This window comes from Nostoc sp. NMS9 (assembly GCF_017114995.1).
Classification (GTDB): Bacteria; Cyanobacteriota; Cyanobacteriia; order Cyanobacteriales; family Nostocaceae; genus Nostoc.
The window spans coordinates 1-57,671 of the sequence record NZ_JABXKL010000039.1 but is presented as its reverse complement, the minus strand read 5'-3'; the positions used below and the strand labels follow the sequence as shown (position 1 = coordinate 57,671).

Genomic DNA, 57,671 nt, shown 5'->3' with positions numbered 1-57,671 from the left:
CTAAAGAAGGGTCTACCAACGCGCCATTTACCCGCAATTCCACTTGACTACCAGCAGGAAACTGCACAATTACCGTGCTAGCTTGTACATCTACAACACTGTCAGCCGTCGGAGTCAGGATTTTTATTGCTGTAGAGATAGGGACAGTGGGGGGATTTTCATTTACCCCTTGTCCCCTTGTATCCGTGTCCTCTACCCCTGCAATTTTGCGTGAGCCTCTAGACAAACCTACAGAAGTTGCTGGTTGAAATGGTTGTATTTCCCTTGTAGAAGCATGAAACAGTGTATCAGTATCTTTACGTCCGTCGTTCTTGATTCCTACTATTTTGCGTGAGCCTCTGGGCAAATCAACAGAAGTTTCTGATTGAAATGGTTGTATTTGCGTTTCACTTGGCTGGACATTGGGAATTGAAGTTGAAGAAGTTGAGGCAAATTCGAGAGGTGGAGAATTCAAAGCCTCTCCCCTTCTAGGGGAAAGGTTTTTCAGATCCTTTGAAAAGTCACGATGTTCAACACCCTTGTCAGCTTGCAAATGGGAATCAGGGAAAAGGAGTTTTTCAGTAGTGATTTCTGCTTTGACAATTGCAGGGTACAAAACAAGGCAGAGAGCTACTGGCATTGCCCCCATCAATCTCAGGTTAAATGTAGTTAGACAGTGCAGTCTGGGTTTCATTTCTTGACTGGCTCCTGAAATGTGGGGGTGACAGCGAAGTTCATACGTACTAAGCCACCAGGCTCTAAATGCACCAAGCGAGATTGGCTATTTCGTTCGCGGAATTTTTCGTTATGAGCTAGGGCATAACCAGCTACACTGCTAAGGTCTAGTACACCTGTGTGGTATCCAGGTAAGGCATTAGCTAAGGAGAACAAACCATTAGGATCTGTTGTGATGCGGTTTCCGTCCTCCAGAAAAATCACTGCATTAGGTACTCCAGGCTCACCACGCTGTTGTTCCCCGTCAAAGTTTTTATCAACAAACACCCGACCGATAATCGTGCCACAGTCAGAAACGATTCCTGGACGAATTTTCAATTGGTGGGTTGCTGGGCCATCCTTAGTACTAAAACGGTTATCAGCTCGTTGGGCATTAACGATCGCAGTGTTGCGACCATTACCACGCAATGCATCAGCTGTTAGTTGAGCAGCGTAGGCAATATTCAAGACTTTCTCTGTGGGAATTGTTACGTCTGTGCGGAATGTCACTGTGTTACCATTGCGTTCTGAAGCGATCGTGACTGGTTGACCATCCAGCTCTCCCCGCACAGATTTCGGTAAAAACTGGAATCCTAAAGGTAGGTCGTCGGTGACAAATATATTACTCAAACCAGCATCAGCGAGATTTTTTACCGACAGACGGTAGATTACCGTATCTCCAGGTTCAGCAGTAGCGCGATCGCCTGTTTTGATAATCTGTAACTGATTGGCTTGACACAAATTTGTAGTGAATTCAAAGGCTAATAAATCCAGTCCCACTGTTTCTGCATTGGGAACTAAAACAACTGTTTGCTCTAGCCTAGTTTCACCTGTAAGACTGATTGGTTGACCATCTAGAGAACTAGCGACATACCGCACGACATTATTACCTTGTGTGCCAGTACTACCAAGGATTTCAACCTTGATCCGCCGCTGTTTGTAGATAGAATTTGGTGGTGGATTAACTACAAAAATATAAGTTCTACCTGGATCGGTTTGACCCTTATTCGGATCGAGTAGGAAATTGTAGACACCCGCAGGGTTATTCGTAACGAAGTAGGGGTTACTATTCTCGGTATTTGGCGATTTCCCATCAGGAACGTTGTTATTAGGAATATCTGGTAACTCTGTTCGAGTCAAAGCAACCAAGCTGCCCAATTCTGTCCCCGTTGGGTCGCTAGAGTTCGGTTCGTATACCCCAACTGAAAAACCTGTATAGTCAGGTAAAATTGCCCCAGCGCAACCTAAAATCCGCCCTAATGGATCGAGTAATGGACTAGGACTAACATTGATTTGACTAGAACTTCCTTGATATTGATAATTACTAGCAGAATCTGTATAAGTATAAGTAGCTTGATTTATTAATGGCAAAGACGCAACCAGATTGTTAGTCTGTTGTGCGATCGCTGGAATAGATATAGTAGTATGCAAAAAACTTCCCAGAAGAACAGTAGCTGTTAACCGTCGCCACCAGCTACCGCTAGAAGTAATTTGCTTTTGGTTTTGAGGACGGCTCACCAAACACATCTCCTCTGAAATGTCAAGCTTGTTGTCAATAAAAGCACTTCTTTATTTGGGGAAATCCAATTAAGCTAAAACTCTTTTAAAATCTCGTTTCCAGGTGGAATCTGAAAATATTCTTGATTGCGACTCTTTTTCGAGTCAGGAAGGCGGCGTTTCCTTGCGTCCCAATCAGCGAACTTGGGTTTGATAAGTTGCCTTGACTGTCGTCTTCGCTGCAAGTAACGGAATCTGCAAACGGATATGAGTGTAAGCAGTGGCTGGGGCTGGTTTTGTTTCCACTTTGCCGCCAGGAAGAGTAACTTTAACAGTGGGATTTTCGACAAAGCTACGTCCGCCATCAATGCTGTAAATAACTTTGGCATTGTTTGCGACATTGGTAGAATTCAGCACGTAGACCATTCCTTTAGGAATAGGTTGATTAAAAGTCAAATTCTTTACTGGGCGATCGCTCTTATTTTCGCCACTCAAGGTATATCGCAATACATCTCCTGGTCGCACCACAACTTGACCTTTCAAAGGTTCCCATTTCTGGCTTTGCTTACCTTGCTGATCCTTTGCCACCACCTGCTTTTCTGCTTCTAAACGCAATTGAATTTGCCCTTGAGTTTTGATATTCTGAGCAACAGCACTTTCTGAATGCCATACATTTGCAATTCCCGGAATTTGACCGACAAATGGAACTGTAGCAATGAGAGCGAATGCTCCTAAACCTGCAAGAGAAACACGCTTCATATAAATAACCTCAAAAAAATTCCAGAATGTTGATTGTTGACTTATCTTTCCCAGCTTTGATTCAGAAAAAGTCACTCCCCTATTTGCTTGCTGTTTAGGGGTTGGGGAGTGAGGTGAACTGGTTCGCAAACTTGTTGGCGCAGCCTCTCTTAGAGAAGAGTCTGCGAACTTCAAAGCCCCCAATCCGAACGAATTAGTTCACCTTGCGTTGGAAAGTAAACGTTCTTTGAATACCCGGTGCGATCGTTCCCGTGACAGTATCCACATACTTGGCAACATCAGTGTTTGCCGTACTTCCAGTTTGGTCGATGCCAGAGTTAGTAGCTGGATTACCACTGAAGAATTGAATGGTTGCACTCCCGGAATCCTTAGCTGAACCAACAATGTTGCTAGTATCAATTTGACCGCTGGCATCGTTGTCTTTCGCCCAGTTATTGGGGCTTTGCGTACCATCTTCAGTAATCACAACTTTGTTAGCATTCAAAATCACATTACCGGTTCCAGATTGAGGATCAGAAATATTTGTGTATTGAATTTGGTACTCAATAATGTTTCCTGGCGCAGGCTTTTTCGGATCGATACTGAATATGCCATCATTCCCCTGGACTACAGGTCCAGTTCCTTGTAAAACTCGTGACATTTTCAGCAGTTTCAGGAAGCCAGTGTACACGCGATCAATAGTGGTGTTAAATGAATCAAAGATATTATCATTGGCAGTATCCTTAATTCCATCACCGTTACTATCCGTCGTATAGTTGTTAATCGAAGCAGTGATAGGTACTGGGAAGCCTTTGCTAATATCAGTAGATAACTGCGTGCCTAGAGGTAAATCAACTTCTACACCATAGTTGATAGTTGCATTAGGAGCAAAGTTGGGGATTGTAATTGCTGTACCAGGTGTTGTAAACGCTCCATTATTGTAGGTATAGACAGTAGACAGACTATTATAGGTAATAGTTACCTTCGTACCATTTGGTAAATCTGCTGGTAGCGTTGGCTCTATCTTCAAAACGCCTGGGTCAGTACCACTATTTTTAACTGTGTTGGTGAAGCCAACTGACTGAGGATCGAGTGTACTACCAGGTGCGGTACCAGCAGGAACCAAAGAAGATTTGTTGGTAAAGTCATCGTCGGTTCCACCCGATGGCCCAGTAGCATCCGGGGCATTTTGCGGGCCATTGAGTAATGCTGAAGCAACAGGCGCTTGCACCGTGAAGACGTTAGCCTCACCACCTGCACCAGTACCACTGTTGTTATTACCCGTGTCTGTTCCAGTTTCTGGAGATGCTGGAGTATTAATATAGCCATCATCAACGTTGGCGGGCGGTAGAGTATCGGGAAGACCATCACCATTGGTATCTGTACCCGTAGGAGGTGTCATACTGCCTGGAGAGCCGTTATAGTTGCTGGGATTTTGGTCGCCGGATTCGTCGTACACAGGGAAATTGCTGCTGGGTGTTTGACCAAACAATTGAGCGATATTAGCGACGGTTAAGGGTGAAGATGCAGTTGATTTAACGGCTAGCTGAATCGAGAAGCCATTTACCGTTGTACCAGGAGCGATGGAAGTAATAGTCGCTGGATTATTGATAAAACCAACGCGAGTGACTGAGTCCAAAGCTGGTGCTGTTGTAGTCCAACTAGCTGTATTAGCATTAGTTGTAACTGGAGTAGTGGTATAGACAGTTCGCCAACCAGGAGGTGCAGTTGGTGCTACTGCCAAATCTGTACCCGCGGGAATCGCATCAGAAACCAAGATATAGTTGCCAGGAACGCCATCAACATTGATGCTTGTACCCGTCAAAGCTGCTGGTGTAATTCCTTGCCCTGTGGGATCGTTGGACTCAACTCGCAAACTCAAATCGTAGGTCAACTTGTCATCTATAATCGTAGTTGTGCCAGCATTGTTATAGCCACTGCGAATCTTGAGAATAGTGGCTAAAGCATAGGTCTTCACCGTTAAACCAACCTTAATTTGCTCGGTGGCGCTAGCTTCCCGTGTACCATTAACTGGCGCGCCAGGTACTTCACCAGTAACACCAGTATCGGGGTTATCTACGCTGAACACATCACCACCATCAGGACTCCGCAGTTGGTTTTGAGCATCACCAGGAGTATTACCAAGAGTAACAGTAATGACATCGTTGGTTTGAGCACCAGCTTGTACAGTGACTGGCACGCGCACCAAGACAGTACCGCTAACCGGAACTGAGGGTGTGTCTACACCACCTTGGGGGACGTTTGTCCAAGTTTGACCGCCGTCAGTGCTATATTGCAGACTATTAGCTGTACCACCATTTGGTAATGTGCCAGAAACTGTACCCGGCCCAGTTGTTGTCGCTTGGTTGGGAATGTGGAATTTGGTGGGGTCATTACCAACGTTGGTCAAGGTGTAAGTGTAGATTAGTAAGTCGCCAACTGCAACATTACCGCCATTGTTATCTGTGACTCCAGACGCTGTGACGGTAATCCCAGCAACTTCTGCTACAGTAACTACGACAGTGTTAGAAGTGGCATTTATAGTTGTCCCTGGACTGTTGGGATCTTCGTAGGTTGCTGTTGCTGTGTTACTGATAGATGTACCCGCAGTAGTTCCGTCAGCTAATACTGGTGCAACAAATTGGAAAAGGCTACCAGTTAATAATGCTGTTGCTACTAGAGATTGGTAAAGTTTACGCTGCTTATTTACGGATTGATTTCGATTTACCATAGAAGTAGTTTGTTTGCTGAACTTGTATCTCGGATTTTGAGACAGGATAAAGTTCGGCAATTCGCTTTAAGGAATTACCGATTATGGCTGCCCAAAACTTCAAGGTTTTGGGAATACATATTTAAGGAGTTAAATTATTGACACTCCTTGGAAATTATATTGAGACAATAACCAAAAATAACTTGTCTACTTGTTTTACGCTTATCCTTGAGAATAAAGACTGGCAATCGCAAATATGTGTAATTTATTACTGTATTTTGCTGAATTAGAGATGTAAATAGCAATGTAACTTTTAAAGCAAAAAAAATCTTCCGTATAAATAAGTAACTTCTTTAGCTATGAATGAGTGCATCAAAGCTGAAAAGTTAACTTTATTTTGGCAACACACATAGCAATTTTAGTGGGTTAATTCAGATGCTGAAAACACTAAAACTTATATATGAAAATGTTTTTGAGTCTTTGTTATCAGAAATATATACTGCTCTTTATAATCATTTAGATAAAAAAATTGAAAGTTAACTAAGCGATCTAGATCGCTTAAATAGGATAGCAATTTCAATAAATGCAATTTCGTCATAAAAAAATGCGATTTAATCATAAAAATTTTACGTGTTAATGCTGACTAAGGTCAGCTAGTTTATTTTTTAACAACATTAAATATATACGTGTAAATACTAAAAATAGAGATTACTAGTATTAAAGTTTTACAAGAATCATTCCTCTCAATACCAAACATACCCGATATTTTTAGTCGGGTATGTTTGACTGGTATTTTTGCTCGTGTTAGTATCAGGCGACAAGTGACAGACAAACAGGGAAAGCTAGTTTATGACTCAGGCAATCAAAACCCAAACCCAAACCCAAACCAGCACTGCCTACTTTCAAGCCTTGAAGTGTAAGGAATGTGGTGCGGAATATGAACTCAAAGCCAGTAATGTTTGTGAGTTATGTTTTGGCCCATTAGAAGTTAAATATGACTACAACGCCCTACGTCTGACTGTCACTCGTGAAACAATTCAAGCTGGGCCCAATTCAATTTGGCGCTACCGTCCCTTTTTGCCTGTCGCAACTGACAATGTTATAGATGTGGGAACTGGTATGACTCCCTTAGTTCGTTCCCACCGTCTTGCTCGTCGTCTGGGTCTAAATAAGCTTTATATAAAAAATGATGCCGTGAATATGCCCACCCTGAGCTTTAAGGATCGGGTGGTGTCAGTCGCTCTATCCAGAGCGCGGGAGTTGGGTTTCACTACTGTTTCTTGCGCTAGCACTGGAAATTTGGCAAACTCTACAGCTGCGATCGCAGCTCATGCCGGTTTAGACTGCTGTGTGTTCATCCCCGCAGATTTAGAAGCCGGTAAAATTATCGGTAGCTTGATCTACAGTCCCACCCTCATGGCCGTCAAAGGCAACTACGATCAAGTCAATCGTCTCTGTTCAGAAGTTGCTAATACACATGGCTGGGGTTTTGTCAATATTAATCTGCGTCCTTACTACTCTGAAGGTTCCAAGACGCTAGGTTTTGAAGTTGCAGAACAACTAGGCTGGGAACTACCCGATCATGTGGTTGCTCCTTTAGCATCTGGTTCGCTCTTTACAAAAATTTATAAAGGGTTCCAAGAATTTGTCGAAGTTGGTTTAGTAGAAAGCAAGAGCGTCCGTTTCAGTGGCGCTCAAGCTGAAGGTTGTTCGCCCATCGCCCAAGCCTTCAAAGAAGGACGCGACTTTATTAAACCAGTTAAACCGAATACAATTGCGAAATCGCTAGCGATTGGTAATCCAGCAGACGGTATTTATGCTGTGGAGCTAGCTCAGAAGACTGGTGGTAACATTGAATCAGTCAATGATGCCGAAATTATTGATGGTATCAAGCTGCTAGCAGAAACCGAAGGTATCTTCACAGAAACTGCTGGTGGTACAACCGTGGCCGTGCTGAAAAAACTGGTAGAAGCTGGCAAAATTGATCCAGATGAAACTACCGTGATTTACATCACTGGCAATGGTTTGAAAACTCAAGAAGCAATCCAAGGCTACGTTGGCGAACCCTTGACTATTGATGCGAAACTCGATAGTTTTGAACGTGCGCTAGAGCGATCGCGTACTCTAGATCGCTTGGAATGGCAACAAGTCCTCGTTTAATTAGGAGTTATGAGTTATGAGTTTTTTATTCATGACTCCTAACTCTTAATTGTATTCCTCACTTTTAACTCTTCACTTTGTACTTCTATGGCTGTAACAGTTTTAGTTCCTACGACTCTTCAGAATTTGACTAATAACCAAGCTAGTCTAGAATCCAACGGTAGCACCATTGCTGAATTATTGGACTCCTTAGAACAAAGCTTTCCTGGTATTAAATCTCGGTTGTGCGATGAAGAAGGCAAGCTACGTAGATTTGTAAATTTTTACGTCGATAGTGAAGATATCCGCTATTTAGATGGTATAAACACAACTCTTAAAGATGGTGATGAAGTAAGTATTGTCCCAGCTGTCGCTGGTGGTTAATACACAAAATACCAAATTAAGATAGAAGCCTAACTAGACAAACCTTGCAAGATTGCCTCGTTCCCAGTCGCTGACTGGGAATGCCCAAAGGGCTGCGGCCTCTCTTACTCGCGGTGGAGAGAATAAAGCCAGCATTTCCAGATGATTATAGGTGAAAACGAGATTTTCTCCCATATTTTGGCTTAAGTTGACACTAATAAGTAATATCGTACAGCTTATCTTGTGAGACTTATTTTGCTTAGCTAACTATACAGCAACGATTTGAGCAAGTCTTTGTTGCCAAGACTCATTGTTATCAATAGTTAAGATAATCCGCTTGTAAGATTCATCTCGCAATTCAATGGTTAAATAATTTATCTCTCGGTTCACATACCAAAACTCTTTACCCCTGTTAGTGTAATAAGTTCCAGCCTTAATCACTCCAGGAACAAAGCTACCAGGGGCACGCAATTCTCGCCAATTACTTTGGGGTTCGGCTGTTGTAACTTGTTCAATATGCGCTAGTGATATTTGCCAAAGCTTATTCAAACGAACAGCTAGCAGTTGCTCTTTAAACGTAAATTCTATCTGCAATTTATCATCAACTATACTTAGGTTCATGATGAACTTTTTTGTCAGTAATTTTTGTCTAGTATTACCTACAAAAGCCCGATCATAAACAGTATTTCTTGGGGATTAGCAAGTGTCAAAATTATTGATTATGACTGTAAAAATATTTATAAAAAACTAAAATATGATACTAAATATATGTAGCAATTCTATTTGAGTTGCAAACGTCGACAGATTAAGATTTCTTTTTGTACGTAACGTAAGTATATCCAACAGATTTCAGCATATTTGCATACATACTATAGGAAGATGCCCGATGAATACAATTATGAGTAAATTAGTTTGCAATGTTGTTATACACTGGATTTATATAGAGGTTTGGCGGTGAGTCAAACCTTTTTTTATATCTATTGAAAATCAGGCATGAGTCGTTAAAAAAGGAATTTTTATTGTTTTTTTTGCCCAATTGGGTATAAACATCTGTCAATACTTAAGTTCTATAATATTTATCTACAAGCAGAATTAAAAAGTAAAAGTACTCCGTAGAATACCAATAGTAACTGAGTCACTATCTAGTGTGTTACCAGGCTGTATAAGATGAATTATCCCTGGTGTAATACTGATATTATCTGTTAGCTGGAAACGATAAAATGCCTCGATTTGAGTGGTTGTACCTGGCTGTCCACCTGCACGTCCTAAACCTGTATTGACAAAATCAGGGACATTATTCCCTATAGGTAAATCGCTACTAGTGATTTTAGGAGGTTGACCGACATAAATTCCTCCTAAATTTCCTTTAGCAAATAAATCAGGGAAATTCAGAAACACCATATAATTTGTCGTTTCTACACTTCCCGATTGCCCAGGAATATAAGATTTAGTATAACCACCCCACGCACCTGCGCTAATGCGGGGAGAAATTTGCCAAGTCAGAGTCGCACCCACGGCGTTAGTTTGTAGCGGTGCTGATTTTCCGGTAGTGGTATTAACTGTAGTTAAGCATTCATCACCAACAAAGGTTAGCAAACAACCATCTGAAGCATAATTATTAACGTAATACAAACTTAAATCTAGAGTATCGGTTGGTGTCAGCAGTAATTGCACACCTGTAGTGGTGGTTCCATCAAATAAACCGCTACCTTTACCGGGATTTCCTGGTTGATAACTAGTATAAATTGCCTGCAAACTAGCGCGTTTAGCAAATTGCCAATCAATAGCTATACCACCGTGACCATATCCCATATTTAAAATTGGGTTTCTTTGGGCAAAATAAGATAATGGCCCTGTTGCAGCACTTTCTACCCGATTGGGGCCTCGGAAAGCATATGGCATACTTACGCCTTCTGTTCCTACCATTACTGCTAATTTATCTGTCACCAACCAATGAAAATTTAAGTCACTTACAATCAAGCTATCTGTAGGAAATTCGTAGCCAAGTAGAACATCATTCCGAGAAACACTATTGGTAAATCTAGGTGTAGTTTTTCCGTTACCATCTAAAAGACCTGTAAACAAGTAACTACTGGGAGTGATTTGACTAGTTAAATACAGCTGCGCCAGAGATATAACATTAATGTTTGTCCCGGCATCATCTGTATCCTTTTGTCCATCTCTAGGATTCACATCACCACGATTGTTAGTTCGTCCTTGAATACCAACTATCAGTAGTCCACTGAGTTTAGTTGTTGTTGAGAATTGGTTGGCTTTGATTTCAGCAGTTTTGCCTTCTAAATTATCGACACGACCCCGCAAAGTTGCTAATTCAGGGGCAAATTCTGACTGTAATTTTTGTAATGTTGCTAAATCTTCGCGAGTCACTAAATCGCTGGTGGCTGTAGTGATTAATTCGTTGACTCTATCTAAACAAGCGTTTACACCCGCAGCAAATTCATACCGAGTTAAGGCGCGATTACCGCGATAGCTGCTATCTGGATAGCCGGCTATACAACCATAACGTTCTACCAAAGATTGCAAGGCTTGGAATGCCCAATCGTTGGGTTGTACATCCTTGAGTTGAGATACCGATGTAACTTGCGCCATCGGTTCTTCTGGAGAGAGGGAGGGGGATGCTCCCATAATATTATCGCCCTTAACTCCTATCTCCTGAGTAGTTTCTGAATTGATGTACTCTTGTGCTAATGCTTTTTGTGCAACTCCATTTACTCCCGCAATTAGTAACCATGCGAGCATCCAGGTTTTGCGATGACTGCGGCTAATAAATCTACCTTTCAATTTTTTACACTCTGCTCACATACTTAAGTGAAGAGTGTATTCGCGATCGTCTAGGGTTCACATGGGGACATTTACGGATTTTGTCCCAAATTAGACTTAATGCTTCTGGGCAACTTTTGCAAGGGCGAGTATAACAGGGTATTGGGGAGTGGGGACTGGGGACTAGGAAAGAGTTTCTCAATCCCTAATCCTCAATTCTCTAATCCCGAATCTATGGCAAATCGTTCACGCAAGCTGACGCCAAAAGCCTCTAAATCAAATCAACTTCGTGCTGGTGCGATGAAACGCGTCGTTAAAAAACCTCAGAAAAAGCTAAAACGAGGAAGTTGGTTGTCGTCAATACTAGCGATCGCAATTCTGTTAAGTAGTGCTAGTCTAATTATGGCTTTTGCCTGGATTAGTGTTCTCTTCATCTTCAATCCAGACGAGGTAAGCTGGCTAAATAAAATTTTACCTGCATGGGCACAAGTCCCCCTTGGTAAACACGAACGCCCCCAAACTATCAAACAAATTCAACTCGATTTGAGTAAAAAAAACCAAATATTTGGGGAAACTCTGCCTCTACATCAGGATGTGAAAACCTCATTTTTACTACCAGTTTTTCAACAACGTGCTAATTGTCAATCTGATTGTGAAGAACTTGTGGAACTCAGGGTTTACGAACGCTCAGAAGAGTTAGAGTTTAAATCTCAATCAGAAAATTACTACTATTTAGCAACTCAATTGCCTGTAACGGGCCCAGATGAATCCTTTGTAATTTCTTCTTTGCTTGATGGAACATCAGAACCCCAGGATATCAGTATTCCCCTACCTTTAACTGAAGTGCAACGCTTTGAAGGTAAGACACCATCATCAGGCGTTTGGTTTGATTTGCGGGGTAAACGCCAACAAGGAACTGGTTCTATCCGCTACGGTTACGTCGTATACTACAATCCAGAACGCACGAATTTACTACAAATGTTGTCTTGGACTAGTCCTAATGGACAATTGCCCAAATGGCAGCAGGTAACTGGTGATGGTACAAAAGAGTTAGTTGTCGATCAAACAGTAGGTTTAGAACCGCACTTACAGGTTTACCAAGTCAAACCTTTAAAGTTATTCCTCAAACCAATTCAATTGGAGGCGATTACCCTCAAATCATCGACCTTCAAGGATACTGGATACCAAAACGCCCTGTCAATTGCTCGTAGTGGATTGTGGACACCAGCCTTTGAATGGTTGAAATTCATCAAGAAACAGCGCAAAGGAGTTTTACCAGAAGCCGCACAAGCGCAAATGGATTTGATTCGCTTGCATTCCCAACTTACTAAAACCCAAGCCCAGAAAATTTGGGCAAGTCCTAGTCAAGAAGTGCTGGCAGATTTGATTGATGGTCGCTGGGAGAAAGCTTTACAGGTGTTTGAAGCGTCGCCACATAATGCCCAAGAAATTGCTACTCTACTCAAAGCTGATAAAAAACGGTTGTGGAATCGCACAGTGGCGGCGTTGCAGGTGAACCCAAATAAACGAGAGGTGCAAGCTTGGTTCGCGTTAATTTTAGCAGTTCAACGGGGAGAAGGACATGCTAATTCTTGGTTAAAGGCGCAACCAAAAATTACAAAAGAGAATCTTGACTATATTCAAGGTTTGTTGGCAAGACTCAATGGTGAGGGTACAAAGTCGCAAATATCCTCTACTCACCCTAGTCAAATTGTTGGTACGGTGCAACCCATTACTCAAGTTACCAACACCGAGTGGCTGCAACCAAATTCCCCAGCAGATTTGAAACTTACGGATAACCAATTTTGGTATCAGGTGGAGGTGAGTGCATTTAACGACGGGAAACGCTGGCTGAATTTCCCCTTTGAGAATTTCAACCCCCCGAAAACTGACGCCGCCAAATTTCTCTGGAAAATCTTGGGAATTACTTCTGACCCAGAAATCCAGATTGTAGTCTGGTTGCCAAATGGAGAACAACAAATTACCATAGCTGCTATCAAAGCGGTGCAATTACAGGGTAAAGTTTTGCGCCTATTAGCTGCTGGCCCAAAAATTCCAGATAATCAAAATGATGCTCTTCAACCCAAACCTTTAGCTTTGACAAATGCAGCACTGGAATGGGTGCAACCATCTCCTATTACTTTACGAGAGCTGCATCAACAAAATCCCCAAGGGGTGAAAATAATGCTATCGAGTTTGTGGCAATCTTTGCAGCAATCTGGTGAAGTTCCATCTGGTGCTATTCCTAGCTTTGAACAGATGCAGGAAAAATTGGGTGATTGGCCCGTTCAAGTGATTGATTTAACAAATAACGCTCAACCAGAAATAATACTGACTATCTCACCAGAAGCAATAGCATCCCTGAATCAGCCGACACCTGAAATTCAGAGAAAAAACACAGAACAAGGCCGTGACCGGACTATAATTTTCTCTGATGGAAATAAAATCATTTACACTGATTTTACAGGAAATTACTTACAAAGACTCTCTGCGATCGCCAAGCTTTCAGGGGTGCAATCCTTAGCTTTACTGGTAGAAAATGCTCATAACTACAGTTTGAGGCGCTGGTCAGAGAAAAATCAGCGCTTTGAATAGCACACCCCTGACTCAAATTCCCCCTTTACTCAAATTTAAATTAGAGAGGGGAAAAGCGATCGCTATCGACAAGACTGACTTACTCTTCTTTTTGGTTGGTTTCGGCTAGACGTTGGTGCTTCAGGTTTTCCAATTGCTGCAACAGAGAGTCTACCTCTGCTTGTAAATGCATCAATTTAGCTTGCTGATCGTCTTGATAATAAGACTTGGTTAACTTACTGACCCAGGCAGTCTGGGACTCGCGATCGGAAACATTAGATAAATAAGTAGGCATCGCTAATTCAATCCACAATTTAACTCACACCATTAGAAATATTATAATAATGCTCTTTTAAGCTTTATTACATTATTGTATATTTTCAATCAATTACCCTAATGGATTTGGGGTTCAATCATAAAAGACGGTGATTATAATGGCTGTGTTCCAAAAAAAGACACTGACCCAAGTGTGTAAAGCTTCCTTCCACTGGATGGTACTTAGGAATAGTTAATTTATAGTCTGTCAATTATGGTTGTACAAATGATTATCGCCGTTTTTGGGGAATTTACGCAAGAAATTATATGTAGACTATATCAAGAATTAAGCTAAATCATGAAAAAACGTAGGGCGAAGCACTTGCACTTAGTGCAGTCTCTCGTAGAAAGGGAGGTGGAAGGCTACCATCAAAAAGAAACAGCCTCTTAAGTATTTTCCTATCTTCACTGAAACGAATAGCGTGGGAAAATACATAGATGCAGTTGACTAAAATAAGTCAGTAAAAGCAACTTTAACCACGGATAAATAAGAGTTTCAGAGAGTTATGACGTAAGTCTGATATAGGAATCCGGTTTGATTCCTGAATTTACTTGTATGGACAGGGAACAGGGAATAGGGAATAGGATAGGTACATACTGAGTCTTGTTCAAAAGTCAAATAAGAGTCCTATAGATTTGCAGATGATTTTTCACCTCGTCAGTATCCTCTAAGGAATAAGAATTAAATAACATACAATTTATGTACTTGGCTTACCTCACCCCCAATCCCTCTCCTTATAAAGGAGAGGGAAGCTAGATACAGGATGAAGTTTTGCATTTTTTTTAATTCATGTTCCTAAGCTAATTTATTAAATCGAAGGTCGCCGTGGCGGTTTATGATAAATTAACGTTCTAAATAAAAATAGCAAGTGAAACGCCTGCACCACAAAAAATAATATTCTTAACAAGATTCTTTTGGATTAGGGAACTTCTGAACAGGCAATTGGTAACGAAAAATTTACTTTCTTCCTCTTTCCCATTTTGCGCTTCCCTATCCCACCCTTTCTAAATATCCAATCCTTACATTAAGAAATTTTAAATCCCGTGACTTTGAGCCTGTCTGTTGCTACATCTCATCGCCAACCCTGGCCCGGACTGATAGAAGCCTATCGTGAATACTTGCCTGTCAGCGAAAAAACACCGATTGTCACTCTATTGGAGGGCAACACACCTCTAATACCAGTGCCAGCGATCGCAGAACGCATTGGCAGACAAGTACGGGTTTTTGTAAAATACGACGGTTTGAATCCTACCGGCAGCTTCAAAGACCGGGGGATGACTATGGCAATTTCCAAGGCTAAGGAAGCAGGGGCAAAAGCAGTAATTTGTGCTAGCACGGGCAATACCTCAGCCGCCGCCGCCGCTTATGCCAGACGTGGAGGCATGAATGCCTTTGTACTGATTCCCGACGGTTATGTGGCGCTGGGCAAATTAGCCCAAGCATTACTGTACGGCGCAGAAGTATTGGCAATTAAAGGTAATTTTGACCAAGCTCTAGAAATTGTCCGCGAGATGGCCGAAAGCTATCCGATCACTTTGGTGAATTCGGTCAATCCCTACAGGCTAGAAGGACAAAAAACAGCAGCCTTTGAAATTGTCGATGCATTGGGTGATGCACCAGACTGGCTGTGTATTCCCGTGGGAAATGCCGGAAATATCACAGCATATTGGATGGGATTTTGTCAATACCATCAAGCCAGAAAGTGCGATCGCCTACCCAAGATGATGGGATTCCAAGCCGCAGGAGCAGCCCCCTTAGTCCACGGTCAGCCAGTGGCGCATCCCGAAACCCTAGCGACAGCAATTCGCATCGGCAACCCTGCAAGTTGGGAATTAGCGATCGCAGCACAAACCGCCAGTCAGGGAAATTTCCACGCCGTTACCGATGCCGAAATTCTCGACGCTTATCGACTTTTGGCAGCATCAGAAGGTATCTTCTGTGAACCTGCTAGCGCCGCTTCTGTCGCTGGGTTGTTGCAGGTGAAAGACCAAATCCCCACAGGGGCGACAGTAGTTTGTGTACTCACAGGCAATGGACTAAAAGACCCAGATACAGCCATTAAACACAATCACAGTCAATTTCAACAGGGTATCGCAGCGGAACTGGGCGCAGTAGCCAAGGCAATGGGATTTTAGGGCATTGGGCATTGGGCATTGGGCATTGGTTATTTCTCCCTTATGCTCCCCTGCTCCCCTGCTCCCCTGCTCCCCTGCTCCCCTGCCCCTGCTCGTTCGTGTGTCAAGCTATCGATAGCATCACCCAAGGCAGTAGTAAGGCTATTGCGAGTTTGGGCGTGGTTGTCCTGCTCAGTTTTCAAAGCTTGCAAGAGGCGATCGCGTTCTTTGATCGCGGCGATAAGTTTAGCTTGCAAGTCTTCCACAGATTTTAGCTGTTCTATTTCTTGTTGAATAGCTACTGGTGTCCCAGCAGCCAGTGTGTCTACTTCAAAACCTTGCAGTTTATGCAGTTCTGCCTTGAGGGAGGCGATCGTCTGTTGGGAAAGTTGGGTATCTGTGCGGCGTTGTTCTGCTTCTGTATTGTAAAGCTGACGCCATTTTTGGGCACTTTCCCAAGCCGTATCGCGCTCGTGTTGCAGCTGTGCCATCTGCTCTTTGATTACCTGGATTTCTGTCAACCACTGTTGTGTTAAATCTTGATTCATAGATTAATAGTCATTAGTTAGGAACTCTCCCCCACTCTCCACTCAGTATTCTTGCGGTAGAAAGATAGATGCGATCGCTACGCAAAATTTAGCACAGTAGTTAATAAACCCAACCGTTTTAACTCTAAATTATGCCAAAGCCTCGTTTTTTTCGCTTCTTTCGCCACCTCAATTGGCGCACGCTCAAAAAAACTTTTTCTAGGACAATCGAAAGGCGACTTTTGGGACTCGCCTCGGAAATCGCCTTCAATGCCATGCTATCGCTGTTTCCAGCAATTCTTGCTATCATCACAGCCATTGGCTTATTGGCGGAATCTTTACAAAATACCTTTAAACAACTGGCGGCACAACTAAGTCAAGTCCTACCTGAACAAGCCCTGGATCTGATTCGTGATTTTGCTACCACAGAAATTACTAACTCCAAAAACAGTGGTTTATTTTCTCTAAGCTTTGTATTAGCAATTTGGACTGCTTCTGGGGCGGTGAGTACCGCGATGACAGCCCTCGATCAAATCCATCAAATTCCCTCAGAAAACATCCGCCCCTTTTGGAAAGCCAAGCTTGTCTCTCTGGGATTAACAGTCGGTACTATGTTGCTTTTAGTATTGGCTTCTTTCTCAGTGTTTACCAGTGACTGGCTTTTGGGAATAGTAGTGCGCGAAAATAGTTCTTTGGTCTTTTTGTTGCATCTTTGGCTACTGTTACGCTGGCCTTTAGCTTTAAGTATTGTCGCTGTCGCCTTTGGCTTTGTCTATCGCTATGGCCCAAGCAAATGGAACTCAGGCACGCCAATGATGCCTGGAGCAATTTTAGCAGCTGTTTTTTGGGCAATGTTGTCTGCCCTATTTCGGCTGTATGTGGCGAATTTTGGCAATTATAATAAAGTATATGGTGCTGTAGGAGCTGTGATAGTTTTAATGCTCTGGCTGTCAATGAGTGCTGCTGTTCTGTTAATCGGCGATCAGTTGAACGTGACAGTCGGCGAAGATATGCGCTCAAAAGCCCAGCCGCAATCGCAAGTAAAATATTAATTCGTAAATCCCTGAGAAAATGATTGCAAAAGCTCAGTAGGGGAGTAAAATATCTAACGATTCAATACAAAGTTAGCGATCGCCTCTATGCCTGATTCTCCTCCTCGATTTTCGATGATTGAACCTGATGCCAAAGCACCCACCTTAAAGCGCCTGCGTCAGTTAAGTCGGTTGCTGGATAATGCTATTACCATTCCTGGCACAAAGATTGGTTTTGGTTTAGATCCAATTTTAGGACTCATACCAATTGGTGGTGATTTTTTGGGAATAATGTTTTCTAGCTACATCATTCTAGAAGCAGCACGGCTAGGCGTATCTAGAGCCACTCTAGGTAAAATGGTTTTGAACGTAATCATTGATGGCTTGGTAGGCGCTGTCCCAGTTTTGGGAGACTTTTTTGATTTTGCCTGGAGAGCTAACACTAATAATATCAAGCTCTTGGAAGAATACTTAAAGTTTCCCAGCGAGCAAAAGAGTGCAGACAGATGGTTTATCTTTGCCGTTTTAGCTGGATTGTTGCTAATCTCCATTGTCTTAGTAGCATTGCCCGTGATCCTAATTAGAATCCTGTGGAGCGCCTTTACAGGCGGTTAAATTGTTTATTGATAAAAGAATGAAAGATTGGTGGCAAGCTACTTTTCCTAAAGGGCGGCAAAGTCTAGTTATTAGTGATGCTAAAGGCTATCCTATACAAATTGCTTATGGCGAAAAAGGTAAAGGTAAACCGCTAATTTTATTACATGGTATGGGGAGTTGGAGCTACAATTGGCGTCACAGCGTCGCACCATTATCTAAATATTACCGAGTAATTTGTTTTGATGCCAAAGGTTTTGGTTTTTCCGAAAAACCATTGTCTCGTAAAGAACATAACGGTCATCAAGTTATTGAGTTTCAAAGAATTATTCAGGCATTATGTGATGAACCCGCAGTGATTGTGGCCGAATCTCTAGGGGGATTAGTTGCCCTTGCTCTTGCTCAAGAAAATCCGCAGTTAATCGGACGGCTGATAGTAGTAAACGTACCTGTTTTTGCCGAACAGCTACCCCATTGGTCTATGTGGTTGCTTGCCCAAACCCCCCTAGAAGTAATGCAAACAATTGACTCTTTACGTCTGACATATCTGTTTGCACCTTTATTTAGAGAAGTTATGGCAATAGAAAGACGTGGGGTATTATTCGATCCTTCAATCTTGACGCAGGAAGATATCTATTGGATAACTTACCCATTTACTGAATTGCCTGGTACGATCGCAAAAGTCGCCGAAGAGTTACAAATAGCCGCGCGAGAAATTGAGAATTGGCAAGCAAATAAGCCAAATATGCTCACTAAAATTCAAAATAATCTGAGTGCAATTAAGTGTCCTACACTAGTTTTGTGGGGTGAGCAAGATAGTTGGTTTCCTGCTAGTCATGGTAAAAAATTACATCAACATATCCCCAATTCCAAATTACAGATTTTATCTAACTGCTGTCATGATGCCTCAACTGGGGCTTCTGAGGTGTTGAATAAAACGATTCTTGAGTTTTTACAAGAGACTAACTTCTGAAGAAGAATTCAGTAATCTTTTAGTAGGGGTTTTAGATCTGGTGATTCAGACGCTCTCTACGTTCGCGCAGCGTGTCGCAGACAGACGATGCGCGTAGCTTACTTCTGTGCAGGAGTCCTACTGTTGCGCTATATACCAGTTGCACAAAATTCATTTTGACTCTTGAATCTTAGTGGTGCAGATACGAATACTTAAGTTAAAACAACAGCCTAAGTACAGCATTTCATTAATTTGTAGCGAATTAAATTTGGCAATACCTTGCAATGCCAATGCATCCCTCTGCAATGCCAATGCATCCCAATACAATGTTAATGCGTCCCTCTGCAATGCCAATGCATCCCAATACAATGTTAATGCGTCCCTCTGCAATGCCAATGCATCCCAATACAATGTTAATGCGTCCCTCTGCAATGCCAATGCATCCCAATACAATGTTAATGCGTCCCTCTGCAATGCCAATGCGTCCCGATACAATGTTAATGCGTGCCCCTGCAATGCCAATGCATCCTGATACAATGTTAATGCGTGCCCCTGCAATGCCAATGCATCCCCCTGCATTAAAAACGCTACGCTTTTACGCAAAACTATACTAAGCCAACAAACGATTACGTTGATTCACCAGATTCAAAGCCGTAAATGGTTCACCGTCAAATTCAATTTGCCTTTTTCGTTTGCCGTGCTTTGCTAGATAGTCAGATACATTCATCCAACGGATTTGTTGGTCTGAAGTACGGATGACAAGCATCACCGGATAATTTTGGCTGTCGGGATGCCAGTATTCAGCGTGGCGTGGTTTAGCGAAAATCTCTTTACCGTCTCTTTTGCGCTTATATAAATACAAGTCTCCAGACTTAAGCTGCAGATAAACTCGCTTGCCACTGGCTTCTCCTTGGTCGTTTTTGAATTCGATCTCACCATCAATGCCCCAGTCAGAGTTTGAGATTTGGCGAAAGATTTGTCCTGCCTCCCCAGCAATCGCATAGGCATGTCCCATCAAAATCAGTTCTCTGCTTTGGTTATCAATCCCGGCTTGGGATTGAGCTTCTAGTTTACGGACTTGCTCTTGGAACTCCGGTGAGGCAAATTTTTCCTCAATTAAGTCCCAAAGGGGAACTCGCTTCTCACAATAGATGCAGGGAATGTCTTTTCTGCCTTCTTCTAAGCGTCTCTGAACCGCTTTGAAATTTTCGACAGGGGTGCTACAGTCGAGGCAAACATAGTGGCGATCGCGATGCACGTCCGTACCTTTTTGAAATAGGTGCTCATGGACGTATCGAATAAATGTGACTTTAGTGTCGATGGGAATTTTAGGGTTACAGTAGACCATTAACTCTGCCGAGCCTTCCCGCTTCTTTGTCAACTTAAAGCCAATTTGCTGACCTGTGGGAGTTTTGAAGTCGGCGGCAAATTTCCAGAGACGGTCATTGTCGAAGGCTGACGTATGATGCAGGCGCACCACCAGGGTTGCATAAATCTCTTCGATCCCCCCCTTAAACCGATAGCTGACGATCGGGGCGGGATGATCTTCCAGGTCAGGACGTTCGCGTTTGAAGAATGAAGGTAATACGAGTTGCGTTCCCTGTTCGGTTTCTGCTCTTAAGCAGATGCCATAATTCACCAGGGTTTGATGCATTGCCCGCAGTACAATGGCTTCGTCGTCAGGGGGTAGCCGCTTCATGTCTTGAAAATCCAAATTGGCGTCGAGGATGTCTCGCTCCAGGATGCAGCCAATTTCTTCGGGGTGTTCGCGAACCTTACGCACCAAGGCTGAGGCATAAGCGTTGATGCGTTCGGGCTGAAGCAGCACAAAATCGCCAAACTCAAGCTTCCAAACTAATCCTGGCCCAGCCAGCAGACCGACAACCGCCCGTAGCTCTTGAATCGTGAAGGATTGATTCGGCAGACGCAGTTCAAACTGCTGCTTGAGTTCCGCCATGCGGAGCAGAACCTTATCTTCGTCCCTCAGCTTGATGATTTCCTCTTTGAGAGTTTTGAACGTTTGGGTGGTCGCTGTCCAGGGGATAGAATCCCAATCGATGTTTTCGATAATGGCCTGGAGCAGGTCGTTGCAACCAGCACCCGTTTGAGCACTGGTTTCCAGGTAAGTGGCAAAGCCTCGCTCTTTTTGAAATTCCTCAATGCCATTTTTGCTGACCATCAAGCCGCCTCGGTCACAGCGACCCGCAACCAGCAGCTTTTTGAAAGCGCGACGAGACGCTTTTTCTAAGTCGCTGTCCCACTGTCCTAGCCCTTCAAAGGGATTGTCTTGCTGGGGATTAAACACCAGTACCGCAAGCTGGGTTTCATCCATAAATAGTTGATGAATAAGGCGATAGTCGGGCTGTCCGGCAAAGTCCCATAGCCAAATCTCGCGGGCGGTATTTGAGGTGTTGGTGTCTTGGGATAGCTTGAACTGAGAAGCCCAGTGAGCATCAGTGGAGATTGTCGGTTCAAAGGTCTTACGGGTGAGGCGCAGAGCTAGCCCAGATTTGCCGACGCCGGTATCTCCCGCCAAAATGACTTTGGCATTGGTGTAGCGCGTTGCGAGAGTGGCTTCGCTCCAACTATCAGGCTCCGGTAGTTGCCAAATCTTCAGCGTTCCTGCCGAACTCGATATAACGGTCTTGCCATCGGGAGTAATAGCAACTGCGTACACCCTATCCGTGTAGTCTGCAAACGTGGCTCGGCATTGTCCAGTAGCTAAATCCCAAACCTTAAGGGTCTTATCGGCAGACCCGGATACAACGGTCTTGCCATCGGAAGTAATAGCAATTCCGTTCAGGCTATGCGTGTGGCCTTCAAACGTAGCTCGGCATTGTCCACTAGCTAAATCCCAAACCTTGAGGGTAGCATCGTCAGACCCCGATACAACCGTCTTGCCATCGGGAGTAATAGCAACTCCGTACACTATATCCGTGTGGCCTGCAAACGTGGCTCGGCATTGTCCACTAGCTAAATCCCAAACCTTGAGGGTATTATCCTTAGACGCCGATACAACCGTCTTGCCATCGGGAGTAATAGCAACTCCGTACACTATATCCGTGTGGCCTGCAAACGTGGCTCGGCATTGTCCACTAGCTAAATCCCAAACCTTGAGGGTATTATCCTTAGACGCCGATACAACCGTCTTGCCATCGGGAGTAATAGCAACTCCGTACACTATATCCGTGTGGCCTGCAAACGTGGCTCGGCATTGTCCACTAGCTAAATCCCAAACCTTAAGGGTCTTATCGGCAGACCCGGATACAACGATCTTGCCATCAGGAGTAATAGCAACTCCTAACACTATATTCGTGTGGCCTGCAAACGTGGCTCGGCATTGTCCACTAGCTAAATCCCAAACCTTGAGAGTATTATCCTCAGATCCTGATACAACGGTCTTGCCATTGGGAGTAATGGCTATGTATATAATATCACTATCTTGTTTAAGAACTATTGGCTCCTGGATAATAGAGTCCATTGACAGAGCAGATTCTGATGGCTCAACTTCTCGCCCTCGGCATGTAGCTAAAAGCTTGTCGTAAGCCTTATCCGATGTATTGCGCCAGTCGATGTAGAGAAACTGGGCAATAATGTTGGGCCGTTCACAATCAGCAATCAAAATGGGAATGAAGCGACGTTGGGTATTGGTAGGATCGCGAAATAAAAGTGATAGGTGTTCTAGCTTGCCCCACTCAGATTTAAAGTAGTTAGGCGACATGCACATCAGCAGTGTGCGTGACTGCTCTACTCCCTGCTGAATCTTGAGCGGTATTGAGTCTCCCGGTTCAATCACCCAGGCATCAAGCCATACCCGGACAGCATCGTTCTTTAGCCTCTCTGCCAGGTTATGAACAACAGCCTTATCTCTTGTGCTATAGCTCAGGAAAACATCAAATGCAAACTTATTACTCATGGCTCAACTGGGCAGCTTGATAGAACTATCATCATGATGTTTGTTCTTTTACCAATGACAAAGCTGGTTCAGCATTTCAACTCTCCAGTGCTGAAGCACGATTTTTACCAACCCAAAGATACGGCTCCTGCTTAAACTGCATAAACAAGACCCCATAGCAATAGCAAAGTTCCAAGAAAAACTTGCTCAATATTTAACAATAGCACGAGTGGCTGCTGCACCTTGATTGCCATTGCCGTTGCTCTGGTTGTCGTGCGTGAAGGTCGGCGCAAAATGCTCGACTGGCATAGTCTGCGGTGATTAAGTTTTTTACAATTAGGATTAACGCGAAATTGAACGTTTATGTTATCAACGCCTCCCAATTCCCTTATTAGCTACCTTACCTCGAAAGAGTCCTCCACCTGCCACTGCTTCACTAAAAAAACGATCGCAGATAGAGCAACAAATTGAGTTCTCCCGTGTTACTGTCTTCTCAACTTGAGACTCCGAAAACTTTTCTGCACCACTAAGCTCCTGAATTCTGAATTCTGACTTGTGACTCCTGAATTCTGTTTTGATAAAAAGAGAGTGGGAGGAAGCATATCAGTCAGCTTTCAAACTCCCACTCTACCATTTGCTGCTGAAGTGAACAGGAATGTATACAGACGTTACCCGCTATTTGGGGGCTAATGCGTAGTTCAACAACAACGCCTGCACGCATTTAATATTCCTGTTGCAGCAAATGCCAAACCTGATTATTGAATTTATTTACTGAGATAAATACTCGGCAAATAATTATTATAGATAGCTTTTTGTTTTTGTAAATCACTTAGTAAATAGTGTTTTACAAAAGGAATTTGCTTAGGTGGTAGTCCCTGATAATCAAACCCTTGAAGTCGTTTATCTTCATACAATTTAACTTGAATAATCAAAACCTGGTTGCCATTTTGGCAAGTTTTTAAATTTCCTAATTGCTCATATCTAACTTTTTAAAAGCAGTTAAACCGCTATATAGCAAATAAATGATTCGTACATAACAAGATTCCCGACTTCTTAGAGAAAGTCGGGAATCTAAACCAAGCTAATTGGCAAAAAGTGTTAATTTAACGGGGTTTTACTTTACCGTAGTATTAATACTGGCGTAAAATGGCAGACAATGAACTATTTTTACGAAGATCCATCAAGTCTGCTAAAGGTTCTGTGCGCGTATCCAGGTGGTGCTTGTGTTCTGCTGGTAGAACAGTTACCAGATGCTTTGTTTTAGGTTGCATCTGCATAAGGGGCATTAGTTGTGGCTGTGCCACAAAAATTGGCTGACTCTTGGGAAGATGTGGTTCCAATTTTTGGTAATGCTTCTGTGCCAAGCGTACCTGATGGCGATTAACCTGTTTTTGAACTTTTTGTGGTTGCTTTGTGCGGTTAAGCACTCGGAAAATCAGCAAGGAACCACCACCACAGCTGAGAACGATCGCAGCAACCAGCCATAAAGGTGTAGGATTGCTATTCTCAGAGGGCGGACTGATTGGTTCTTCAACTATAACTGGGATTTTTTCTGGTTCTTCTTGTGGCACGGAGCCAGCATTACCTAAGCTATATAAGGCAAAGGCGCCACCTCCCAGAAACATGGCTAAACACCCAGTCAACAATAGCCAAGGATGATGTGCAACCAGATATATCAGAACATTCGAGCTGTTTCTTAGTCTCGATTTCCTGTTTGTCAGCTCTGGAGTAGCCCTTTTTAAATGGGTTCGCTCGCGCTGTACATTCTGACTTTTTTCCATGATTACTTTCAGATTTGTACCCCTCTAGTCAATAAATTGTACTGGAGGAGTCAAGCATCAGGTATCCGTAACAAAGTTCAGATTTTAGTAGCTTTTTTGTAAAACAGATGCTACAAAATCTGGCTAAATTTTGCGAAAGTTCTGTATTTATTGTGACTTTTTACCGTAATAATCGGAAATCAATTCGTTTATTTCCTTTCTCAGCTAGGAGAATGCCTTTCAAGAGCAAGTTGAATTAACCGATCGACTAATTCTGGAAAGGGGACTCCGCTATGGGCCCAGAGTTGGGGATACATACTCGTCGCAGTAAAGCCTGGCAACGTATTGATTTCGTTAATAAATACTTCTTGTGTTGCTTCCACATAGAAAAAATCTACCCTTGCTAACCCAGCAGCGTCAACAGCGGCAAAAGCTTGCAAAGCCATATCCTGAATTTGACGAGCGATCGCCTCTGGAAGCTGTGCAGGAATCAGTAAATCTGCCCGACCCTCAGTATATTTAGTTTCATAATCATAAAAATCGCTGTCATAAGTAATCTCTCCAATGACAGAGGCTTGGGGTTGATCGTTACCTAAAACGGCACACTCAACTTCTCTAGCGACGACACCAGCTTCTACAACTAGTCGGCGATCGTAACTGGCAGCACTATCTAAAGCAGCTTCTAATTCTTGGCGCGATCGCACTTTGGCAATACCCACCGATGAACCCAAATTCGCAGGCTTGACAAAAGCTGGATAACCTAATGCTGCCTCAATTTCATCACATAGTTTCGGAAATACGCACGGATTAGACCAAACCTGCGTTCTAGTTACCGCTTTGTATTTTACCTGTGGTAGTCCCGCTTGCTCAAAGGCCATTTTCATGGCAATTTTATCCATTCCCATTGCCGAACCTAACACCCCAGAACCGACAAAAGGGACTTGCATCAAGGTGAGTAACCCTTGAATTGTCCCGTCTTCACCATTGGGGCCGTGGAGAATGGGAAACCAAACGTCTACTTGGGCAACTTGAGAGGGAGATTGCCAATTGCTCAGGGTTTGGGCTTGAGGGTTGAATGTCAGATTTCCCTCAGAAGTTGATTCTTCCGATTCTAGTAGCGGACTGCCGGTTGCTAAAACCTTTTCGGGTGCTTCTCCTGCCAGCCAGCGGCCATCTTTTTGGATGTAAAAAGGCAGTATTTCGTACTTACTAGCATTTTCCTCTGCACTTAAGGCTTTAGCGATCGCCCGTGCTGAGTTGATCGAAACTTCATGTTCTCCCGAACGACCGCCAAACAGTAACCCTACCCGCAGCTTAGTCATTTTCGGCTCCTCCACACTTCTCAAGCAGATAGCGTATCACAACCTACAAAAATTGCCATATTTTTCTATATTATTTTATATCCCCATCTGAAACTCTCTGCTCTACGAGACGCTGCGCCGAGCAAGATCCCTGTAAGGGTACAATTTTGAATTTTGAATTTTGAATTTTGAATTTTGAATTTTGAATTGTTATTGCCTCCTGCCTCCAATTAAAACAATCGTGTTGTCAGCTACAGTAATATTCCAGGAAAATGGGCAACAATATTGATAACTAACTAGAAATGCAGCCCTACCTGTAAAAGATGCTGCCGTTTCATGAAACCCAGAATTATTGTTTGTGGCTTAGGACGTACCGGATATAAAACCTTTCGTCTGCTGAGACATCAGGGAGCCTTCGTTGTTGGCATTCATCACCAATCTATCCCTGGCGAAACAGCAGGAGATGTGATTGTTGGAGATTTACAAGCAGCTTCTACCCTGACAGCAGCAGGAATTCAACAGGCGCACACTTTAGTCATCGCTGGATCTAAAGATGCTCTGAATTTATCTATTATGATGCAAGCGCGGGTGCTGAATCCCCAGATTCGGATTATCAACCGTTTTTATAATACAAATTTAGGAGAGCGCCTAGATCAAAGTTTGCCAGACCATTTGAGTATGAGTGTTGTCGGATTAGCAGCACCCGTATTCACCTTTGCAGCGCTGGGAAACCGAGCGATCGGACAAATCAAATTATTTCAGCAAACTTGGCCAATTCACGAAGAATACATTGATGAAAACCACTTTTGGAAGGGTCGAAAGCTGAGTGAATTGTGGGAAGACCGATCGCGGATGCTAATTTATTACTTACCAGTCAAAGGTGAGATGGATTTGGTATCAGCTGTCATATCTGGCCAAGAGATCCAAGTAGGCGATCGCTTAATTATTGGTACACAACCCCGCATCCGTTCTCCCCGGAGATCGTTGATTAGAAAACTGCTGAAAGTTATGACTAATCTTAGGCAGTTTCAGGAACACGGGCGATCAGTAGTGGTGGGTGCTATTGCACTATTAACAGTTATTGCGATCGCTACATTCACCTATATGTCGGCTGAGTTGAGTTTGTCTCCTGTCGATGCTCTATATTTTTCTGTAGGCATGATTACCGGAGCCGGTGGTAATGACAAAGTAGTAGAAAATGCTCCTAACAGTATTAAGTTATTTACTGTTGTGATGATGCTGATTGGAGCAGTGGTGATTGGTATTTGGTATGCCATGCTCACCGATTTTGTCTTAGGAAGCCGCTTTAAGCAATTTTGGGATGCAGCCCGAATTCCCCAGCGATATCACTACATTGTCTGTGGCTTGAGTGGTATTGGAGTGAGAATTGTCCAGCAACTCCACGCCAGTGGATATGAAGTTGTAGTAGTTGAACCCGACTCCAACAACAAATATATCAACACCGCCCGCGAACTGGGTATCCCCGTCATTCAGGGCGATGCCAGTTTCCGCACAATACTCAAAGCCAGCAATATAGCCTCTGCCGCCGCAGTGATTACTGTTACTAGCAATGATGCTACCAATTTGGAAATTGCCCTCAAAGCCAAAGGTTTGGCACCCAGTATTCCGGTGATTGTTCATTATGCCGATCCTGATTTTGCTGGCATAGCACAACAGCTATTTGGCTTTGAGGCCGTACTGAGTCCGGCTGAACTGGCAGCGCCAGCTTTTGCTGCTGCTGCACTAGGGGGACGTATCCTGGGCAATGGCATCACAGCCGATAGTCTTTGGGTAGCTTTTGCAACTGTGATTACAGCTTCACACGTCTTTTGCGGTCAGTGGGTAAAAGATGTAGCGATGTCTGCTGATTGTGTACCTTTGTACGTAGAAACAAATCACCAAACCCTTCATGGTTGGGATTTATTAGAAACTAACCTCAGTGATGGTGATGTTTTATATATGACTATGCCAGCAACACGGCTATATCAATTATGGCGGGGTGAACGAGTTTGCGAATCACACGCTTAAATAATTCGTAATGACGCTCCTGCGTCGCTACCGCTGCGCTAACGTAATTCGTAATTCGTAATTAATATACTACTTCCCACTCCCCACTCCCAATACTGTTCGGTTCAGGCAAGAGACGCGATGAATCGCCGTCTCTACAATAACCAGTCTTTTGTAGAGACAGCGATTTATCGTATCTTTGTGATCTAAAATTTTCATCAAAAAACCTTAACTGAACCGTATTGTTCTCACTCCCATTTATTTGTTAACTACTCGTTCTTGGTATTCTTGCTCAGTAATCATATCGAGAGTGTTCTCTAGGCGATCTACAAATACGATACCGTTAAGATGATCGTACTCGTGTTGAAAAATCCGAGCTATAAAATCGGTTAATTCTTGTTTTTGTAAGTTGCCTTGAGAGTCAGTATATTCCACCTCAATAGATTTATACCGAGGAACTAACCCCCTAATTCCTGGAACACTTAAACAACCTTCCCAATCTTTGACAACTTCAGTTGAATGAGCAATGATTTGGGGATTAATCATCGCAGTAGGTTCCATTTCCGGGGCGTTGGGATACCTGGCATTCGGACGGGAAGCCACAATAAATAAACGATAGGATTGTGCTACTTGAGGCGCAGCAATTCCCACGCCGTTAGCCTTGGCAACAGTGGCGATCAAATCTTCAATTAATTTTTGGATCTGCTCATCTTGAATATTCTCAACCCAAGCAGCTTTTTGGCGCAATGTTGGATTGCCTAATTGAATTATTGGCGCTAATTCAGTCATGATAAAACTCCTTTTAGGAATGGGGAATTGGGCATGGGGCATTGGGCATGGGGCATTGGGCATTGGGCATTGGGGGAGTGGAGTATGTCAGTTGTTTTTCAAATGACAAATGACAAATGACAAATGACAAATGACAAATGACCAATGACAAATGACAAACATCATCCTTCACGTCTGACGGGCAAAGGAGCAGGTTGAACTCCTACTTGGACAATTTGCCCATTGCGTTCCACTTCTATGGGTAATTTAGTACCGATTTTGCTCTTTTCTACTAGCTTTTGTACTTCTTCAATTTTAGTAACAGGCTGGCTATTAATGCTTTTAATCACATCACCGACTCGTAGCCCAGCTACAGATGCAGGCGATCGCGGCACAATGTCAACCAGCAAAACGCCTTCATCTGCTGTAAGATTTAAGCGATCGCCTGCTACTTTTTTGATTCTTTCTTTATTTTCTGGTGTCAATGTCACCATCTGCACACCCAAATAAGGATGATCCACTTTACCTTTAGCTATTAATTCCTGGGCAATCCTTTGCACGGTGTTAATGGGTATAGCAAATCCCAAGCCTTGAGCGCCTCGGATAATCGCTGTATTCATTGCAATCACTTGACCACGAGCATTGAGCAATGGCCCACCGGAATTACCAGGGTTAATCGCAGCATCCGTTTGGATGTAATCAACCCGCTTGTCACTAGCACCGATCTCGCTACTAGAACGCCCTGTAGCACTAATAATTCCAGAAGTGACGGTATTATTCAAGCCTAAGGGATTACCAATGGCAATTACAGCCTCTCCTGGTTGCAAGGCATCGGAGTTACCCACAGATAAAGTTGGCAGATTGTTGGCATTAATTTTGATCGTTGCCACATCCGTTACTGGGTCTTCACCCAAAACTTTCCCATCAAAAGTCCGGCCATCTTTGAGTATAACAGTTACTCTATCAGCACCATCTACCACATGGGCATTGGTAACAATTTGACCAGAAGAATTAATAATAAATCCAGAGCCACTACCGCGCTCTACGCGTTGTCTAGGCTGTGGAGTTCCCTCTCCAAAAAACCGCCGGAAAAATGGATCGTTATTAAATTCGTCTGGTACGCGAGAAGTGATTGTTCGGGAAGAATCAATACGAACTACCGCAGGCCCCACCTGTTGCACTACTTTCACGACAAAATTAGGATCTCCAGATGAAGAGAAAATCTGTGGGGGGACAATTACCGGATTAGGTACTGTTGTGTTTTGGGCTTGAGTATCGCTTTGCTGATTATCAATGGTCTTAGCAGGTAAAAGAGAGCAGCTTCCCAGGAACACCACTGCTACCCCGTATGAGAGCATCCACAACCTCTGGGGTAAACCCCTGGTTTCAATCTTTTTGGGTGCTGAGTGATGGTTTGTTATCTTCATGTGTCGTTGCTTCTCCGTGTCAGTCAGTGGGTGTTAGGATCTTGCCTACTGGGTATGTCCCAAAATGATTACAACTTAAAAGCTTATTTTAGGTCTAGCGTGTCTCAATGCTAAATTAGTGCTTTCTCTTCTATTGTGACGATTAGCAGCAAAGGTGGTGGATAATGGAAATTCCCATAGAAAATCTGTGGAGTCAGGTACTAGAGCGCCTAAAGCTTGAACTATCCCGACCTACCTTTGAAACTTGGATCAAAACTGCTAGTGCAGAGCGATTAGAAAATAATTGTTTGGTTATCTGCACTCCTAACCCATTTGCTCGTAATTGGTTACAGAAGTATTACATCAATACCATTGCTCATGTAGTACAAGATATTCTCGGTCATCCTGTGGGAATTTACATTACCGTTGCTCAAGGTGATGAAGTTTCTCATTTTAGTGAACGCGAGGTTGCTTGGGAATCACCAAATTCCAGCAGTATTTCTGAAGCTGTTGTTAATCATAATCATAAAACTACTGACTTAAACTCTAAATATGTCTTTTCACGATTTGTAGTTGGTGCTAACAATCGGATGGCTCACGCTGCTTCTTTGGCAGTTGCAGAATCTCCGGGTAAAGAATTTAATCCTTTATTTTTATGCGGTGGTGTCGGCTTGGGTAAAACTCATCTTATGCAAGCTATTGGTCATTATCGCTATGCAATTTCTCCTAATTGTAAAATATTTTATGTTTCTACTGAGCAGTTTACTAATGATTTAATTACTGCGATTCGTAAGGATAGTATGCAAAGTTTCCGAGAGCATTACCGAGCCGCTGATCTTTTATTAGTTGATGATATTCAGTTTCTTGAAGGGAAGGAATATACCCAAGAGGAATTCTTTTATACTTTTAATACTCTACATGAAGCTGGTAAACAAGTTGTGATTGCTTCCGACCGTCCCCCTAACCAAATTCCTAGCTTGCAAGAACGTCTTTGTTCTCGGTTTTCTATGGGCTTAATCGCAGATATCCAAAAGCCAGATTTAGAAACGAGAATGGCAATTTTACAGAAAAAAGCTGAGGATGAAAATATTAGTCTTCCCCGCGACGTGATTGAGTATATTGCTTCTAACTATACTTCTAATATTCGAGAATTAGAAGGAGCTTTAATTCGGGCGGTGGCTTATATTTCTATTTGGGGTTTACCGATGACGGTGGAAAATATTACGCCAGTTTTAGAACCACCTAATGAAAAAATGGCAGCTACCCCAGAAGCAATTTTAAAGGTTGTAGCTGATAATTTTGATGTTTCAATAGATGACCTCAAAAGTAACTCACGACGAAGAGAGATTAGCTGGGCGCGTCAATTAGGAATGTATCTCATGCGCCAACACACAGCTTTGAGTTTGCCGAGAATAGGCGAGGAGTTTGGTGGTAAAGACCATACAACGGTAATCTATAGTTGCGATAAAATTACCCAACTTCAGGAGAGCGATCGCACTTTAGCACAAACAATCCGCCAACTGAGCGATCGCATCAATATGACTAGCCGTTCTCAAAAACCATCCTGAAGATGTATTGTAAGTTTTCCACAAACAGGAGTCTGAATTATGAGCTTTGACGGCTGAAGAATTAGTCAAGAATATTAAGTAACGTCTAAAAATTGATTAAATTTCACTTCGATTGTGGAAAAAATCTTACTTTTTGTGGAAAAATCTGTGGAAAACTTAATATTCTACTGTTAAAACTTAATTAAGTATAATTACCTTGTGGAAAAATATCAGAGTTTTTCCACAAGTTTTCCACAAGGTAAACTTGGTAAGGGGGACGGCGTTAGAATAAGGAAAACAGGAAGCTTTGTTATTGTCTCAGTACCCCTGTGTTCTACCATCTCCAGTTTAGTTTTTTAAGCCAGTGAGAAATTATGAACGCTTACAAAAAATACATTACTATTACAGATCCAAAGCAAGTGATCTTATCTGATTTACCTTTTCAGGTAGGACAACGAGTAGAAATAATTATTTTAGCTGAGGAGAATACCAGAGCAGAAATTAGTAAAAAACTGAGAGATTTATTTGATAAAACACAGTCGCTACCAAAAGTACAAGATATTACCGAAGCAGAAATAGCAGCAGAGATTGAAGCTTACCGACGCGGAGAATGAAAGTTGTTGTTGACACGAATGTTTTAGTTTCTGGTGTCCTTAAGGGTGGAGTACCAAGAGCAGTTATTCAGTTTATTTTTGATAATCCCCACTGGGAATGGATTGTTTCTGAAGAAATTGTAGGGGAATATAAAGAGGTGTTAAGTCGGCCTAAGTTTAAATTGACAGATGAAGTGAGAGCGTCATGGTGTGAAATTATTGATACATTTCCAACACTAATTGATGTAAATGTGGAAATTGATTTTCCTAGAGATAGAAAAGATGCAAAGTTTTTAGCTTGTGCTTTAGCAGCCGAGGCAGATTTTTTGATTACGGGTGATTCTGATTTTAATCACGCGCAAACTTTGGTAAAGACAACGATTATTTCTGTGTCTTTATTCAACAGGTTAGTTTGCGATTCGATGTAAATGGAGTGAACTCAAACTCTGAGGGAGCGATAACCAGGATGCGCGTTGGCAGAAAGAATACGCACCTATCTAATTAATAGGTACACTTAAAGCTGATAATTGTGTAATTATCTGATTTCCCAGTAAGAATTTATGATCTTTGGGCAGACGATTTAAAATTGGTACATCCCACTTGATCAAATCGTATGTTTTCTGTATTATCGGTAAATCACTCATTCAAAATTTAGCTAAAAAAATTTTATCGCGCAGAGCGCGAGAGAGAAAAGAAGGGAAAAGAAAAAAGCGAAGAGTGCAAAAGAGCAAGAGTGTAAAGGGCTAATAAGTCCTGAGGGGAGCCGCAACCACAACCCGAAAACCCACGAGGTCGTACCTACCGTAACGCGCGTTCCTGTTGCGATCCGCCGAGCGGCAGTACCCCGAATTGTAGTTCCACGAACCACCACGCAGCAGCCGGAGATCACTTTCACTCATCCAGGGGCTACCGTCTGCTGGTGCTCCATTATAATTTTCGTGCCAAGCATCCTGACACCATTCCCATATATTACCATGCATATCAAATAAACCAAAGGGATTTGGTGGAAACTTTCCGACATCTGTTGTTTGCTGACGAAATTCGCCCTTTGACCCAGCACCATAAGTATAGTTACCGTCATAATTCGCCAAATCAGTTGTAATCGTCTCACCAAAATAAAATGGGGTAGTCGTTCCCACACGACAGGCATATTCCCACTCTGCCTCACTAGGCAAGCGATAGGTTTTCCCAGTCTTCTTAGACAATCTGGCACAAAACTCAATTGCATCATCCCAAGACACTTGTTCAACAGGGCGATTATCACCTTTGAAATTGGATGGTTCGGGATTTAAATCAATATTTACCTTTTTCAGTCCGGCTACAATAGCCCATTGGCTTTGTGTAACTGGATATTTACCCATGAAAAAGGGTTGAATGATAACAAGGTGCTGTGGACTTTCATCACTGTCTCGTTCTGGCTCATTCTCTGGGGAACCCATTAAGAATTTCCCACCAGGAATTGCAACCATTTCCAGAACTACGCCATTGCCCAAATTTTCTGTAAAAAGCTTTGCTTCCTGTTCTTGCAGAAGTTTTTCTGCTTGCCGTTTTTGATACTCTACTTCTTGCTCTTTCTCTAAGCGAACTACATCTTCATCTCTAAGTCCATAGTATTGTTGTAATTTCTTTAATTCATTTTTAGCTTTTTCATCCAATGGATATCCATGTCGATCTAGAAAATCTGGCAAGAATAGCCTGTATTTGTCTATATTTTTCTTATATATACCGTAAGGCTCTAATGCTTTCTCTCGGATTGCACTGGCTTCTAAATCTGTTAATCCTAACTTTTCCTGTAAATCTTTCAATATTTCCGATTCTACAAGAGAAATCTCCCCATCAGACGCAAATTCTTCAGCCTTCTGTCGATACTCAACTATGGCGGCTTCCCTAATTTCCCGTTTTTGTTGACGCTCCTTAATTAGTTGTTCAGCAGCAAATTTAATTCCTTCAGCTACATTCGTAAATGCATCGTCTTGATTATTCCAAGACTTAACAGGTTGGGCATTTTTGGGCAGAGCTTGTAGTCTAGCAAATGGTGCTGATTGCCAAGAAACATTTCGCAGAATAATTGGAATGACGCAAGCCTCTCCAGCTTCGTGGCGTTCTATTGCTTTGGTAACTTCAATATCCCAGCAGTATTTAGAATATATAAAGTCTGAACTGACGAGCAATAGAATGATATCGGCTGTATCCAAATTTTCATTAATCTGCTGATCCCATTCTCTTCCAGGTGGTATCTTGCGATCGTGCCAAGTTGAAATTACACCTTGCCGTTCCAACATAGTCAGGTGTTTAGCTAGTTCATCCTTCAGGGGTTCGTCGTTGTGAGAGTAGGAACAGAATACTTTGAGCGACACCAACGATACCTCTTGCGTCTTTAGGAGTAGGATAAATTAGGCTTTTCACAAATTATAGTATGTTTGCATACTACACCGGGCGACTGGAAGTCGCGGCTACACAGACTTGTGTTGAGCGGAGTCGAAATACAAAACCCGCCTACGCGGGTTAAAAAGCTTTAATTTTTTCGCCTCGTTCCCAGCCTCCAAGCTGGGAATGTATTCCGAGAGGTAGAACCTCTCGTCAAGCCTACTGGAGGCGGAGCCTCCCAGAATGGGTTCCCAGCCTCTAGGCTGGGAACTAGTTATTTTGTGTCGGTTCAGCTTAACTTAGTACCGTTCCCTATTGGATTTTAGCTAGCTGACGATCGCAGCCGAAGCCCCATTCATAGATCCATTTACAGAAGAAGGCTGAACAGAATCCGCTGCTAAAGGATTGGTGACTTTGGAATTGTCTACTACGCCTCGCTTCTTCTTGGTATTACCTCGTCGCGCACCACCCGCCATCTCGTATTCCTGGCTGGTTTTACCGTAACGGCTGCCAACTCCTAGTAACATTTTTTCTGACATGGTTATTACAGCCTGTTCTGCGTTATTCACATCATCTGTAAGTTTGTCAATGGTAGATAACGCAGTGTTGTAAGCAGCAAGCTTAGACCGGAGATCGTTAATTGTCATATTATAAGCTTGTATAGTCAGTCCTTCCCCAAAGTCAAGTTGTACGCTGATAGATTGTAAACTTTCAATTCGGCGATCGGCTCGTTCTAAAACGCTGGAATTTCTTTTACGACGTGCCATAATGCATCTCTGCTACTAGGTTAATAGTACTGTTTTATACAAAAACATATTTGATGTCATCGGGAAATACTACAAATAAGTTGTGTAGGCGTAGCCCATAGTAGACATCGTATCTCCCATAGCTTAGTTAATTTTACGCAGATTATTTTTAATATTCAGGTAGCAAATAAATTCATAAGTTAGTTACAACAAATGCTACAGTGATTTAAGCATTTCTTATATATGGAAGAGTATGTGTTGCAAAGTATTAAGCCTTTGCAGCAACTGCTTATATATTTTTTGGAAAAACTTAAGGGTTTCTTATATATGAAAGAGTATGTGTTGCAAAGTATTAAGCCTTTGCGGCAATTGCTTATATATTTTTTGGAAATGTTTAAGGGTTTCTTATATATAAAAGAGTATTAGTTGCAAGTGTTTAAATTGTTACAGTTTGAAGCATAGGAGCGTAGGCGTAGCCCGTCGTAGACATCGCTTTTGCCTGTTGTCTAACAATAAATCTTCCCTTGAACCCTGTTAATGTGATAAATGAAGTCCTGTTGGTATTAAGGCAGATAATTTATGACAGCCAGAGAGCAACTTATTCAGGAAATTGAGCAAGTTTCAGATTCTCTAGTGGAAGAAGTGTTAGACTTCTTGCTATTCATAAAAGGTAGACAGGATCAGAAAAATTCTACATCTGATGGTGAGCAAAGCCAGCCATCTGAGCAAAGCATTCTAGAACGCATGGGAGGAATTCCCCAACATTTGCTCAGTGTTGGTAATTTGTCAGACCGAGTTTTCTACCCTTAAGCAACTTCGTCAGCGATCGCCTATAAACATAAGGATGTTAGGATATCTTTCACAAGCTGCATCTGACTTATGAAATTAGTTTGCTCCCAAAGCGATCTCAGTACAAACCTCTCACTCGTTAGTCGTGCAGTACCTTCACGGCCAACTCATCCAGTACTTGCCAATGTGCTGTTACAAGCGGATGCTGAAACTAACCAAGTAAGCTTAACAGCCTTCGATCTCAGCTTGGGAATCCGCACCAGCTTTAACGCAGAGGTATGGCAAAGTGGTGCGATCGCACTTCCTGCTAAGTTACTTGTAGATATCACCTCTCGTCTTCCAGAAGGCGAAATCACTCTAGACGATGAATCAGCCCTCACAGGTGCAACATCCGGTGGAGAAGGTTTAATTGTCACGCTCACACCTAAGAGTGGACATTACCAAGTCCGAGCAATGGGGCCGGAAGAATTTCCCGAACTCCCTGTAATTGAAAATACAGAAGTAATCCATCTCACCACCACTGCATTAATTGAGGGATTACGCGGTTCATTATTTGCTACCAGTGCTGATGAAACCAAGCAAGTACTCACAGGAGTACATTTAACAGTTAAACAAGATACCCTAGAATTTGCAGCTACCGACGGACATCGCCTCGCAGTAGTAGAAACTAGCAACGAGCGTCCTCTAGGCGGAACTAGTCAAGTAGAAGTAACAGTACCAGCTAGAGCATTACGCGAACTCCAACGAATGTTAGCTCATAGCGCCTCATCAGATGAAGCTGTAGCTTTATATTTCGATCAAGGTCAAGTTGTGTTTGCATGGCAAAATCAACGCTTGACTAGTCGCACATTAGAAGGGCAATATCCTGCTTATCGGCAATTAATTCCGCGCCAATTTGAGCGACAAGTGACAATTGAACGGCGACAATTCGTCAGCACTTTGGAGCGGATTGCTGTATTAGCAGATCAGAAAAACAATATTGTCAAGATTAGTATTGATAGCGAAGCTCAAGAAATTACCTTATCTTGTGAAGCTCAAGATGTGGGCAGTGGTAGAGAGTCGATGCCAGCACAAATTTCTGGTGAAAATATTGAGATTGCCTTTAACATTAAATATTTGATGGAAGGCTTAAAAGAGTTACCATCTTCCGAAATTCAAATGCATTTAAATCAAAGCCTAACTCCAGTAATTTTTACACCATTGGGTGGTTTGAAAATGACCTATTTAGCGATGCCTGTGCAACTTAGAAGTTAAAAAAAATGGTATAAACTCAACAAATGCTTTAACAGTTATCAGTTATAGCGTTTGTCAGTTGAGTTCAATACAGACCTAACCCCAACCCTTCCCTTATAGAACTACTTGTGTCTACACCGTAGCCTTTTAAGAGAGAGGAATAAAAGTGAGGTCAAAGTGTATTGCATACAAATGAGCGTAGACGCATTCGCGGAGCGTCTCGTAGAGAAGCGGCTTGTCCTCAGACATTGCTATATCAGTTATCAACCTCTTCATCAGTAACTGATAACTGTTCACTGTTCGCTGATTTAAAGTGTCGTCTATCCTCAATTAATTCCTGTAACTTTCCTACTTCCTCAACTGTATAAAACGTCTGATTTGGTTCAGATGTAATTTTATCCATTAATGCGTGAAAAGCCTCAGTATCGTTACGATATTCTAACAGATAAGCCTTCAACTGAGACTTGCTCATCGCCGCAAAGTTGGGTTTTGTCATTCGTCGTATCTCCATCTGCCATCGCGTGTAATTAATATACCCGTTTCCTCTCCAGCCAGAATGTAAATTTTACCAGTGCGTTCATCGATTCGGACTATAAAAATCGGCAAAATCAACCATTGTCAGATGAAACTGTAATGCCATAAATAATGTTAATAATTTCAGGTAAACTGATTATTATCAGGAAAGCGATTCTAACTATTGTTTTATTTACAATTGGAATTTTTACATCTTCAATGTGAGAGCCAAGTAATAGCTCAAAAGAATCAGACAAGTTCTCAAGTCTCACCTATGAACGCAGAACCAGTACCAAATCCTGAAGATACTAAAGGCCAACTACCTCCTGTAAATAATGAGCCGTTACCAAATTTTTCAGTTCCAGCGAATCCTAATGGAGATATCGGTGAACAAGTGGCGGCTGAAAGAGCACTCAAGATAGTAATAGGAAAACGCTTTAACGCAAGTAACTCAAAAGTTATAAAGTCTAGTTTAATGAGTTATAAAGAAGCTCGAAAACTAGGTTTAGAGCCACTAAGAGAAGACCATCCACTCATCAATACACAGGTTCGGTTAGTGGAAATTTCGGGCACTTTTCAGGTAAGGGATCGTCCCTCTCGCCAAGGAGTACCAACATCCACTCTGACTTACACAAAAGGTTATATTATTTTAAGAGCAGCAGATGGTTTACGATTAAGTGTCATCCTTTTAAAGGAGTAAATTAGTTATAGGCATTCACCGATGATCTAGCTAAGTTTAGAATCTGTCATTTATATAGCCAACCTACGCGAGTTGATGGTGCTATTTGCTAATTTGTTTAATCGGAATTTCAATCCAAAATTCTGTACCCAACCCAAGCTGAGAATCACATCTAAACACACCACCGTGTTTATCTACGACAATCTGGTAACTAATTGATAACCCCAAGCCAGTACCTTTTCCCACTGGCTTAGTTGTGAAAAAGGGATCGCAAATTCTTGCTCTGAGAGCTTCGGGTATTCCTGAACCATTGTCTGCAATGCGAATGACTACACTCTTGACATTGCCTTCAAGTTCTCCAAGAGCAGTACGGATAGTAATTTGACTGCTATGAGATTTTGATTGAGATTCCGTGTAATCTTCTAGAGCATCGATCGCATTGCTTAAAACATTCATAAATACCTGATTTAGCGGGCCAGCATAGCACTCTACTAAAGGAAGGTTAGTATATTCTTTGACTAATTTTATCGCCGGACTTTCTGGTTTTGCTTTTAAGCGATGCTGCAAAATTAGCAAGGTGCTATCAATGCCCTCATGAATATCAACTGGTTTTTTTTCTGCTTCGTCAAGGCGAGAGAAATTCCGTAAACCCAAGACAATCTGCCGGATGCGATCGACCCCAATTTTCATGGAAGATAGAGTTTTGGGCAAATCCTCCATGATAAATTCTAAGTCGATCTCGAAGGCGCGATCGCTAATTTCAGGACTAGGGTTGGGGGTATTTTGTAAATAGAGTTCTAGTATACTGAGTAAATCTTGGGTGTAATCATTGACATGATTGATGTTGCCATAAATGAAGTTCACGGGGTTATTAATTTCGTGAGCCACACCAGCTACCAGTTGACCTAGTGAGGACATTTTCTCAGTTTGGATCAGTTGGGTTTGAGTTTGCTGTAAATCATGCAAAGCTTGAGCTAGCTTTTGCGTCTGCTCTTTGGTTTGATTATGTAATTGGGCTTGTTGGAGTGCAACCCCAAGTTGATTGGCAATTTGAGTAATAAATTTAATTTCTGAGGCTTCCCAATGGCGGGGTGCAGAATTCTGGTAAGCTGCTAATAAGCCCCATAGCTGTTGCCCGATAAATATAGGTGCGATCGCATATGCCCTTGCTTGAATTTGCTCTAGTACTGCTACATGGCATTGAGAGTGACCAGCTTCATAAATGTCATCAACTGCAAAGGTTTCATTGTGACGATATCGCCCACCTTGGGTTTCCTGTAAATAGCTATCTTGCCAAACTGTCTTGGTATCTGAACCTACTAACTTTAACCAGTTATCAACCACAAACTCGGCGATATATTCACCACTCCAATCAGCCTCGAAGCGGTAGACTGCAACTCGATCCGCTTCTAGTGATTTACAGATTTCTTGGGTGGTTGTCTGAAAAATCGCATCTAGGTCAAGAGATTCCCTAACTTTCGCCACAACTTCAAACAATACCCGTTGTTGTTCTGCTGCTTGTTGCAAATCTAATGTCTGTTGTTGTGTCTGAGAGAGTAAATCAGCTTGCTGGAGTGCTACGCCCATTTGGGCGGCAATCTGACTAAGAAAGTTAACTTCAGAAGCTTTCCATTGCCGAGGACCAGTGTGTTGATAAGTTGCTAGTAAACCCCAAAGTTTTTGCCCAACAAAAATCGGCGCAAGCACAAAAGCGTGAATTTGAAACTGTTCTAGATTGTCGATATGACACTGAGCAAACCCCATCTTGTAGATGTCATCGACTGCAAATGTTTCATTGTTGCGGTAGCGTCCTCCCTGTGTATCTTGTAAGTAGGTGTCATTCCAAATTGTATTAATACCTAGTTCCGACTCATTCGACCAGTATGGACTAGCAGCCTCGAAATCCCCGACAAATTCACCACCCCAATTAGAATCGAAACGATAAACAGAAACGCGATCGGCTTTGATTAATTGACAAACTTCTTTAGTTGTGGTTTGAAAAATAGTATTTGTGTCCAAAGATTCTCGAATCTCAGCAATAACTTTAAACACAGCTTGTTCTTGTTCAGCTGTGCGTTGTAACTCAACGGTGCGTCTTCTAACTTGTTTTTCTAAATTTTCATTGAAGACTTGTACTTGTTGGTGTAGTTCATACTGCTGAACTGCAGAAGCAAAGTGTTTACTGAGGTTTCTAGCCAATTCAATCTCTTCAATTGTCCATTTTTGAGCTTGTGCTGTTTTAGATTCGCGCCAAACCTCAAAGGATCGTCGGGCATACAGTTGTCTTTGATCGCTGTTATGCTGCCCCGCCCATAAAGTTTCTATGTCTACTTCATTGCGGAAAATACTTAAGTAGCCCAACAACTGCTGACGATACTGGAGTGGGATCATCAACACGCTGCGAATTTTAGTTGGTTGAAAAGCAACTTGCAAACTTCGCAAGCCAGGAGTGTTATATATATCTGCAATCGCCCAAACATCGTAGTTAGTAAACTTGTAGTGTTCGTGCCAGATACTATACTGCTCGATTAGTGGATATATAGTTTGTTCTGGCATTACAGGTTGCTGTCCACAGATATAAAGCTTGATACAAGTATTTCCTGGTATTAAGCATTCTGTTAAGCTGGTGACGTTGCCATTGTGGAAATCAAGAGCTTCATTTCTAATGCAAAGCCTGCCACCAACGCCATTAAAGGCAGCAACAGCCGCTTCTAGAGCTGGCTGTAAGACAATTGTCGGCAGTGAATGTAGTAGGGTAGCAATGCGGTTAACGATCGCTTCTCGTTCGGCTGTTTTGCGAACTTGAGTGTGAAGGGTACTTTGAGCGATCGCCATTGATAGCTGCTCGACTACCATTTGTATTGCTTCTAGTTCATATTCGGAAATCAAACGCGCTTCAGTATTATGAGAAACCAGCAGCCCCCAAAGTTGATCTTGATAGAGAATAGGCGCTACTACGGAAGATTTTACCCCCATTGCCGTCAAATATTCAATATGACAGGGGTCTACAGGGCGGTAACGAATCTCCTCTGATATCGTTTCTCCATTATCCAAATCACGCAGATGAATTTGACCAATCTCTTTAGTATCAACATTCACAACCGAACGCACCCGTGATTTGATAAATAGTTCACGGGCATAGGATGGGATGTCATCGTAGGGAAAATTTAATCCCAGTAGCGACGGCAAACAATTTTTATTAATCGATTCAGCAATCACTTGACCACTACCATCAGGATGAAATTTGTAAATCATCACTCGATCAGTTTTTAATAGTGATCGCACCTCTACCGTTGTCACTTTGATAATTTCTTCTAACTCTAAGCTTCGTCGGATACGGTTTGTAATGCGGCGTAGTAAACTTTCTTCATCGCGACATAAGGGCAAATCTTGTTCAGGATTGGAGGTCATTGTTATAGCAAAATAAATTAATAATTTGAAAACTGACATAATTAAATCTAAAGACATTTTGAAATTTATTTCATCATTTTGTCTTCAGTAAAACTACGGTCAAATCATTAATAAAAATATTTTTTTGCCTTTTATCAAAATTCACCAAAAAATTATAAAAACAGACGCTAAAAAGATTGCGTCTGTACTAGCTACAAGAGAAAATTCTTGCTTTTTAGTTTTAACTTTTTGTTGACAAAGTAACGTTCAACAAAATTAAACTCTTGTATTGTCAGCAAAGCGGATTTTCAGATAATCATCTTCCATCTTTGCTCCGGCTGGTTGTAGTGCTGCTAAGGCTTGTGGCAAAACTAAGTTACGACGATGGTTGCCAATAGTAATGTTTAATTCATCTCCAGTTTTACTGAGTTGAACTTGGTCTTTAGGAATACCAGGTAAGTAAAGTTCTAAGCTGTATTGATTTTCCTCTTGCACTACTCTAAGAGTTGTTTCTTTGTAATAAACCTGAGTCGGATCTTCATCTTTATAAAGAGTTTCTTTCAGGCGTTCTAATGAAGCTAATCCGCACATTTCCTCAGAAAATAAGGGAACTTCTTTCACAGGCAGAGGGTGAAAATTATCATGAATTTCTTGGCGATATTGCTCCTGACTTTCCTTCCAACGTTGGAAAAATGGATCTTGGACTTCGCTTGGAATAATGCGATTAGCCACTACTAAATCTGTTGCAACATTATACAAACTCAGATAAGCATGGGCGCGGAGAGACTCTTTAATCACCATCTTTTCGGGATTAGTGACAAGACGTACTGAGGTTTGAGTATTATCTGTTAATACTTTTTCCAGAGCTTCAATTTGTTCATAAAATTCATAAGGCGCATCCATCACCTCTTTATCAGGTAGCGAAAAACCAGCAATTGGTCTAAAAAAAGGTTCAACCAGGGGTCGAAGTGCCACCGAGATGTTTTGAAATGGTTTGTAAAAACGGCGCATATACCAGCCACCAACTTCAGGTAAACTCAGTAAGCGCAGTGCTGTGCCGGTGGGGGCTGAGTCGATAATTAAGACATCAAACTCACCTTCATCGTAATGGCGTTTCATCCTTACCAAGCCAAAAATCTCATCCATGCCTGGTAAAATTGCCAATTCTTCCGCCTGTATGCCGTCTAAACCCCTTGCCTGTAAAACTTGGGTAATATAACGTTTCACAGCACCCCAGTTTCCCTCCAGTTCTTGCAGGGCATCGAGTTCAGCACCCCACAGATTTGGGCGAATTTTTCGGGGTGTATGTCCCAGTTCCATGTCAAAACTGTCTGCGAGGGAGTGGGCGGGATCTGTACTTAAAACCAACGTCTGATAACCTAGTTCCGCGCAACGGAGTCCAGTTGCAGCAGCGACGGAAGTTTTGCCCACACCGCCTTTACCAGTCATTAAAATTACACGCATAGATGCTTCTATCCTGCCTGAGAATTTTTTACATTTATTTACATTATCGACTGTTTAAGGAAAATAAATGTTGTTTCAACACGTCTAGGCATTATTATGAGTATTTACCCTAACTCATCCGTTGGGTTTTGCTGCAATAACTGGTCAAGCTTAGTTTCCAGTGCTGAGAGTTTTTTGAGAATTGTGGGGCGATCGCCATCAATAGAAATTAGTAAATTGGTTATTCTCTCTTGTATATTCGTTAATTGTGCTACCGCATTCTGAATTTGCAGCATTCCTTCTCGGAGTTCTTGGCGTTCCTGACGTGCTTCTGCCATTTCATCTAACATAGCTTGGACTGTTTTAGCATTACTCTCAAGTAGATGTTTGAGTTCTTTATCAGTCATTGCGATCGCGCTTTGAAGTTGAGTTTATTATTAACTCTAAAGTATTGAGGGATTTTGTTTCAATCCCCGGTGGGGCAGCACAGTTGTCATTGGTGTCAACTTAAGGTTAAAGCCAGTCTAGAAAAAGTTTTTAGCAGATTATCTCGTTCCCAGTCGGAGACTGGGAATGCCCCTCATTGGGGCTGCCGCCTCCCGAACTCGCGGCAGAGCCGCCAGGAGTAGCATTTCCAGCCTCTTGCTGAAAACGAGATTTTAAAAGGGTTTTGGCTTAAGTTTACACCAATGCACAGTTGTGCTACCCCGCACTATGGTTTAATTATCTGAAAATTGCGATCAGGGCTGTTTACTGGCTCAACATGGCAAAAGCTTGCTCAACCAGCATCTTAGCTTTGTGCAAATTCAACAGCTTTTCCTGTTCAAATCTATCGGGGTAAGTCATTTTCCTACCTTCGAGCGTTAGCCGAATCAGTGCTATTTGCTCATCTGTAGGTGAACTCATCTCATCTATCGCTGCGCCAATATACTGAAAAGTCGTGAAAGTGGGAGCCTTTAACCCTCTTCCCTCTTGCATCTGATGTAGTGCTAGTTGTGGGAATGCCATCAGAGAAGTGATGTAAGAAACTTTGTATCCTGGATTTCCTGTCGGCTTGATACCGTAGCGTCGGCATAAGTCGCGTAACTCTCGGATGGTTTTGATTTCAAGTTCGGAACGCATGAACATAAAATAGAAGTGTCTCGTTTCTAATGGGATATTTGGTGGGTATCTAGTTTCTCAGGCGAAATACCCACTAATAAATCATTATTCAATATGTATATCAATTAATCCAGATATATTAAGTAACGTAAAGTGTCTAAAGATAATCGTGGAAATCCAGAAATTAAAAATCATGGTTTTAAAACTGACAGAGATAAACCATTGACTGAATACATAAACTTGCGAGTCAGCAAGGAAATGAAGGAAGAGGTAAAAGCTAAAGACGATCCTCCAGAATTTTGCCGCCGTGCTATCCAAAAAGCACTAGATGAAGAGAAAGAGAAGTAGTGCTTATTTTTCCTACTCTAACTCTTCTGGATTAACCCCCAATTCCTTCAATCTAGCCTTCAGTTCTTCCACCTGCTGTTGTACAAGTTCCCTCTGTTGTCGTTCAGCTTTAGTTTCTCGTTCTGCTGCTTGTGCCCTTTCTTCGGGAGTCGCTACCAACTGATTATCTACGTTAAAAAACCGTAATTTTGACTCATAGATTCCCAAAAATAATTCTAACTGCTGACTCCACAGCCACCCTTGAGCATTTGGTTCCAAAGCTTGATATTTACCACCCACTAAACGAAATCCTTGAAACTCCAAAGTATTGGGGTGAAACCAAAAATATTCCGGCGTGCGAAAAGTCTCCTGGTAAAGTTCAAACTTTAGACCTTTATCAACCTTGGCAGTACTATTAGAAAGTAATTCAATAATCACATTGGGATACTTTCCTTTTTCTGCCCATAATACCCAACTTTTGCGGGGGCGATTTTCACAATCCTTGACGACAAAAAAATCTGGGCCTCTAAAGTCTCGTGTGGTAATCTGTTCTGGGCTAAAATAAATCGTTAAATTTCCAGTAGCATAAAAATCATTACGCTGACGCCACCACCATTTCAGACACGCCAATAGTAGTTCAATTTGCTCGCGGTGTAGATCGCTTTCCAAAGGAGGCTCATCACTCCATAAATCACTAGGGGGAATGATAATATCTTCTGCTTCTGTATGTATAGTTAATTCAGCAGGGATTTCAGGATTTTTGGCAGCCGTCACGTCGCTTTGCTCCAAATTCAAAATTCAAAATTCAAAATTAACAATTCCCATAAGGAAATTTACTTGCTCTGTATCCTTTTATTTCTCGTTCATAAAGATTAATGGCTTTTGTTGTTACGTTTAGTGTAATAGCAATCATCTGCTCAGATATATCAATTATTAACTTTTTCAAGAGGAAAAATGCTGTTTCACCACATCTAGGCGTGAACAGTTCCAATAATCGAGATGAGAGACAATTAAACCATCAGAGTTAAGACCTAATTCACTCCAACCAGGAATAGAGATTCGTGGCTTCCAGGGGAGAGGAGTATTCCAACTAAGTGTCCACTCAGTTTTTATTGTGTTTCCTAAACGTTGAATATTATGTAAGTCCATCTTGGGATCTAAAAACCAAGTTTGGATAAAATTAATCATTTGTTTGTAACGTTTAACACCACTAAATTTATTCAGTGGGTCTTGAAAATAAACGTTTGGAGTGTAAATGCTGTAAGTTTGATTGACTGGGAATCTTTGATAGTCTTGTTTGAGGATTTCAATGATATCCATGATAAATAAATATATCTGTAAGTTGGTTTAATATGAAAACTGAAAAACTGAAATTAACCTTCATTCCATAAACGTTCTAACTGACGCCGCCAAGCAGTTAGGACTTCTTCTCGCCCTTGTGAAGTTTGATTTATTTCGCCCATCATTCCTTCGGCATAAAAGCGTTCTAAGCTTTGCATGGTAGCTTGCAGAGATTGTCCTTGCTGTTTTGCTGCCTGAATAATTTGCCGGATACGGCTTTCAATTAGTCGATTAAAGACATTATTTAATCCAGCCTGATGGAGAGATACAAGTCGGTTGATTGCATTGGACAAATCTGCACTCACTAAAGTAGCACTGTGATGTTGAAAGACTCCCCAAACGACCCCTTCATACAAAGCGTAACGTACTTCTTGAGTGTCATCGAAGTTGGCTTCTAGGAACTGTTCTAAAAATGGTTGGGCTTCTTGAATGGGGAGAATAGGCAGTAAAACTCGCAACCAAGTATTATCTTCGGAAAGCAGCACCAACAGCCGAAAAGTAGCAGTGTCTACTTGCCACGATCCAGGAGCGATTGTTGCAATAGCCGATGTGCCAAATAATTCTGTTAGCGTAGCCGCAATTTCTTCAGGTGTCATAACCTTATATTTTAGATATAGCCTCTAGATTAGCGCAGAGGTGCATCAACTTATTCACTATAATTGCTTGTCCAGTCTGAAAACGCAGTGGGGGCGCACAGCTAGGTGTACGCCCCCACGAATGAATGTATTCCACTGAATTGAAATATCTGATTTAAATAAGCGAATTGCTCAAAAACACGATGCCGATCGCACACAAAGCGAAGCCAGCAAGGCTGATTTTCCAAGGTAAAATTCGGTTTATTTCTCCCATACCCATCCCAACACCAATTTCTCTAGCACTCATGGCAACCGCAAACAGAGTTAAGGTAATACCTAGTATATAAGCAACTACTGGTATCATTCCTGCACTAACAATAGATTCAGCATTAGCGTAACCCTGAAATAAACCAGCACTGATGCCCACCAGCGCAAGCACCAGAAAGTTTAGTTGATTTGGCATCATCAGCATAGTACCAAAAACAATGGTAGAAATGGCGATGGCTGCGCCAACGCTTTCAGCGAACGCTATTTCTGTGCCTGGTAAATTTAGCTGAAATATATGAATTACAATGCCTAAAACTGTTGCGAAGACAAAACATCCAGCGATCGCAGCGCCACGAACAAACACAGATGAGAGTAAGCCAATCGCAACAATACCAACTAAACAGTTTAAACTAATTACTGGATCTGCTAATCCCCAGACAAAGGCTTCCCAAGCGTTAGAAATGCTATGTTCAAATGGTGTTCCACTCAATGAACTCAGTAAGCTAATTAAAATTAAAGTTGCGATCGCCCCAATATGGCGATCCATGAACTTTGAGGTCTTAAGTTCCCCGCAAGCACACGATTCTGATAATTTAGTCTTGAACATCGCTATATACCAAATTAGTTTTTAGGTAATTTATACTACCCACCTACCCCAAAAAACTAACGTGGTAATGATGCTAGATTACACTAGCTTCACTAAGTTATCTAAAGCCAAGTTGATTTCAAAGTGAAAAGTCTGAATGCAGGCTAAAAACTTTCTCTTATCCTTTAAACCACACAACAGCCTGTTCCTATATCTTTCTGACGATGCTATCAACCAAATTTTGAATCATTTGGGCATCCGTTTCACTTAAACTTTCCAACTCAATTCTGTTGTTTTCTTGTGGAGTACTAGAATCGCTACTGTATATACAACGACTCAAGCCTACGGGACTATTCCCATAAAGTGTTGTATAGAATACACACGCTGCGACATACGATCCAATCGGACTAGGGTGGCTTTGATCCGAACTGTAAAGGTTTAATTTCAGATTCGCTTCCTGAATTTTTTGCCAAGCTATTCCCACAGGTGCAACTTTTGCTTTCAGTTCTTTAGCAATGCTCATGTAAGCATCAGTCAATATCTGTTGCGTTTCTGGTTGATTTTGCTTTGCCCAAGTCAAGTAAAACACTGTTTGGGAATTCACTCGCTTAATCTCGGCATCAAACAGAGTAGCGTACTTGTACATTTCCTGGGGATTGGTAATTGGTAGAGTACTTTGCTCTTGCAATACTACATAATCCCAGCGTTTCGCTTTCAAAAGTCTGAGTGCTTTACCATGTTTCCAGTGGTTTTTAAGTGTAGCTCCACCAATCACAACCATTTCAGTTTCTAACTTTTTAGGTTCTTTCGCTGAAACAGACAAATGTTGTGTCAACCAAGGAAGATCGTTGAAATATGTATAGCTGTTGCCAATAAATAAAACTCTGATTGCCTGCTGTTCAGCTACTGGGAAAGAATTTGCCTGAATCTGCCTTCTTAGCATTTTAAACAAGACAATTATCAGAAAGAGGAATAAACATACATATACTATCTTGGTGTTGCTCATCATCCCTGAAATCTTTGCAGTATAACTTATTTTCGGACGGGATTTTTTTGGAAATAGTTCTGGCTATTGATGAGTATATGAAAGTTTTTCCCAAGAGATTGCAAATTTTACCCAACCTAAAACTTTTCTTAACTGAACTGTATTAATAAGAAGACTAATCTAGAAAGTACCTTCATTGGAAGAGACAATGAAATTTATCAAATTGCTAATACTTAGTATTGCTTTTATCTTCTTTGGATGGATTAGTCCACTGCAAGCTAGTTCAATAGCTCAATTGCCAACTCCTTTACCTGTAGTTGCACAACGTGAAACAACATCTTTGGAAAATTCACAGGATGTATTGACTGTTGCAACTTTTAATGTCGAGAATTTAGACCCGAAAGATCAACGCTTTGATAATATTGCCAAAATTATTGCCAATAATTTGAACGCACCAGATGTGATTAGTTTAATTGAAGTTCAGGATAATAACGGGCCAACCAATGATCGGGTTGTGAATGCAAATCAGACTTACCAAAAACTGATTGCTGCGCTCGAAAATATTGGTAGTCCAGCATACGACTTTGTTGATATTCCGCCTAGCGACGATCGAGATGGTGGAGAACCTGGAGGTAATATTCGTGTCGGTTTCTTGTTTCAACCCAGCCGGATAACTCTAGCAAAAGCGCCCCAAAAAGGCGGTTCATTAGATGCTGTGACTATTACTCAAAGTTCAAATGGTCTTGACCTCTCGCTGAATCCTGGTCGGATTGACCCCACGAATGATGCTTTCGATGAAAGCCGTAAGCCACTTGTAGCAGAATTTATTTTTAACGATCAAAAACTGTTTATTATTGCTAATCACTTTGTTTCCAAGCTTGGAGGTTCTCCCAGCGATGTTAAACGAGTGAAACAAGCCGAAATCGTGAATGAATTCGTAGCGCAACTACTACAAGTTGACCCGCAAGCCAAAGTAATTGTATTGGGTGATTTAAACGATTTACCAGATTCCCTACCTCTGAAAGCCTTGAAGGGCAACATTCTTGAGAATCTGACGGATCGTTTACCTGTTAGCGATCGCTTTAGTTTTAAATTCAAGGGAAACCCTGAACTTATTGACCATTTGCTAGTCAGTAAAAATCTTTCCCGTGTTGCTCAACCAGAAATTGACATTGTGCATGTCAATGTAGGCTTTAGTAAGCCTGTCAGCGACCACGATCCTGTAATTGCAGCGTTTACATTACCTGCGAACCAGTCCAAACCTGACACTATTCCTCCTGTTGTTCAACCCATTCCTACTCCCGTAAATGATTCTGCGATTATATTGCCTCAATTATCCAAGGTTGCTTTAGTTGATGAACTAGCTAAGGAGTATACACCGAGCAAAACTTTGAATTACGATCGCGCAAGAGACGAAATGTTTGGCGTTATTGACAACCAAGCAGGTATTGTGACAGATATCTATGCCAGTTACCCAATTACTTTGGTTGGCAATGACGATCCTAGTCAGGAAGCTGACGAATTAGGACTGAATACTGAACACGTTTGGCCACAAAGTAAAGGCGCTGACAAAGGTAATTCCCGAAGTGACCTTCACCATCTATTTCCTGCACGAGCAGATATTAATAGTGAGCGAGGCAATAAACCTTTCGACGATATAGCTGACACAACTACTAAAAAATGGTATCGAAATGATACTGTTCAATCTACAATTCCTAGTAGTGGAATTGACGAGTTTAGCGAATTAACATCTTCTAAATTTGAGCCTAGAGAGAAAGTAAAAGGGGATATAGCTAGAGCAATTTTCTACTTTTACACTATTTATCGGCAACAAGCTGAGAAAGTAGACCCAAATTACTTTCAGAATCAGCGTCAGACTTTGTGTAAATGGAATCAGCAAGACCTACCTGATACTACTGAAATAGAACGGAATCGTGCGATCGCTAGATTTCAAGGTAATGAAAATCCATTCGTGTTAGATGTGACATTAGCAGAACGGGCATACTGTAATTCTTAAATGCAGTAACTTCAGAGTTAATTATTCATTTTTGAGTAATACAGTGAAGATACTACCATTTGGATAATTATCTTCAATAGTAATTAGACCTCTTGCACGAATGCAAAACTAGCCCACCCTGCGGGATCTTGCTACATCCCCCAACCCCTTCTCCCAAAATTGGGAGAAGAGGAGACAATTTCAAAGTCCCTCTCCCAAGCTTGGGAGAGGGATTTAGGGTGAGGGCTATAGAAATTTACAAAATAGTAATTCAGGGAGTAATATCATGTCCAGTTAAAGCACTTATAATTAAGACTGCAAGGGGGCAGTGAGCAGGGAGCAGAGGGAGAAAGAGTTTTCAGGTTTTTGCATAGATGCAGGAATTATAACTAATTACCAGGACTTGATATACAGCATTTTGCATCTAAACGAAGTACATCTTTACCCCCCTTAATCCCCCCGATGTATTGGGGGGAAATTTCCAATCTAGTTCCCTCCCCTTTCCAAAGGGAGGGTTAGGGAGGGGTATTTTTGTACTTCATTAACTTGCAATCTGCTGTAAGGAAATCTATTGAATCTTTTAGGGGATTAGTTATATTCCGTAGTTTTAAGTACGCTTTTTCAACACCAGGTTTGCACAACATGACCCTTCAATTGTTGTCCTAACCAAGGTGTATTTTGTGAAAGTGTATAAAGACTTTTACGTTCGACTTTCCAAGTTTGCTGGGGATCAAATAAAGTAAGTTCCGCTGGTTGATGAGGTACGATCGCACTTACTTTTTGCCCCAAACACTCTGCTGGATTGGTACTCAATGCCCGCCATAATTCTAAAGCTGTAAATTCCTCAGTTTCAACGAGATATTGCCACAGCAAAGGTAATGCTAACTCTAAACCAATTGCCCCAGCGGGTGCTTCGGCAAAGGCTTGGACTTTTTCTTCGTAGCTGTAGGGTGTGTGATCGATAGCGATCGCATCAATTACACCCGCACGTACCCCTGCACGCAACGCCGCCACATCACTGGGATTACCTAAAGGCGGGTCTAAATGCAAGCTGGTGTGATAACTCTTAACTGCTTTGGTATCAAGTAAAAGGTGCATCCAGGTGGTGCTAGCGGTGATGGGTAAACCAGCTGCTTTAGCTGAGGCGATTAATTCCACACTGCGAGCTGTGGAGACACGCATGATATGCACTGGTGTGCCGATGGTTGCAACCAATTCAAGCATGGCTGCGATCGCAGTAGTTTCAGCGCTGGTGGGTATTGGGGGTAAACCAAAACGGAGAGCATTTGTCCCTTCTCTGATTACACCATTCGCTGTTAAATGGCGATCGCTAGGCCAAAATGCTACTGGTTTGCCCAAAGGCTGGAGATACTCTAACACTCCCCGCACCAGCGCCAAATTTTCTAAAGGTTTACCATCAGTAAAACCAACAATTCCAGCAGACGCTAAATCTGCCAATTCCGTCATCTGCTTCCCAGCAACATCTACGGTGATAGCACCCCAGATGTGAAGCAGGGGAGCAGGGGAGCAGGGGAGCAGGGGGGACAAACTCTTCTCTGCCCCTCTGCTCTTCTGCCCCTCTGCTCCTCTGCCTCTCTGCCCCTCTGCCCTCTTCTGCTGCAACTGTGCCACAAGCGCAGGGTTATCAATAACTGGCGATGTATCGGGTAAAATGCTAACTCTAGTAAAGCCGCCAGCAGCAGCAGCTTGTAAGAAAGACAAGAGGGTTTCTCGTTCTTCAAAGCCAGGTTCACCAGAGTGGCTGTACAAATCCACTAATCCAGGCCCGAGAACTAATCCCTGACAATCTCTGATTTGAGTATCGGAACTGATATCAGAAATGTGCGAAGCCACTTCTCGGATATAACCATCAGCAATCAGCACATCAAAGAGTTCGTCGATTTCAGAAACTGGATCAATCACTCGTACTTTTTGCAGCAGTTGAGTCATAAAAGTTTTTAGTTATGAGTTAGGAGTTAAGTAGGTAGGCATAATTAAACATCAAGTAAAATCCTAGTTCGTAGTGAGCGATTCATTGCTCAAAGCAAGGATTATTAGGACTAAAGTCCTTACTAAAAACTTTAATTTATTTACGTCTAGCTACTTATGAGTTATTTGTTCTTCAGTCATTGCTTCTAACTTTATTCCTCACTCCTAACTCCTCACTCCTAACTCCTAACTCCTCACTCCTAACTCAGCACTCACAATGCTCCCGCTGCTGTTTTATCTAGTACGCCTCCACCAAAGTGATAGGTAATGTTCATCGCTTGCAGTACTGGTAAACCATCGATTCCAGCAGGGTAGTCGATAACACTGACTGCACCATTACCCTGGCGAAAACTCCAGAAGTTTTCCAGCGATAAACCTAGAATGTGACAAAGCAAGGTTTTGTTAGTAGCGTCATGAGCTACTACTAATACAGTTTTGAATTGATTATTTGATGCTGTTTGCAGAATTGATTGCCAAGCTGCAACGCTGCGCTCCCATACCTGTTGCAAATTCTCCCCTTCAGGCATTTGCACTTGCGTTGGTATCAGCCGCCATCGCTGCAACTCTCCCGGAAACTCTTGTTCTATCTCTGTTTCTAATTTTCCTTCCCAGAGACCATGACTGATTTCTCTTAAACCATCTTGCAATTCTAACTTTACATTCGGATGTTGTTTTAAGATAATCTCTGCTGTTTCTTTAGGGCGTAGCATTGTGCTACTTACAGCAAAATCAATTGCTACTTCTTGGAGAAATTCACTTGCTTTTTGTGACTGTTGTCTACCGTTGTCGTTGAGGGGGACATCAATTTGCCCTTGAAACCTGGTTTGGCGATTCCAGTCGGTTTCACCGTGACGCACTAGTAACAATCGTACTCCTTGATGATCCGGTCGCAATGAAGGTAGAGTTTCTCCGGTGTGTTGCGTCTGATTTAAGGATTCTAGCTGGACTGGTTCGCCCAATCCTCCAGCAAAATTTAATACGGTGATGCCACAGTTAGATTGCTGTATTGAGTGGTAACGACTGGGAGAGATTCCTAACGCTGTGCTAATCAAGGCGCGATTAATTCCGTTATGTCCCACAATGAGAATAGTTTCGCCTTGATGTTGAGACAAAATTTCTTGCCAAAACTGCCGTGCTTGTTCGTATAAAGCAAGAACGGGAAAATGTTCTCTTGTTCCTTGTGCATCATTAAGCAGCATCCCCAGTTCATCGGGATGTTGATGCCAAATGCGGTAATCTTCGGCAAATTTTTGCTTGACTTCAGCAGTCAGCAGCCCTTGCCATAAAGGCAGGTCGATTTCTAGCAGCAAATCAGAAACTTGGATTACAGCAGATTGTTTCGCCTGAGTAGCTAACTCACTATGGATAATATCTGCTGTGTGTTTCGCTCGTTGTAAGGGACTACTGTAAATCGTATTAAATAAGATATTGCTGAGGGCTTTGCCTGCTTTCTTGGCATCGTTACGACCTTTTTCGGTTAATGTTGACGCATCAGTGCGTCCTTGGATACGCCGCTCGGTATTATAACCGCTTTGACCGTGGCGCACAATGATGACACGAGTCATCTCAAAGCCCTCCTCTTATCTTGACGATCAATTTTACTGCAAAACGATTGCATAATTATCGACTCAGGAAGGCGGATTGAGTCAGGTGGAAAACTTTATTCTGCTAGAGGAGGCAGTACGATCGGCTAAAACTGCCGTTGTCTGAACAATATTTTCTAATAAAGCTGTTTTGATTTAAGTAAAAATAGTAACAGTGAAAATGATGTAGGCACAATTTCAGAATTGTGCCTAGTAGAATGTCTAACCTAGTAATGAAAAGTTTGTAGTAAGGACTTTAGTGCTTAGAAAATTAAAGACTAAAGTTCTTACTACAAACTTGTTGACCTTACTAATTTAAACTTAACAGACTCTTAGCAAGGATTTTGGGAAACGCAAAATTAATTAAAACTACAGCGTCAGCCTTTATACCTGATTATTTTCTCCCTATATCTAACTGTACTTGCAATCCATCATTGTCACTGCCTGACTGAGCCGGTGTTAAGAAAACTGAAGTGTCTGGCTGTGATAATGATTCGTTAAAGCGGATTTTGGCTGGAGTTTTATTTTCTCTTCTATTATTGTTGGAAAGACTTGCTGGATTAGTTTGCTCAAAAAAACTTCTAAAGTCATCTTGGGCTGTTTTCTGATCAATTCCAAGTAGAGAATCACCAGTTAATCTGTATTGTCCGGGATTTGAGTTTGATGCTGGTGATTGGGCAGAGACTTGGCTTCCTAAGCTTGCAAAGGCTACCGTAATCCCTAAGAAAGCAATAATTTTGGCGTTCATTTGTTTCATCCAAATTATTTTTAATATTGCTTGTCTATTATTCTCTGGGAAAAATATTTTGATTAACTCTATCGTTAGGTTCAACTATAATAATTTTATTGCGTATATACTTAGCCTGTCAATGATTTTTGCTGTTTTAGGCATTAACAAGCTATAGCTTTGGCATCTCTTTGGAAGTTGGATTATCTGGTTCAGTTTCTGGGCGATCGCAGTTAAGTTCGTTGAGATATGCCAGCATTAAATTAGGGATATTTAACAGTCGCAGTAGAGCGAGCGCACTCAGCACAGAAAGCGCTAAGATTGCGTCAGCCTAGCCCATCGTAGACGTTGCTAACAAACAGGCGCTTTCTCACTGCCAGCGATACCAATCTAACGCCGTGTGCGACTTTATCTCAAACCTAACCCCAAACCTTCCCTCATAGAGCTACGGTGTACACACAAGTCTGAAGTAGTTTACAAATCTGGTTTTTACCCCACCCTAACCCTCCCCTTGGAAAGGGGAGGGAACAAGATTTCTTATTTCCCCCCTTTATAAGGGGGGATTAAGGGGGGTAATTTGACTTGTGTATACACCGACCGTAGCGACCTTTCGGGGAGAAGAATAGAAGCGGGGTTCCAAGAATAAGTCACACATCGCGTAATCTAGATATTCAGTATGACGTTAAGTATCCAGGGTGTATAGTAAATTCAGCGTAATTAAGCGGAATCGCAACCGAATTAGTTTATTTTGCTATGCCAAACGAGCTTTTACAGATTTTAGTAGCTGCATTTATCGGTGCTGCTTCTGGGTATCTGATTAATCAATTACCCCCACTAAGAACCTTTCGGGGTAGCTGGTTCTTGGTTACTGCTGTAGTAATTGAACTTGCTCTCTTGTCAGGAATTTGGGCATGGTTGTCTGGAGAAGTTGCAAAAACATCAAATGTCAGAGGATTGGTTCAAATGATTGGTGCTGCCTTTGTGGGAGCCTTTTTAGTGAATATTCTTCAACTCATCTTTGGTAACGTTTGGGGTAGACAGTCTTCACAACCAACTCCCCCTCAGCCAGATGCAAATCGGGGAACTGTTGTCAGAGGGACGCGGATGACAGGGAAAGGACATAAAGCAAAAATTATTAAAGGAGACGTTTGGGTAGAAGATACTCAGATAGACGGTGAAAACCAAGAGTTTTCTGTGACAGATGAAGCCAATCCTCCATCTTCTCCCCAACAAAATAATCTTCCGAATCCATGATTATTGCCAATCGCACACAGGAACTTCTACTTTTTAATCGGATGGTGGAGGGAACCGTTGCCAAACGTATACTTTTAATTAAAGCTGAATCTGGTTTTGGCAAAACTTGGTTGCTAGCAAGGTTTAAGCACACATTACCTGAAGAGAATGTATTGTGTGTAGATATAGATATCAAATCGGCAGAGCGAGGGATTGCCTACATTTTTGACTGTGTACCTGACTATTTAGGAAAGAAACGTTTTCCTAAGTTAAATGCTGCTATGGAGCAATATCTCAGTTCAGGGATAGAAGTCTCTGACACAACAATGATTGGCAAAGATAACCAGTTAAGTGTGGTTTTGTCTAGTGAAGATAAGTTGGCACTCGATCTTCGCTTTGCTAAAGTACAGGAGGCATTTTTTCAGGACTTAGAGCAAATTCCTGAAAAGCTAGTATTTTTGTTTGATTCTTACCAAAAAGCTCCCACTGAACTGGCAAACTGGTTAAGTGGCAAATTTTTAAGACAAGTTGTCAAGATAAAAAAGTTGATTGTGGTAATTGCCGGACAGGAGATTCCTGAACCAACAGTTGAGTGGATGGGTTTACATGACTTTTGTCCTTTGGGAGCGATTTCGGAATTGAAAGCCTGGTGTGACTATGCCCAAAATGAAGGACTATCCCTGAATGAATTTCAAGTCGAGTCTGCAATGATACTGTGTGAAGGTCAACCTGCGAAAACTATGACAGCCTTAAAAACGCTACACGCGACGGCGAGGAAACGGCTGTGAATAATTTATTTTTAGAGAAGCTGGCAAAGGCACAAACAGACGAAGAACGCTCTTGGATTGTCACGGAAAGTTTTCTCTTAACGCTTTCGCCTGAGTTAGCTGCGGCTGTATGGGCGGTGGTAGTGCCACACTGGTTTAATGCAGAGATTTTGGCAGCACTGCGCCCAGAATTGCTTTCCACATCATCTCAGCTTTATACAGAATTGCAAGCTTTACCTTTTGTGGAAGAGTTTCCTGATAGAGGGCATAATGTTCATGACTTGACGCGAAATCTGATGTTAGAACATCTGCGTCTTGAACGTCGGGATGAGTTTATCACGTTGTCGCAACGAGCAGCCGAGTATTTTGGCAGCACCAATGAACAGCCAGAAACTCAAATTGAATGGCTGTATCACTTGATTGTAGTTGACCGGGAGTGGAAAGGCAGTGAGCTTTGGGATTTAGCACAAAATTGGGACAATAATTTTCGTGTTGCCGAACTAGAATCGCTGATTACAGCATTATTAGAACAGATTGCAGCAGCGCAAGTGGCAACTCCAGCTAAAGCAGAAGTTTATTATTGGGCAGGTAAAGCACAATTTCGAGTTTATAGAGCAACAGAAGCCTTAGAGCGCTACGAAACAGCATTGGCATTCTACCGCGAGATAGGCGCTCGCTTGGGTGAAGCTAATACCTTAATAGCAATCGGCGATGTCTTGCAGTTCCTC

The 57,671-nt window shown here is 42.1% G+C and carries 49 protein-coding genes and 2 pseudogenes (1 of these 51 running past the window's edge); 20 read left to right on the top strand and 31 right to left on the bottom strand.

The window, feature by feature from the left end; all coding sequences use genetic code 11:
* From HWQ40_RS12985 to HWQ40_RS12970, 4 genes are all read right to left on the bottom strand, one after another.
* A protein-coding gene (locus HWQ40_RS12985; protein ID WP_292778321.1) for a TonB-dependent receptor crosses the window boundary here: on the bottom strand, positions 1 to 673 show its 5' end (the start). It extends 3,185 nt beyond the left edge of the window; only the first 673 of its 3,858 coding nucleotides appear in the window; the start codon lies at positions 671 to 673; the stop codon falls past the left edge of the window.
* Positions 670 to 2,220 carry a hypothetical protein gene (locus HWQ40_RS12980; RefSeq protein ID WP_292778319.1) on the bottom strand — a complete coding sequence of 517 codons (1,551 nt, stop codon included), beginning with the start codon at positions 2,218 to 2,220 and terminating at the stop codon, positions 670 to 672. Before HWQ40_RS12980 ends, HWQ40_RS12985 begins: the two co-directional genes overlap by 4 nt.
* A 165-nt stretch (positions 2,221 to 2,385) precedes the next feature.
* Entirely contained in the window at positions 2,386 to 2,949 is a 564-nt protein-coding gene (locus HWQ40_RS12975; protein WP_292778317.1) for a hypothetical protein, read from the bottom strand.
* 193 nt (positions 2,950 to 3,142) lie between these two features.
* On the bottom strand, positions 3,143 to 5,659 hold the full coding sequence (locus HWQ40_RS12970) for a hypothetical protein (protein WP_292778315.1): 2,517 nt from the start codon (positions 5,657 to 5,659) through the stop codon (positions 3,143 to 3,145).
* Positions 5,660 to 6,487: 828 nt separating this feature from the next.
* Between HWQ40_RS12970 and thrC (HWQ40_RS12965) the strand changes: the two genes are divergently transcribed.
* On the top strand, positions 6,488 to 7,798 hold the full coding sequence (gene thrC, locus HWQ40_RS12965; protein WP_292778313.1) for a threonine synthase: 1,311 nt from the start codon (positions 6,488 to 6,490) through the stop codon (positions 7,796 to 7,798).
* An 87-nt stretch (positions 7,799 to 7,885) separates the two neighbouring features.
* On the top strand, positions 7,886 to 8,161 hold the full coding sequence (locus HWQ40_RS12960; RefSeq protein ID WP_292778311.1) for a ubiquitin-like small modifier protein 1: 276 nt from the start codon (positions 7,886 to 7,888) through the stop codon (positions 8,159 to 8,161).
* Positions 8,162 to 8,407: 246 nt separating this feature from the next.
* Here the strand turns inward: HWQ40_RS12960 and HWQ40_RS12955 are convergent, their stop codons facing one another.
* Positions 8,408 to 8,761, bottom strand: a complete 354-nt coding sequence (locus HWQ40_RS12955) for a hypothetical protein (protein WP_292778309.1) — start codon at positions 8,759 to 8,761, stop codon at positions 8,408 to 8,410.
* Positions 8,762 to 9,232: 471 nt separating this feature from the next.
* On the bottom strand, positions 9,233 to 10,900 hold the full coding sequence (locus HWQ40_RS12950) for an iron uptake porin (RefSeq protein ID WP_292778307.1): 1,668 nt from the start codon (positions 10,898 to 10,900) through the stop codon (positions 9,233 to 9,235).
* 255 nt (positions 10,901 to 11,155) lie between these two features.
* Between HWQ40_RS12950 and HWQ40_RS12945 the strand changes: the two genes are divergently transcribed.
* A complete protein-coding gene (locus HWQ40_RS12945; protein ID WP_292778305.1) occupies positions 11,156 to 13,516 on the top strand; it encodes a hypothetical protein in 2,361 nt (786 codons plus the stop codon).
* Positions 13,517 to 13,595: 79 nt separating this feature from the next.
* On the opposite strand, the gene HWQ40_RS12940 is transcribed toward HWQ40_RS12945, so the two are convergent.
* Positions 13,596 to 13,790, bottom strand: coding sequence for a hypothetical protein (locus HWQ40_RS12940; protein WP_292778303.1), 195 nt, complete (start codon positions 13,788 to 13,790; stop codon positions 13,596 to 13,598).
* 1,064 nt (positions 13,791 to 14,854) lie between these two features.
* On the opposite strand from HWQ40_RS12940, the gene thrC (HWQ40_RS12935) reads away from it, so the two are divergent.
* Entirely contained in the window at positions 14,855 to 15,946 is a 1,092-nt protein-coding gene (gene thrC, locus HWQ40_RS12935; RefSeq protein ID WP_292778301.1) for a threonine synthase, read from the top strand.
* A 29-nt stretch (positions 15,947 to 15,975) separates the two neighbouring features.
* Here thrC (HWQ40_RS12935) and HWQ40_RS12930 read toward each other — a convergent pair whose 3' ends face one another.
* Positions 15,976 to 16,473, bottom strand: coding sequence for a hypothetical protein (locus HWQ40_RS12930; protein ID WP_292778299.1), 498 nt, complete (start codon positions 16,471 to 16,473; stop codon positions 15,976 to 15,978).
* A 131-nt stretch (positions 16,474 to 16,604) separates the two neighbouring features.
* Here HWQ40_RS12930 and HWQ40_RS12925 point away from each other — a divergent pair, with 131 nt between their 5' ends.
* The 3 genes from HWQ40_RS12925 to HWQ40_RS12915 all read left to right on the top strand — a co-directional run bounded on the left by HWQ40_RS12925 (position 16,605) and on the right by HWQ40_RS12915 (position 19,050).
* Complete coding sequence (locus HWQ40_RS12925; protein WP_292778297.1) at positions 16,605 to 17,504, top strand: YihY/virulence factor BrkB family protein; 900 nt, start codon at positions 16,605 to 16,607, stop codon at positions 17,502 to 17,504.
* Positions 17,505 to 17,591: 87 nt separating this feature from the next.
* Positions 17,592 to 18,098, top strand: a complete 507-nt coding sequence (locus HWQ40_RS12920; protein ID WP_292778295.1) for a DUF4112 domain-containing protein — start codon at positions 17,592 to 17,594, stop codon at positions 18,096 to 18,098.
* A 19-nt stretch (positions 18,099 to 18,117) separates the two neighbouring features.
* Entirely contained in the window at positions 18,118 to 19,050 is a 933-nt protein-coding gene (locus tag HWQ40_RS12915; RefSeq protein ID WP_292778293.1) for an alpha/beta hydrolase, read from the top strand.
* A 150-nt stretch (positions 19,051 to 19,200) separates the two neighbouring features.
* Here HWQ40_RS12915 and HWQ40_RS12910 read toward each other — a convergent pair whose 3' ends face one another.
* Positions 19,201 to 19,632, bottom strand: a complete 432-nt coding sequence (locus HWQ40_RS12910) for a hypothetical protein (protein ID WP_292778291.1) — start codon at positions 19,630 to 19,632, stop codon at positions 19,201 to 19,203.
* 7 nt (positions 19,633 to 19,639) lie between these two features.
* Positions 19,640 to 22,945: a TIR domain-containing protein gene (locus HWQ40_RS12905; protein WP_292778289.1), complete on the bottom strand. Its 3,306-nt coding sequence runs from the start codon at positions 22,943 to 22,945 to the stop codon at positions 19,640 to 19,642.
* A 219-nt stretch (positions 22,946 to 23,164) separates the two neighbouring features.
* Here HWQ40_RS12905 and HWQ40_RS12900 point away from each other — a divergent pair.
* Positions 23,165 to 23,426, top strand: a pseudogene (locus HWQ40_RS12900) (IS4 family transposase); the annotation flags it as partial.
* Positions 23,427 to 24,054: 628 nt separating this feature from the next.
* Here the strand turns inward: HWQ40_RS12900 and HWQ40_RS12895 are convergent.
* Both HWQ40_RS12895 and HWQ40_RS12890 read right to left on the bottom strand, forming a co-directional pair.
* A complete protein-coding gene (locus HWQ40_RS12895) occupies positions 24,055 to 24,549 on the bottom strand; it encodes a hypothetical protein (RefSeq protein WP_292778287.1) in 495 nt (164 codons plus the stop codon).
* A gap of 356 nt (positions 24,550 to 24,905) precedes the next feature.
* The gene (locus HWQ40_RS12890) at positions 24,906 to 26,006 is read right to left on the bottom strand and encodes a D-alanine--D-alanine ligase family protein (RefSeq protein ID WP_292778285.1); all 1,101 of its coding nucleotides are present in this window, start codon (positions 26,004 to 26,006) and stop codon (positions 24,906 to 24,908) included.
* Between the two features lie 315 nt (positions 26,007 to 26,321).
* Here HWQ40_RS12890 and HWQ40_RS12885 point away from each other — a divergent pair, with 315 nt between their 5' ends.
* Complete coding sequence (locus HWQ40_RS12885; protein WP_292778283.1) at positions 26,322 to 28,013, top strand: NAD-binding protein; 1,692 nt, start codon at positions 26,322 to 26,324, stop codon at positions 28,011 to 28,013.
* Positions 28,014 to 28,250: 237 nt separating this feature from the next.
* On the opposite strand, the gene def is transcribed toward HWQ40_RS12885, so the two are convergent.
* Together def and HWQ40_RS12875 are read right to left on the bottom strand one after the other, a co-directional pair.
* Positions 28,251 to 28,781 (bottom strand): peptide deformylase, encoded by a 531-nt coding sequence (gene def / locus HWQ40_RS12880; RefSeq protein ID WP_292778282.1) that lies wholly within the window; start codon positions 28,779 to 28,781, stop codon positions 28,251 to 28,253.
* 161 nt (positions 28,782 to 28,942) lie between these two features.
* Positions 28,943 to 30,187 (bottom strand): HhoA/HhoB/HtrA family serine endopeptidase, encoded by a 1,245-nt coding sequence (locus HWQ40_RS12875; protein ID WP_292778281.1) that lies wholly within the window; start codon positions 30,185 to 30,187, stop codon positions 28,943 to 28,945.
* Between the two features lie 164 nt (positions 30,188 to 30,351).
* On the opposite strand from HWQ40_RS12875, the gene dnaA reads away from it, so the two are divergent.
* The 3 genes from dnaA (at position 30,352) to HWQ40_RS12860 (ending at position 32,734) form a co-directional block, all read left to right on the top strand.
* A complete protein-coding gene (gene dnaA, locus HWQ40_RS12870; protein ID WP_292778280.1) occupies positions 30,352 to 31,734 on the top strand; it encodes a chromosomal replication initiator protein DnaA in 1,383 nt (460 codons plus the stop codon).
* Positions 31,735 to 32,087: 353 nt separating this feature from the next.
* On the top strand, positions 32,088 to 32,327 hold the full coding sequence (locus HWQ40_RS12865; protein WP_292778279.1) for a hypothetical protein: 240 nt from the start codon (positions 32,088 to 32,090) through the stop codon (positions 32,325 to 32,327).
* Positions 32,324 to 32,734 carry a putative toxin-antitoxin system toxin component, PIN family gene (locus HWQ40_RS12860; protein ID WP_292778277.1) on the top strand — a complete coding sequence of 137 codons (411 nt, stop codon included), beginning with the start codon at positions 32,324 to 32,326 and terminating at the stop codon, positions 32,732 to 32,734. The genes HWQ40_RS12865 and HWQ40_RS12860 overlap by 4 nt, the downstream gene beginning before the upstream one ends.
* A gap of 96 nt (positions 32,735 to 32,830) precedes the next feature.
* On the opposite strand, the pseudogene HWQ40_RS12855 reads toward HWQ40_RS12860, so the two are convergent.
* From HWQ40_RS12855 to HWQ40_RS12845, 3 genes and pseudogenes are all read right to left on the bottom strand, one after another.
* Positions 32,831 to 32,950, bottom strand: a pseudogene (locus HWQ40_RS12855) (four helix bundle protein); the annotation flags it as partial.
* 99 nt (positions 32,951 to 33,049) lie between these two features.
* Positions 33,050 to 34,663: an SUMF1/EgtB/PvdO family nonheme iron enzyme gene (locus HWQ40_RS12850; RefSeq protein ID WP_292778275.1), complete on the bottom strand. Its 1,614-nt coding sequence runs from the start codon at positions 34,661 to 34,663 to the stop codon at positions 33,050 to 33,052.
* A 336-nt stretch (positions 34,664 to 34,999) separates the two neighbouring features.
* Positions 35,000 to 35,440 (bottom strand): hypothetical protein, encoded by a 441-nt coding sequence (locus tag HWQ40_RS12845; protein WP_292778273.1) that lies wholly within the window; start codon positions 35,438 to 35,440, stop codon positions 35,000 to 35,002.
* A 558-nt stretch (positions 35,441 to 35,998) separates the two neighbouring features.
* Between HWQ40_RS12845 and HWQ40_RS12840 the strand changes: the two genes are divergently transcribed.
* Entirely contained in the window at positions 35,999 to 36,229 is a 231-nt protein-coding gene (locus HWQ40_RS12840) for a hypothetical protein (RefSeq protein ID WP_292778271.1), read from the top strand.
* Positions 36,230 to 36,298: 69 nt separating this feature from the next.
* Positions 36,299 to 37,462 carry a DNA polymerase III subunit beta gene (gene dnaN / locus HWQ40_RS12835; RefSeq protein WP_292778270.1) on the top strand — a complete coding sequence of 388 codons (1,164 nt, stop codon included), beginning with the start codon at positions 36,299 to 36,301 and terminating at the stop codon, positions 37,460 to 37,462.
* 235 nt (positions 37,463 to 37,697) lie between these two features.
* Here dnaN and HWQ40_RS12830 read toward each other — a convergent pair whose 3' ends face one another.
* The gene (locus HWQ40_RS12830) at positions 37,698 to 37,937 is read right to left on the bottom strand and encodes a hypothetical protein (protein ID WP_292778268.1); all 240 of its coding nucleotides are present in this window, start codon (positions 37,935 to 37,937) and stop codon (positions 37,698 to 37,700) included.
* A gap of 291 nt (positions 37,938 to 38,228) precedes the next feature.
* On the opposite strand from HWQ40_RS12830, the gene HWQ40_RS12825 reads away from it, so the two are divergent.
* Positions 38,229 to 38,654 carry a hypothetical protein gene (locus HWQ40_RS12825; RefSeq protein WP_292778267.1) on the top strand — a complete coding sequence of 142 codons (426 nt, stop codon included), beginning with the start codon at positions 38,229 to 38,231 and terminating at the stop codon, positions 38,652 to 38,654.
* An 81-nt stretch (positions 38,655 to 38,735) separates the two neighbouring features.
* Here HWQ40_RS12825 and HWQ40_RS12820 read toward each other — a convergent pair whose 3' ends face one another.
* The 4 genes from HWQ40_RS12820 to HWQ40_RS12805 form a co-directional block, all read right to left on the bottom strand.
* Positions 38,736 to 42,044: a GAF domain-containing protein gene (locus HWQ40_RS12820; protein ID WP_292778266.1), complete on the bottom strand. Its 3,309-nt coding sequence runs from the start codon at positions 42,042 to 42,044 to the stop codon at positions 38,736 to 38,738.
* Between the two features lie 255 nt (positions 42,045 to 42,299).
* On the bottom strand, positions 42,300 to 43,487 hold the full coding sequence (locus HWQ40_RS12815; protein ID WP_292778264.1) for a TRC40/GET3/ArsA family transport-energizing ATPase: 1,188 nt from the start codon (positions 43,485 to 43,487) through the stop codon (positions 42,300 to 42,302).
* Between the two features lie 104 nt (positions 43,488 to 43,591).
* On the bottom strand, positions 43,592 to 43,873 hold the full coding sequence (locus HWQ40_RS12810) for a hypothetical protein (protein ID WP_292778263.1): 282 nt from the start codon (positions 43,871 to 43,873) through the stop codon (positions 43,592 to 43,594).
* Positions 43,874 to 44,216: 343 nt separating this feature from the next.
* On the bottom strand, positions 44,217 to 44,594 hold the full coding sequence (locus HWQ40_RS12805; RefSeq protein WP_292778262.1) for a hypothetical protein: 378 nt from the start codon (positions 44,592 to 44,594) through the stop codon (positions 44,217 to 44,219).
* A gap of 126 nt (positions 44,595 to 44,720) precedes the next feature.
* Between HWQ40_RS12805 and HWQ40_RS12800 the strand changes: the two genes are divergently transcribed.
* Positions 44,721 to 44,915 carry a hypothetical protein gene (locus HWQ40_RS12800; protein ID WP_292778261.1) on the top strand — a complete coding sequence of 65 codons (195 nt, stop codon included), beginning with the start codon at positions 44,721 to 44,723 and terminating at the stop codon, positions 44,913 to 44,915.
* Positions 44,916 to 44,927: 12 nt separating this feature from the next.
* On the opposite strand, the gene HWQ40_RS12795 is transcribed toward HWQ40_RS12800, so the two are convergent.
* From HWQ40_RS12795 to HWQ40_RS12775, 5 genes are all read right to left on the bottom strand, one after another.
* Positions 44,928 to 45,668: a Uma2 family endonuclease gene (locus HWQ40_RS12795; RefSeq protein ID WP_292778259.1), complete on the bottom strand. Its 741-nt coding sequence runs from the start codon at positions 45,666 to 45,668 to the stop codon at positions 44,928 to 44,930.
* 168 nt (positions 45,669 to 45,836) lie between these two features.
* Positions 45,837 to 46,214: a DUF2358 domain-containing protein gene (locus HWQ40_RS12790; RefSeq protein WP_292778257.1), complete on the bottom strand. Its 378-nt coding sequence runs from the start codon at positions 46,212 to 46,214 to the stop codon at positions 45,837 to 45,839.
* Positions 46,215 to 46,267: 53 nt separating this feature from the next.
* Positions 46,268 to 46,831, bottom strand: coding sequence for a leucine zipper domain-containing protein (locus HWQ40_RS12785; protein WP_292778255.1), 564 nt, complete (start codon positions 46,829 to 46,831; stop codon positions 46,268 to 46,270).
* A 154-nt stretch (positions 46,832 to 46,985) separates the two neighbouring features.
* Entirely contained in the window at positions 46,986 to 47,684 is a 699-nt protein-coding gene (locus HWQ40_RS12780; protein ID WP_292778253.1) for a HupE/UreJ family protein, read from the bottom strand.
* Positions 47,685 to 47,871: 187 nt separating this feature from the next.
* On the bottom strand, positions 47,872 to 48,606 hold the full coding sequence (locus tag HWQ40_RS12775; RefSeq protein ID WP_292778251.1) for an SGNH/GDSL hydrolase family protein: 735 nt from the start codon (positions 48,604 to 48,606) through the stop codon (positions 47,872 to 47,874).
* Positions 48,607 to 48,856: 250 nt separating this feature from the next.
* Here HWQ40_RS12775 and HWQ40_RS12770 point away from each other — a divergent pair, with 250 nt between their 5' ends.
* Positions 48,857 to 50,665, top strand: coding sequence for an endonuclease (locus HWQ40_RS12770; protein WP_292778249.1), 1,809 nt, complete (start codon positions 48,857 to 48,859; stop codon positions 50,663 to 50,665).
* A 600-nt stretch (positions 50,666 to 51,265) separates the two neighbouring features.
* Here HWQ40_RS12770 and HWQ40_RS12765 read toward each other — a convergent pair.
* The 4 genes from HWQ40_RS12765 to HWQ40_RS12750 form a co-directional block, all read right to left on the bottom strand.
* Complete coding sequence (locus HWQ40_RS12765; protein ID WP_292778247.1) at positions 51,266 to 52,594, bottom strand: dihydroorotase; 1,329 nt, start codon at positions 52,592 to 52,594, stop codon at positions 51,266 to 51,268.
* Between the two features lie 251 nt (positions 52,595 to 52,845).
* Entirely contained in the window at positions 52,846 to 54,198 is a 1,353-nt protein-coding gene (locus HWQ40_RS12760; RefSeq protein WP_292778245.1) for a histidine phosphatase family protein, read from the bottom strand.
* Between the two features lie 412 nt (positions 54,199 to 54,610).
* Positions 54,611 to 54,964 (bottom strand): hypothetical protein, encoded by a 354-nt coding sequence (locus HWQ40_RS12755; RefSeq protein WP_292778243.1) that lies wholly within the window; start codon positions 54,962 to 54,964, stop codon positions 54,611 to 54,613.
* 151 nt (positions 54,965 to 55,115) lie between these two features.
* Entirely contained in the window at positions 55,116 to 55,250 is a 135-nt protein-coding gene (locus tag HWQ40_RS12750) for a hypothetical protein (RefSeq protein WP_292778241.1), read from the bottom strand.
* Between the two features lie 446 nt (positions 55,251 to 55,696).
* On the opposite strand from HWQ40_RS12750, the gene HWQ40_RS12745 reads away from it, so the two are divergent.
* The 3 genes from HWQ40_RS12745 to HWQ40_RS12735 form a co-directional block, all read left to right on the top strand.
* Positions 55,697 to 56,197: a hypothetical protein gene (locus HWQ40_RS12745; RefSeq protein ID WP_292778239.1), complete on the top strand. Its 501-nt coding sequence runs from the start codon at positions 55,697 to 55,699 to the stop codon at positions 56,195 to 56,197.
* Entirely contained in the window at positions 56,194 to 56,964 is a 771-nt protein-coding gene (locus HWQ40_RS12740; RefSeq protein ID WP_292778237.1) for a hypothetical protein, read from the top strand. Before HWQ40_RS12745 ends, HWQ40_RS12740 begins: the two co-directional genes overlap by 4 nt.
* The coding region (locus HWQ40_RS12735; protein WP_292778235.1) for a hypothetical protein at positions 56,961 to 57,671 on the top strand (711 nt) is incomplete at its 3' end. The genes HWQ40_RS12740 and HWQ40_RS12735, both read left to right, overlap by 4 nt.

What these genes read in the sequence shown, in the direction of transcription:
- HWQ40_RS12980 (WP_292778319.1), bottom strand. Translation starts at nt 2,220, where the DNA reads ATGTGTTTGGTGAGCCGTCCTCAAAACCAAAAGCAAATTACTTCTAGC.
- HWQ40_RS12975 (WP_292778317.1), bottom strand. Translation starts at nt 2,949, where the DNA reads ATGAAGCGTGTTTCTCTTGCAGGTTTAGGAGCATTCGCTCTCATTGCT.
- HWQ40_RS12970 (WP_292778315.1), bottom strand. Translation starts at nt 5,659, where the DNA reads ATGGTAAATCGAAATCAATCCGTAAATAAGCAGCGTAAACTTTACCAA.
- thrC (WP_292778313.1), top strand. Translation starts at nt 6,488, where the DNA reads ATGACTCAGGCAATCAAAACCCAAACCCAAACCCAAACCAGCACTGCC.
- HWQ40_RS12960 (WP_292778311.1), top strand. Translation starts at nt 7,886, where the DNA reads ATGGCTGTAACAGTTTTAGTTCCTACGACTCTTCAGAATTTGACTAAT.
- HWQ40_RS12955 (WP_292778309.1), bottom strand. Translation starts at nt 8,761, where the DNA reads ATGAACCTAAGTATAGTTGATGATAAATTGCAGATAGAATTTACGTTT.
- HWQ40_RS12950 (WP_292778307.1), bottom strand. Translation starts at nt 10,900, where the DNA reads ATGCTCGCATGGTTACTAATTGCGGGAGTAAATGGAGTTGCACAAAAA.
- HWQ40_RS12945 (WP_292778305.1), top strand. Translation starts at nt 11,156, where the DNA reads ATGGCAAATCGTTCACGCAAGCTGACGCCAAAAGCCTCTAAATCAAAT.
- HWQ40_RS12940 (WP_292778303.1), bottom strand. Translation starts at nt 13,790, where the DNA reads ATGCCTACTTATTTATCTAATGTTTCCGATCGCGAGTCCCAGACTGCC.
- HWQ40_RS12930 (WP_292778299.1), bottom strand. Translation starts at nt 16,473, where the DNA reads ATGAATCAAGATTTAACACAACAGTGGTTGACAGAAATCCAGGTAATC.
- HWQ40_RS12925 (WP_292778297.1), top strand. Translation starts at nt 16,605, where the DNA reads ATGCCAAAGCCTCGTTTTTTTCGCTTCTTTCGCCACCTCAATTGGCGC.
- HWQ40_RS12920 (WP_292778295.1), top strand. Translation starts at nt 17,592, where the DNA reads ATGCCTGATTCTCCTCCTCGATTTTCGATGATTGAACCTGATGCCAAA.
- HWQ40_RS12915 (WP_292778293.1), top strand. Translation starts at nt 18,118, where the DNA reads ATGAAAGATTGGTGGCAAGCTACTTTTCCTAAAGGGCGGCAAAGTCTA.
- HWQ40_RS12905 (WP_292778289.1), bottom strand. Translation starts at nt 22,945, where the DNA reads ATGAGTAATAAGTTTGCATTTGATGTTTTCCTGAGCTATAGCACAAGA.
- HWQ40_RS12895 (WP_292778287.1), bottom strand. Translation starts at nt 24,549, where the DNA reads ATGTTTCTGGGAGGTGGCGCCTTTGCCTTATATAGCTTAGGTAATGCT.
- HWQ40_RS12890 (WP_292778285.1), bottom strand. Translation starts at nt 26,006, where the DNA reads ATGACTAAGCTGCGGGTAGGGTTACTGTTTGGCGGTCGTTCGGGAGAA.
- HWQ40_RS12885 (WP_292778283.1), top strand. Translation starts at nt 26,322, where the DNA reads ATGAAACCCAGAATTATTGTTTGTGGCTTAGGACGTACCGGATATAAA.
- def (WP_292778282.1), bottom strand. Translation starts at nt 28,781, where the DNA reads ATGACTGAATTAGCGCCAATAATTCAATTAGGCAATCCAACATTGCGC.
- HWQ40_RS12875 (WP_292778281.1), bottom strand. Translation starts at nt 30,187, where the DNA reads ATGAAGATAACAAACCATCACTCAGCACCCAAAAAGATTGAAACCAGG.
- dnaA (WP_292778280.1), top strand. Translation starts at nt 30,352, where the DNA reads ATGGAAATTCCCATAGAAAATCTGTGGAGTCAGGTACTAGAGCGCCTA.
- HWQ40_RS12865 (WP_292778279.1), top strand. Translation starts at nt 32,088, where the DNA reads ATGAACGCTTACAAAAAATACATTACTATTACAGATCCAAAGCAAGTG.
- HWQ40_RS12860 (WP_292778277.1), top strand. Translation starts at nt 32,324, where the DNA reads ATGAAAGTTGTTGTTGACACGAATGTTTTAGTTTCTGGTGTCCTTAAG.
- HWQ40_RS12845 (WP_292778273.1), bottom strand. Translation starts at nt 35,440, where the DNA reads ATGGCACGTCGTAAAAGAAATTCCAGCGTTTTAGAACGAGCCGATCGC.
- HWQ40_RS12840 (WP_292778271.1), top strand. Translation starts at nt 35,999, where the DNA reads ATGACAGCCAGAGAGCAACTTATTCAGGAAATTGAGCAAGTTTCAGAT.
- dnaN (WP_292778270.1), top strand. Translation starts at nt 36,299, where the DNA reads ATGAAATTAGTTTGCTCCCAAAGCGATCTCAGTACAAACCTCTCACTC.
- HWQ40_RS12830 (WP_292778268.1), bottom strand. Translation starts at nt 37,937, where the DNA reads ATGACAAAACCCAACTTTGCGGCGATGAGCAAGTCTCAGTTGAAGGCT.
- HWQ40_RS12825 (WP_292778267.1), top strand. Translation starts at nt 38,229, where the DNA reads ATGAACGCAGAACCAGTACCAAATCCTGAAGATACTAAAGGCCAACTA.
- HWQ40_RS12820 (WP_292778266.1), bottom strand. Translation starts at nt 42,044, where the DNA reads ATGACCTCCAATCCTGAACAAGATTTGCCCTTATGTCGCGATGAAGAA.
- HWQ40_RS12815 (WP_292778264.1), bottom strand. Translation starts at nt 43,487, where the DNA reads ATGCGTGTAATTTTAATGACTGGTAAAGGCGGTGTGGGCAAAACTTCC.
- HWQ40_RS12810 (WP_292778263.1), bottom strand. Translation starts at nt 43,873, where the DNA reads ATGACTGATAAAGAACTCAAACATCTACTTGAGAGTAATGCTAAAACA.
- HWQ40_RS12805 (WP_292778262.1), bottom strand. Translation starts at nt 44,594, where the DNA reads ATGTTCATGCGTTCCGAACTTGAAATCAAAACCATCCGAGAGTTACGC.
- HWQ40_RS12790 (WP_292778257.1), bottom strand. Translation starts at nt 46,214, where the DNA reads ATGGATATCATTGAAATCCTCAAACAAGACTATCAAAGATTCCCAGTC.
- HWQ40_RS12785 (WP_292778255.1), bottom strand. Translation starts at nt 46,831, where the DNA reads ATGACACCTGAAGAAATTGCGGCTACGCTAACAGAATTATTTGGCACA.
- HWQ40_RS12780 (WP_292778253.1), bottom strand. Translation starts at nt 47,684, where the DNA reads ATGTTCAAGACTAAATTATCAGAATCGTGTGCTTGCGGGGAACTTAAG.
- HWQ40_RS12775 (WP_292778251.1), bottom strand. Translation starts at nt 48,606, where the DNA reads ATGCTAAGAAGGCAGATTCAGGCAAATTCTTTCCCAGTAGCTGAACAG.
- HWQ40_RS12770 (WP_292778249.1), top strand. Translation starts at nt 48,857, where the DNA reads ATGAAATTTATCAAATTGCTAATACTTAGTATTGCTTTTATCTTCTTT.
- HWQ40_RS12765 (WP_292778247.1), bottom strand. Translation starts at nt 52,594, where the DNA reads ATGACTCAACTGCTGCAAAAAGTACGAGTGATTGATCCAGTTTCTGAA.
- HWQ40_RS12760 (WP_292778245.1), bottom strand. Translation starts at nt 54,198, where the DNA reads ATGACTCGTGTCATCATTGTGCGCCACGGTCAAAGCGGTTATAATACC.
- HWQ40_RS12755 (WP_292778243.1), bottom strand. Translation starts at nt 54,964, where the DNA reads ATGAACGCCAAAATTATTGCTTTCTTAGGGATTACGGTAGCCTTTGCA.
- HWQ40_RS12745 (WP_292778239.1), top strand. Translation starts at nt 55,697, where the DNA reads ATGCCAAACGAGCTTTTACAGATTTTAGTAGCTGCATTTATCGGTGCT.
- HWQ40_RS12740 (WP_292778237.1), top strand. Translation starts at nt 56,194, where the DNA reads ATGATTATTGCCAATCGCACACAGGAACTTCTACTTTTTAATCGGATG.